Genomic DNA, 57,671 nt, shown 5'->3' with positions numbered 1-57,671 from the left:
GGCGTGGTCAATATCAATCACGGCTATGTTCATCGGCCCGATCAAACGGATTGGGTGGCAGGTGTGTTTGATGCCGCGCGCGCGGCGAAGCGCGCCGGTTACGGACTGGTGATCGTTACGAACCAGGCGGGCATAGCGCGCGGCTATTACAGCGAGGACCAGTTTCTCCAGTTCACTCGCTGGATACACGAGCAGTTTGCAATCCATGGCGCCGACCTTCTTGCGACCTATTACTGCCCACATCATCCGGAAGGGATCGTCCCTGGACTGAATGTGAGTTGCGAATGCCGCAAGCCTGGCCCGGGAATGATTCTCGCGGCAGGAAAGGACCTGGAGATCGACTTGGGTCAGTCGCTTCTCGTGGGCGATCAAACAAGTGACCTGCAGGCTGCGGCATCGGCTGGCATTGAACGTTCCTGGCTTATTGACGACCGGTCGCCAGAGCCATTCCGGGAATTCGTGGAAGGCCTCTGAGGCCCGTCCGCCAGCTGTGAGAAAATCGTGAACTGCGGCGAAGTGGTTCAGTCATGATTATTTGACTATGATCGGCGGGTTGCGAAACCAGCTCGGGTCACTTATGAATTTCATGAGTTCGCTGCTATATCGCGTCAAGCGCGCCATGCGCGTCGACCATGCACTGGCACTGCCAGACGCAGATACCTCCGATGATTATCGTCGCAAGCTTCAGCGCGAGACGGATATCTACAAGGATGTCGTCAACATCAATGTCCTGCCGGACATTTTCCACTATTGGTCGCATCGTTATCTGAAACCCATGCTCGACGAGTATGAGATAACGAGTTTCGAGCAGTTTTTTGCGCGTTCCCTGCTGGAAAGTGCGGAACGCGTCAGTGCCGATAATCCGGTATTCATCAGCGTCGGTGTGGGTAATTGCGAAACGGAAGTCGCCGTCGCCAGACTCATGGTTCAGGCTGGTCTGAAAGACTTCACCATCGAGTGCCTGGACATCAATCCGCATATGTTGGCTCGGGGCAAGGCGCTTGCCGAAAAGGAAGGTGTCGCAGAACACCTGGCATTCGTGGAGGGTGATTTCAATCGGTGGGCTCCCCAAAAGACCTATGCGGGTGCCATGGCCAACCAGTCGCTGCATCATGTCCTCAACCTCGAAGGACTGTTTGACGGACTCCGCAAGGCTTTGCCAGCGGACGGTTACCTGGTGATGCACGACATGATTGGCCGCAACGGTCACATGCGCTGGCCTGAAGCCTATGAGTCCGTGTCAGCATTCTGGAGCGAGTTGCCCCTTGCTTACCGCTATAACCGGCTGCTCAAGCGCCAGGAAAAGGTTTATGTAAATTGGGATTGCTCGAACGAGGGGTTTGAGGGGATTCGCGCGCAGGACATTGTTCCTTTGTTGCTGGAACGATTCCATCCGCGACTGTTCATCGGATTCGCCAATGTCATCGACCCGTTCATCGATCGCGCATTTGGTCATAATTTTGATGCGAACGCCGAATGGGATCGAAGCTTCATCGATCGAATCCATCAATTCGACGAGGAGGCGTTCCAAAGCGGACGTCTTTCTCCCACCCATATGGTTGCCATTATGAGCGGGGCGTCCTGCAGCAACCCCCGTTTTTCGCGAGGCATTGGACCGGCAACCTGCATCAGATCGGCTTGAGTCAGCCTCGGGGCGTGCTGGCTACCTTTGTTCGCGTCGGGATGTCGGCAGGCTGATCTGCCTGCTGCAAGCGAAGCCGCGGGTCATCGGGTCCCATGGCCCGTAACCCTGGAGCAGGGTGATTTGTTATGCTGCTGATACGGCTGCGCGATGTGCGATGTGGACGATAAGACGCACAGAAGCGCAGTTGGAATCGGTGTTCCAGCAGATTCCACACAGGGAGGACGGAGCGCTCGCGTGTGGCGCCTCCTGCTCCGGTTTCAGACAGGGGGCCGGCATGAGGAACGTGCCGGACATAAAATCCGGAAACGTTTGATATGCATATTGACCACCAGGGCATGAAAGTCGCCCTCCGAGACGTCTGCCTGATCGGCCTTGCCGTTCTCGTTGTCTCACTCCTGCCGTATCACCCCTACTTCTTTGGCGACGAACTCCTGCCATTCAATTTCGGAGAGCGCCTGGGGAATGGTGTTCTATCCGTCTATAAGGGATTGAACAGCTATAAGCCCCGTCTGGTAATGAACATCTTCTGGGCGTTCGTTGTTGGCGATAGTTGGCCGCGATGGGTTGCGATGCTGTTCAATGCCGCGTGTATTGCGGCCTCCGCATCACTGGCCTATGCGCTGTGCGTGCGGCGCTTCTCGACAGGTCGATTGACTGCACTGCTGGTCGCGGCACTGGTCATTGGCTCGCGCTACGACGTGATGCTTTACTGGGATTACGTATCAGGCACGGTGGAGACGCTCAGCCTCGCGCTCTTTCTGGCGGGCATCTACTGCGGCTCGGATCTGTTTGAAGCTGGGCGTCAACCGCGTCCACGCATGCTTGCAGCGGCGTTTGCCTTCTTCCTTCTCTGCGTCTTCGTCCATGAGCGCTACGCGGTTGGCGTGCTCGGGTTCGCGGGTGCCGTCGCGGTATTTCAGCTGAAGGCGCTCACGCAGAAGAAGCTGACGCATCCCATGCTGTTCGCGATCCTGATAGCCGTTGTGCCGCTGGGCCTCTTTGCCTGCATGGTAAAGCTGCTTTCGGATAACCCCATCACGATGGGCTCCACGGGTCGCGTCGTGACGCTGAACGTGGAGACATTCAAAGTTGCCCTGACGTATCTGGGTAATCTTTTCGTGGGCACGAATTACGGTCCGCCCTGGTTCGTTGGGGTCGTCAATCAGGAAGTGCTCGTTCATTCGAAGCGTTTCTGGTTGTTGGTGGCTGCCTTCGTCATCTGCTGGATCGCTCCGTGGATTTTTCAGCGCAAGAAGATGCTGGCCAGTCCCCGCGCACCAGTGATTTTCCTGGCGACACTGCTCGGTTTCGTGTGCATTGCCAGCCTGCCTGGCGCCGATCGTCAAGAAGCGCGCTGGATGTATCCCGCTTTCGTGATGATGCTTCTGCTGGTCGTGGCGACCTATCCGGCGCGTGCGCGACTCGTGTTGTTGCTGCTGCTTGCGGTCCAACAGGTCGCTTTCGTGGGCTTTGGCGGGATCGCAACTATCTCCAGCATTTCAGGTTCCCGCACCGCGCGATCGCTTGCAGAGTCGTTCAGTCATGTTCGGCCGGCGCAAGGTGAGGGTGTGCTGATCGGCGTACCCGAGCCAGATACGGGGTGGATATTGGGCGGCGACGGCGCACTTTTCTGTCGTATCAATCTGGGTGGACAGAATTGCCTGCATCGGGCCCGTTCATACAGCGGAGAGCCTTTCGCCGGATACAGTTTTGGCCTCGTAGCCACCACGATCGATCGCACCAATCCCTCCTACCGATTGGTGGGCCGGCCCATGGCCGAATTGCTCCTCAATGAGAAGCCGTTTCCGGCTCAAGGCGATGTCCTTGGCGAAGGTGCTGAGTGGAAAGGCTGGGCGTGGTCCGACCCGACCATGGTTGGCCCGGAAGGCGTGAAGCTAAGCCGCCTCGCGGACAATTTCATGAATGTTGCGGCTGCGCGCGTGGATGGGCGCTTGCTCATCTACCGTGCCCGGGCCACCGAAGGGGATCAGGTCCCCATGCGCCTGCAAATCAACTGGAGTGACGCGTCCGGCAAATTCCTGGGCGCGCAAATTGTCGTCGTTAGCATTACCCCTGAGTTCACCGAACACGCCCTGTTTGCCGCGGCCCCGCCGGGTTCCGCCATTGGCGCTGTCTACGCAACGCTGCACGATGGCGCCAAGGGTTCCGTGTTGCTCGAGTCGGTCAGGGCGGCTGGCGATATTGACCTGCATTCCAGCGAAGCCAGTGATTCAGCTGCGGAGTAGGTCGCTCTTTTGTCACGCATTTGCATCATCCCGCCGCACCTGATGTGTTAGCTTGAGTCCTTAGGAATTTGCCACCCGTTGTTCATAGAGGTGGCAAGTTCCATTGCCCTTGCCTGTCGGTCCATGGACCGACAACTTCTTCGGAGGCGGTGATGGACGAGCTTGTAAATCAGGATCTCATAGCACCTGACAAGGCGCCCCAAGGGGGCTCCGAGAGCGACCCTTTGGCGGTGAAGGCATGGTTAGCGCACTCGGCCACCACCGTTCTGCCAAGGGGTGAGCTGCTCGAAACCTTTCACGGGCAGCACCCTCGAACCCTCTTCGTGAAGTCGCTCAAAGCCCGTTCATCGGTGCTGGACGTTGGAGCGGGTGACGGTGCCCTGAGCATCTTCAGGCGTTGGCCTCGCCCCGCCCGACAGGACTTGAAGATATACGCCTACTCCCTGGAAAAGGGACAGAACTTCGACGACTACGACGGTTACGAACTTAGCGACTGGAATGTCCAGAAGCCCTTTGCCGATCGCACCTTCGATGCGATCTTCTGTTCACATTTCGTCGAACACATCGCCGATCCCGTTGCCTTTATTACCTGGATGGCCTCGAAACTCAGTGAAAACGGCCGGGTCTACATTGAGTGGCCGTCCGCGTACGCACTAACTTCGCCTTCCAATCAATTGCTGGCCGAGTGGGGATTCTCCGGACTCACGGGGAACTACTTCGACGATGACACGCATCGCGATCCCTTGCCTGATCGCGGAGTGCTGGAGGCGACGCTTCGAAAGCTTGGCTTCGATATCAATGCGTCAGGCATTGTCTCCATGCCCTTGTTTGAAGATGAGCTACTCGCGTACTCCAGGCACGCGGGAGACAGGGTGGCGCTGCAGTTTGCCTATTGGCTCAAGACGCGCTGGTGTCAATACCTGGTGGCGACGCTGGGCTGATGGCACGCAGCTCGGCCTAGATTTGGCATCGGACGAGCCCCGCACCGATGCGGTGGCGTCCGTCCAGCGTCGCCGCAAGTGATGCGCCTTTCAGGGGCAGGAGGGTCCGCCCACGGTCGCATCGGCCAGGACCTTCCCGTCGCTCTTGTTCTTCAGGAAAAAGTGCAGGCCTGGATGTGTCCAGGGTCCGGTCCTGGCTTCGCCGATGGCACCGCCAGCTGCAAAGAGCTTGGCACCCTCTAGCGTGGAGCCCACCCAGACCTCCACGGCCTCGGTCGCCACCCCGGCAGCAGAGGCATCCCACGTGATCGACGTTACAGCCCCGGGTTCGCAGGCAGCCAGGTGATCTGGTGACACCGTGAGGCCGGAAGATGATTTGGGGGCGGTGCCGGCTCCCGTCGACGGGGCTGCCGCCTGATCGTTGTCCGGGTGCTGGCATCCCGCCAGGCTGGCGAGGAAGAGTACGGCCAGGTAGCGCTTGTACGTCATCGATGCATCTCCAAGGGTGACATATCGTCGATCAGTGTATCGAAGAGGTTCGCGCCGATGGTGATGACCGCGTGGGCTTCGACCACATCACGTTAAAGCGCGACGACGTCGCTGCTGTCGACGATATCGCTGCCATGGATGGTGAAATTGACCGGGGGCGTGGATTCTTCGTAAGTCATACTGCGAAGTGTCAGTGCCATCGGTCCCGCCATGGCAGTGAGCGCAGGAGGTACCTCGATGGTCACCAGATCACCTCCGGGATGTACGGTCGTGGCGAGCGGAACGTCGTTGAGCGAGGCAACGGTATCGAAAGCCGCATGGCGGGTTCGTATCCAAAGTGCATTAGAGCCATTGGGCTGCGGATTGAACGGGGCGCCTGCCATGACCTCTTGCGGCCCCCATTCCACGATGGACATCGGCGATTCAAGTCGCTTGAGGCGGGCCTGCAACGTTTCATTGTCTTGTCTGAGTGCGAGGTTCTCAGCCGCGAGGCGCTCGTTCGTCTCGGGCCTGAGTCCGCGGACGTACTCATCCATGGACCGCTTCATGTGGCGAAGTGCGGTCGACCTGTCGCCATTGATCACGGGAAGGCCTTGGCTAAGGCGCTTGAAAAGCTCAAATGCTTCGCGAATCCACGGCTTTTCCGATTGCAGATTCGTTTCTATGCTGCAGTCGCCCGGATCGTCATAGCGAGAACTGTTGAGCTTTTCGCGCAGCGGCAGCAGGCAATGTGGATGAAAGCGTTCACCGGCGAATTCGAGGCACTTGCGAAGCGCGTGCTCCGGAGAGGTCACCAGTTCCTCATGGTCGAGCCGCATGACGGTCTTTGGCCCAAGCGCCTGTTCGGCTAGCGCGCTGTTGTGGACGAGCCGATACCACGTGCGGTACGCCTCTTCCTCGGCGTAGTCCGTGGCGCCCATGGTCGAGAAGTTCATCAGCGACGTGGCAACTCGTTTGGGGTTGCGCAGAACATGGATGAATCGCGCATCAGGGAACATGCGCAGAAGAGGCAGGACGTAGTGCGAATTTTCCGGCGTGCCGTCTACCCAGCGCCGCTTGGGCTGAAAGCGACCACGCGTTAGCTTGACGTTGTCAGAGATCAACGAGGCGTTGCGCCTCGCAGCACTCACCGCATTCTTGGCGATGCGTTTTTTTGCGTCGGTGACCAGGTCATGGACGGTCTGGCCAAAGTGCTCACGAAATTCGCGTGGCGTATAGCCCGCCAAACCCAGCAAGGAGTGCTCACCCTGCGCGCTGCCGATCCGGTAGAGATATTCCAGATCCACGGAGAGCTTGTAGAGGAAATGCGTTTCCTCCAATGGAAATACATTGGGGTGCTGTCCCATCGCCCAGGTGAGGGCGCTGGTGGCCGAGCGGTACGATCCGATGATGAAGATCGGGCCCGGCTTACCGAACCGTAGTGAGCGGAACACCATTTTCCCCTGCCTTTCTTGCGGCCGGGGGTCCGCTCGTCTCAGCGCGATGGATTCACCCCGGCAAATTACGCCGGGCTGAATCATGCGTGCCCCACGGATGGTTGCGCAAGTTCGTACGCAACAATCCGCGGGTATTTGTCTTGCGCTTAACCGACAGCCGCCTCGATCTCCGGGATCAGCTTGAACAGATCCCCCACCAAGCCGATGTCCGCGATCTCGAAAATCGGGGCCTCGCCGTCCTTGTTGATGGCGACAATGGTGCCGGCGTCCTTGATGCCGGTCAGGTGCTGGATGGCGCCGGAGATGCCGAAGGCCATGTACAGCTCGGGGGCGATGATCTTGCCGGTCTGGCCCACCTGCAGCTCGTTCGGTACGTAGCCGGCATCCACCGCGGCGCGGGAGGCGCCCACGGCCGCACCGATCTTGTCGGCGAGCTTGTAGATGATCTCGAAGTTCTCCTTCGAGCCGACGCCACGGCCACCGGAGACCACCTTGCTGGCGCTCTGAAGGTCAGGGCGATCGCTCTTGCCCTGCTGCAGCTCGACGAAGCGGGTGTGCGAGGGCAGGGCGGCGTCCACCGACAGGGCCTCGACGGGGGCGCTGTTGGCGCCGTTGGCGGCTGCCGGCCACGAAGCCGTGCGGATGGTGGCGACCACCGCATGGGCCGGGTTGGCCTCGACGGTGATGATCGCGTTGCCGGCGTAGATGGGGCGCTTGAAGCTGTGTGCGCCTTCGACGGTCATGACGTCGCTGACCTGGGACACGCCCAGCAGGGCGGCCACGCGGGGGGCGACGTCCTTGCCGAACGTGGTCGACGGCAGGAAGACGTGGGAGTACCCGGCGGCGGCCTTGGCGATCTGCGGGGCCAGGACGGCGGCCAGCGGATGGGCGTTTTCAGCGCGGGCGATGGTGAGGACGCGGCTGACGCCTTCGATCGTCGCGGCCTCGGCAGCGATGGCGTCGACGCTATCGGCCAGCACCAGCACGTCGACGGTATCGCCCTTGACGGCGTTGGCGGCGCTCACGGCGCGGGCGGTGGAGGGGTTCAGCTTGCCGTTGAGGTGCTCGGCGATGACGAGAATCTTGCTCATGTCTGTCTCCTGGCAACCTGCTTACAGCAGGCCCTTCTGCTTGAGGACGGCGACCAGCTCGGCGGCATCCTTCACCATGACGCCCTTGCTGCGCTTGGCGGGGGCGGCGAAATGGGTGGTCTTGAGGTGGTCGTGGGCTTCCACGCCCAGCGAGCCGAACTCGATGGTGTCGATCGGCTTGGCCTTGGCCTTCATGATGTCCGGCAGCTTGATGAAGCGCGGCTCGTTGAGGCGCAGGTCGGTCGTGAGCACCGCCGGGAGATCGGCCTCGATCACTTCCAGGCCGGCGTCCACCTCGCGGGTGACCGTGGCTTTGCCATCGGCGATCTCGACCTTGCTGGCGAACGTGGCCTGCGGGCGGTCCCACAGCGCGGCCAGCATCTGGCCGGTCTGGTTGGCATCATCGTCGATGGCCTGCTTGCCCAGGATGACCAGCTCCGGCTGCTCCTTCTCAACCAGCTTGAGAAGCGTGCGGGCGGCCGTGAGCGGCTGCACTTCGTCGGCAGTGACCACATGGATGGCGCGGTTGGCGCCCATGGCCAGGCCGTTGCGCAGGTGCGCGGTCAGGTCGGCCGGGCCGATGCCCACCACGACGACCTCGGTGGCAACACCCTTCTCACGCAGGCGCAGGGCCTCTTCGAGGGCGATATCGTCGAACGGGTTGGCCGAAAGCTTGACGCCATCGGTCACCACGCCGGTGCCATCGGGTTTGACCTGGATGCGGACGTTGTAGTCCACCACGCGCTTGTAGCCGACAAGAATCTTCATGTGCGAGTCCTTAGTACGGTGGCTACCGGCCGGTAGCCCAAAAACCGGATTGTACCCGCCGTCAAACGCTCGTTTGAAGTCCTTGGGGGAGGCGGGGAACGGATCAGGATATCAAGCCAGGGCCGCTTCTAGCGTCGCCCGGGCAATGGCCGGTGAGAAATGGTCCTGGATGTTCCTGAGGCTGGCGTCGGAAATGCGCTGCCACAGCACCGGATCGTCGTACAGCCGCAGCACGGCATCGACGTAGGCGTCGGTGTCGTCGGCGATCAGGACATTGCGATCATCCTCCAGGAACATGCCTTCGGCGGCGATGCTCGTGGCTACCACGGGCAGGCCGTGGCTCATGGCGGTGTTCACCTTGCCCTTCACGCCCGCGCCATAGCGCAGCGGGGCGAGGGCAATTCTTGCGCCGTCCATCCAGGGGTCGATGTCCTCGACGCGACCGTGGGCAATGACGCCATGGCCGGTGAGTTCCTCGCGCGTGGCGTCGGGCATCTGGCCGATCAAATGAAGTTCGATCTCAGGGCGCGCCGCATGGATCTTCGGGAAGATCTCGCGGGTGAGCCAGTGCACGGCATCGACGTTGGGCGGGTGGCCGAATCCACCGACGAAAACCAGGTGGCGGCGTTCGTCATAGCCCTTCTTGCGGCCATGCACCTCGTGCATGTTGGGCAGCAACATCACGCTGGCGCCTGGCACCGCTTCGCGCAGCAGGGCCAGTTCAACCGTGCTGACAACGAAGGTGGCATGGCAGTCGCGAATGATGGCCAGCTCGCGTTGCTGCGAGGCGGCTGCGCGGCGCGCGAGGGCAGGGTTGTTGGTGTGCTCGGCCGCGCGCTGTTCGCGCAGGAAGTGCACGTCGACCGTGTCGAACAGGAGGCGGGCCTGCGGCGCCAGTCGCTTCATCAAGGGGAGGTTGGGATCGGCGACGTAGTGCCGGCACAGCAATACCGCGTCGAGATCGGGTCCTTCATCGCGCAGCCAGGTGGCGAGCGAGTTGACGAAAGGCTTGCACAGCACTTCGACGCCGATCTCGCCCAGCGTTCGCAGATCGCTCGCACTGGCCTGGCCGTTGTCGGCCATGAACGTCACACGCCAACCCATGTCGCGGAACAGCTTCATGATGTTGTAGAGCTGCAGCGAGCCGGCATCGCGACGCGGGTCGGGCGTGAGCGCGTCCATGATGAAGACGTGCCGGCGCCCGCCGCGCAATGCCCTGGCCACCGAGGTACTGCGCGGTGGCAGGTGCGTGAGCGCTTCGGCCCACTTTTCCCTGAACTTCACGCGGTTCAGCACCTGGTATTGCTTGACGCCCTGGGTCAGGTCGGTGCCGGAGCTGATGCCTTCGCAATGCACCACCACGCTGGTGGGTTCGTAGATGACGCGGCGACCGGCGTCGCGCACGGCAAAGGCCAGGTCCATGTCTTCGCAATACGCGGGCATGTAGCGCACGTCGAAGCCGCCGACGTGGTCGAACAGCGCCCTGTCGATCAGCAGGGCGGCGCCGGAAACGTAGTCGACATCGCGACGATAGAGGAAACGCGGATCGTCGCGCTTCTCGAAACGCCCGACATTCCAGGCTTCGCCGTCGGAAAACACCAGTGCTCCGGCTTCCTGCAGGCGCCCGTCCGGATAGATCAGCTGGCTGCCGACGATACCCGCGCCCGGTTCATCGCGATGCGTACGCAGGAGGTTATCGAGCCAGCCCGGCGTGACTTGCGTGTCGTTGTTGAGGAACAGCAGGTAAGGCGAGCGCGCCGCGTGGGCGCCCGCGTTGCAGCTGCCGATGAAACCGAGGTTCTGCTCGTTGGCAATGAGTCGGAGCCCATCGACCTGGGCGAGCGTCTGACGGGTGTTGTCCGGCGATGCATCGTCGATGACGAGCACTTCGAAGGGCGCGGCGGCGCCGTAGCGGGCGATTGAACGCAGGCAGGCGACGGTCCACGCCACTTTCCCGTGAACCGGGATGATGACCGAGACGAGCGGTGCCTCGCTGGTGGGCAGGGCGAACGGCTCGAATGCGGCGTCCAGTGGCTCCAGTTCCAGCGCCTGGTCCTCGGCCGGCACGGGGCGGAATTCCTGCATCACGCGGGAAACGGTTCCCTTGAACCCGCGTTGCGCGATGCTGCCAATCACGCGTTGCGAGAGATATCGCAGCCGCTTGATCCGCCATGGCAATGTGCTGAACGACATTCCTACCTCATGTCACTGCTGGCCCGGTCAGGGCTTGTCCAAAACAACGGGCCAGTCAGTCATGACGACGGCGTGGCGCGCCTTACAGATTCTGATAATTCGGGCCTGAACCGCCTTCCGGCGTTACCCAGTTGATGATCTGGTACGGGTCCTTGATGTCGCAGGTCTTGCAGTGCACGCAGTTGGCGGCGTTGATCTGCAAGCGCTTGCCGGCCTCGTCTTCCACGATCTCATAGACGTTCGCGGGGCAGAAGCGCTGGCAGGGGTTGCCGTATTCCACCGTGCACTTGGTCACGCAGATAGACGTGTCGGCGACGTGCAAATGAACCGGCTGGTCTTCGTCGTGTTCGGTGGCGGCGAAATACACGCCAGCCAGTCGATCGCGCGGCGCCAGGTCACGCTGCACGTAATCGCGCCTGGGCTCTTCCTGTTCGCCGAGCTTGTGCAGCGAGGACCAGTCGGCCTTGTTCTTCAGCGTCCACGGCGAGGCGCCGCCGGTCACCGTTTCCCAGGCTGCGTTGGCCATGCCGAACCACAGGCCCTTCTTGAAGCCGGGCTTGATGTTGCGAACCTTCTTCAGCTCGGCCATGACGTCGGAGCCGCGAAGCTTCGCGTTGAAACCGGCCGGCTTGAGGTCATTCGCCGCCAGGTGCTCGGCGGCAAGCATGCCGCTCTTGATCGCCTGGTGGGTGCCCTTGATCTTGGGCACGTTGAGCAGGCCGGCGGTATCGCCGATCAGCAGGGCGCCGGGCATATCCACGTTCGGCAGCGACTGGTAGCCGCCGGTGACGATGGCACGCGCACCGGCCGAAAGAATGGTGCCGCCTTCCAGCAACGCCTTCACCGATGGGTGGTTCTTCCACTGCTGGAAGGCTTCCCAGGGCTGGTAGTTCGGGTCGCTGTAGTCCAGGCCACTGACGTAACCCAGGGCGATGCGGTCCTTGTCCAGGTGATAGAGGAAGCTGCCGCCGTAAGTGTGGTTGTCCGCCGGCCAGCCGAAGCTGTGCACGATCTTGCCCGGCTGCACGCGGCCGGCCGGGACCTGCCAGAGCTCTTTGATTCCGATGGAATAACCCTGCGGGTCGCTGTCCTTGTCCAGCTTGAAGCGCTTGATCAGCTGCTTGGTCAGGCTGCCACGCGCGCCTTCGGCGAGCACGGTGACCTTTGCCTTGATGTCGATGCCCTGGGTGTAACCGGGCTTGTGCGAACCATCCTTGGCCACGCCCATGTCACCGATGCGCACGCCGGCGACCGAACCGTCGTCGTTATAGACGGTGTCGGCGGCAGCAAAGCCAGGGAACACGTCCACGCCCAGCGCTTCGGCCTGGGGCGCGAGCCATGCGCACATGGCGCCCAGCGACACGATGAAGTTGCCCTGGTTGTGCATGCCCGGTGGCACCGGCAGCTTGCGAGCGCCTGTCTTGCTCAGCAGCCAGAACTCGTCCTCCGTGGCGGGGACGCAGATCGGCGGCGGACTGTTGCGCCAACCGGGGAGCAGGGCGTCCAGCGGTTGGGGTTCGATCACCGCGCCGGACAGGATCTGGGCGCCGATGGTCGAGGCCTTTTCGATGACGCACACGCTCACATCCGGCTTGAGCTGCTTGAGGCGAATCGCGAAGGACAGGCCCGCAGGGCCTGCGCCGACGACGATGACGTCGTATTCCATGGTTTCGCGTTCGCTCATGGCGTGCTCCAAACATTCAGGGCTGGCGGTGGCTGGCCGGTTCCGGGGCAACGAGGCTCCGGGAGGTGCTTTAACGCTCCATTGTCCGGTTTCGGGCTCCGTGCGGCAACGCATGGTGCCTCGGCGCGGGATAACGAGAACCGAATCAACGGCGTGGCAGGATCCGTCCAGGGTGCGTCCGAACGGCCAAGCGGCGCCGTTTGCTTGCAAACACTTCACAAGACGCATTGATAATCGGTTCGACGAAAGGGAGCGTTCATGAATCAGTTGCCGCCGATCTCCGATCACGATCTACGCCGCGCTACGGTCTGCCAGTTGCTGCACTGGCTGGCCAGTGGACGGATCCAGCCCCAGACCCTGACGGATGCCTATCAAGACGCCATCGAGCGGTTCAATCCCCAACTCAACGCCTACGTTGGCCTGAGCTCGGCTTTGCTCCAGGAACAGGCCGCCGCCGCCCAGCATCGCCGGCGTGACGGCGTCATCGGTCGCCTCGACGGCATTCCGGTGGCCCTCAAGGACAACTTCGATATTGCCGGCTGGCCGACGCATGCGGGCCTGCCGGGCCGGCGCACGCCGGTGCAAGAGGACGCCCACGCGGTGGCGCGCTTGCGCGCGTCCGGTGCCGTCCTGCTGGGCAAGACCAATATGGATGAAGGCGCGCTGGGCGCCACTACCAACAACCCTCACTACGGCGCGACCCACAATCCCCATCGCCATGGCTACACCGCAGGTGGTTCTTCCGGTGGCGCGGCGGCCGCGGTGGCTGCGGGATTGGCGGCCGTAGCCGTCGGTTCCGACAGCCTGGGTTCGATTCGTATTCCCGCCAGTTACTGCGGCATTTACGCGCTCAAGCCGACGCATGGTGAGATTTCCGCGCGGGGGCTGGTGCCGGCAGCGCGTCGTCTGGACGTGGTGGGTCTGCTGGGGCGCAGTGCAAACGACCTGACCGTATTGCTCCAGGTGCTCGCCGGCTATGACGCTGACGATGCGCGCTCGCGCCGTCGCCGCGTGGCATTTGCGCCGCCGGACTGGGAGCCGGGCAATCTCCGTTGCGGCCTGCTGCCGGACCTTGCCGCCATCGGCGTCGATGCCGATGTCATCGACGTTTTCGAAGAGGCGCTCGCACGCCTGCCGCGCGAACTGGGTGAGCGCCGCCATGTCGATTTCGCGGACTGGGATTTTGCGCGGACCCGTCGCGCCGGTCTGTTCCTGATGGAAGCGGAGATGCTCAGCACCTATGCCGGGGATCTGGCCGACAAGCAGCATCCGGTGTCCGATCGTTTCCGCCAGATGTTGTCATATGCGTCGAAGAAGAGTGCCGCCGACTATGCCGAGGCGGATCGCGTGCTCGATGCCGCCACGCTGAAAATGCGCCGGCTGTTCGCGCAGGTCGACGTGCTGGTGTTGCCGACGACGCCGCAGGGCGCGTTCCCGCTCGATGGCCCGGTGCCCGACTCACAGGCCGACCTGACCAGCTTCGCCAGCCTCGCCGGTTGCCCGGCGGTCTCCATTCCGATGGGCACCCTGCCCAACGGCTTGCCCATCGGCCTGCAATTCGTGGGCGCACGCGGCTCCGATCTTCGACTGCTGGAGTTGGCGGCGGTCTGTTCGGCGACGCTGGATGCCGATCCCACCTATCCGGTGGCGGCGGCGTAGCGATGACCGTCGAAGCGCTCGTGCCGATGCTGCGCTGTGCGGACATCGGCACGATGGTGCGCTTCTATTGCCAGACGCTGGGTTTTCGCATTGACGGCGGTGACGAGGCGCTCGGTTGGGTATCGCTGGCCCGCGACGACGTGAGCATCATGCTGTCGCGCCTGAGCGAACACGAGGGCGACCAGCGCCCCCATTTCACCGGCTCGCTGTACTTCCGGGTCGATGATGTCGATACGCGCTGGCTCCTGCTGTGCGAGCGCGCGACGGTTTGCTACCCGATTGAAGATTTTCCCTACGGCATGCGCGAATTCGGCATCTACGACCCGGAGGGCTACTTGCTTCAGTTTGGTCAGCCGATACGCTCGTAGCCATGGATCTATTCAGTCACATGCAAAGTGGGCCGTGGCAATCGCTCGCCTTACCGGGTGGCGATGTCGCGCTGTTGCCCCAATGGCTGTCGCGCGAAGAGGCGGATGGCCTGCTGCAGCAGTGCATCGACGATATTCCCTGGGAAACCCATCGCATCCGAATCTTCGGGCGCGAGGTGGATTCGCCTCGACTGAGCTGCTGGATGGGCGAACGGGAAGCGACCTATGTCTATTCCGGCACGCGCTTCGATCCCCATCCGTGGTTGCCTGCCCTGGATGCCTTGCGGCCGCGCCTTGCGTCCGCGTGCGGCGCGCGTTTCAACAGTGTGCTTGCCAACTTGTACCGTGACGGCCATGACTCGATGGGCTGGCATAGCGATGACGAGCCGGAGCTGGGGCCTTCGCCGGTCATCGCCTCCCTCAGCCTCGGGGCCGAACGCGTCTTTCGCCTGCGCAAGCGGGCCATCGACGCCGGTCGTCGCGAAAGCCTCGGGCTGCGATTGCCCCATGGAAGCTTGCTGCGCATGGCCGGTCAGACGCAGCGCCTCTATCAGCACGCCTTGCCGAAAACCACGCGCAGTGGTCTGCGCATCAACCTGACGTTTCGGTGGATCGACGCCGGCGCGCGACGCTGAGTCAGCGGGTCGTGGATGCTTGAAGTGACTGCTGCATCGTCCAGTTGACGACCTGGGTGGCCAGCGCGTCACCGGCCAGGCCAAAGGCTGCGACCACCTGCGGAACCGCGGTGCCACTCGCCGGCTGCGTGATTTCAAAACGCTGCGTGGCAACGATGCGCAATCCCGAATTGCGCACCAGGCGGGCGTCGTAGCGGATGACCACGACCGGCTGGCCATTGCGATACTCCGACTGGAAGGCCGTGAGGTCGGCATCGAGGAGGAAATCAGCCTGGAGATTCGAGTCGTCACTGCTCAGGGCACCGACGCGACCGTCATCGCGGAAGGCCTGCATCAGGCGATCCCGCAGTATGGTGGTGCCGCGGTCGCTCCAGCGGGCGCCCTGGTACACGCTGATGACGTCACCTTGCGGCATCACGGCGATGCGCGAGCTGTCGAGCATGCGGCTGGCCTGCGGCGTGTTGATGCGCAACGACCAGGCCACCGGCGCCGTGCCCTGATGCTGCATGGCGGTGGCGGGAAGACGATACACGTCGGGCGACTCCGCCTTGGGAAGGACCGAGCAGGCCGTCAGCGCCAGGAGCGCGAGCGCGGCGGATGCGTGCGCAAGGCGACGATGAAAACTCATGGCGTGAACTCCTTGTTGCGGTCGCGGCCAAGCAGGTAGCCCGCCGGGTTTTCGTCGAGTTTGCGGGTGATCCCGCGCAGCGAACTGGCGGCGTCGCGCAGTTCGCGCACCGCCGGTCCCAGTTCGCCAATGCCCTGCATGCCACCGTCCAGCGACGCGCGGTTTTCGCTCAGCAGGCGATCGATGGCGGCGGTGGAGCGTTCGAGCGAGGCCATCGCATTTTTCGCGCTCTCGAGCGTGTCATGCGCCGGCCCGTTCACCAGCCCATTGGCCTGGCGCGCCAGTTGCTCGGTCTGCGCCAGCGTGGCATTGGCCTGCTTGCTGGCTTCGGCGAGCTGGACAATCAGCTGGCGGATGTCGTCGCGCTGATCGGCAATGGCGCCCGTGGTTTTATCCAGGTGATCGAGCGTACGGCTGATGCGATCCACGTTCTCCGAGGACAGCAGCAGGCTGGCGCGCGAAATCACCTCGTTGATATTGGTGACCACGTCCTCGCCATTGGCGAGCAGTCGGCTCAGCGGCGACGGATCGGCGACGATGACCGGGATCGATCCATCCCTGGACGTCAGCGGCGCGCTCGTCGGGTTGCCGCCACTGAGCTGGATGATCGAAAGCCCCGTGACACCGGTGAGCGCGATGCGCGCGTGCGTGTCTTCCTTCACTGGCGTATCGGCGCCGACGCGAATGCGTGCCAGCACGCGGCGCGGATCCTTGGGGTCCAGCTTGAGCTGGGTGACGTCGCCGACCTTGATGCCGTTGTATTGCACGGCACCGCCCACCGACAGGCCAGTCACGGCTTCGTTGAACACAATGTCGTATTGGTTGAACTGTCGGTCCGCGCTGGACTTGGCCAGCCATAGCGCGAAGAGCAGGGCGGCGGCGACCACGATCACCGTGAACAGGCCGATCAACACATGATGGGCACGGGTTTCCATCTCACTTCACCTCTTGCGAACGTTCGGCCGCCGCTTCGGCAGCCCGGCCGCGTGGGCCATGGAAATAGGCTTGAACCCAGGCATCGGGATTGGCGGCGACTACGTCCAGCGTGTCGCACACCAGCACCTTTTTCTGCGACAGCACGGCGACGCGATCGCACGTGGTGTAAAGCGTGTCCAGGTCATGCGTGACCAGGAAGACCGTCAGTCCCAGCGCATCGCGCAGGGTCAGAATGAGCTGATCGAACGCCGCTGCGCTGATGGGGTCGAGGCCGGCGGTCGGTTCATCGAGGAACAGGATTTCCGGATCGAGCGCCAGCGCGCGAGCCAGTGCGGCGCGTTTGACCATGCCGCCGGAGAGTTCCGAGGGGTACTTCACGTCCGTGCCCTGCGGCAAGCCCGCCAGGGCGAGTTTCACCTCGGCCAGCGATTCGGCGTCCGCGCGCGTCAGGCCGGCGTGTTCGATCAGCGGCGTAGCAATGTTTTCGGCGATGTTCTGCGACGAGAACAGCGCGCCATTCTGGAACAGCACGCCGAAACGCCGCTCGATCAGCGAGCGCCGCTCCGGGGAAAGCGCGAGCAGGTCCTCGCCGAAAACATGCACGTGGCCCGAGGTAGGGCGGCGCAGGCCGACGATGGTGCGCAGGAGCACGGATTTGCCCGTGCCCGAACCGCCGACGACGCCCAGGATCTCACCACGACGCACGTCGAGATTCAGATGTTCGTGCACCGCCTGGCTACCGAAGCGATTGGTCAGGTCGCGAACCTGGATGATGTTGTCCGGTGCGGCGCTGGCGTTCACCAGTTCATCTCCATGAAGAACAGGGCAGCCATGGCATCGAGCAGGATCACCACGAAGATCGACTGCACGACGCTCGAGGTGGTGTGTTCGCCGACGGACTGCGCGCTGCCGCTGACCTTGAAGCCCTCGAGGCAGCCGATGACGGCGATGATGAAGGCGAAGACCGGCGCCTTGACGATGCCGACCACGAAGTGGCGCACGCCGATGTCCGATTTCAGCAGCGAAATGAACATCACCGGCGAGATATCCAGCACCAGGGCGCACACCACGCCGCCGCCGATCAGGCCGGCCATCATGGCCAGGAAGGTGAGCAGAGGCAGCGACACCAGCATGGCCAGTACGCGCGGTACGACCAGCAGTTCCATCGGATCGAGGCCGAGGGCGCGGATCGCGTCGATTTCCTCGTTGGCTTTCATCGATCCGATCTGCGCGGTGAAGGCACTGGCCGTACGACCGGCCATCAGGATGGCGGTGAGCAGTACGCCGAATTCGCGCAGGAAGGAAAACGCCACCAGGTCGACGGTGTAGATGCTGGCACCGAAGTCGGCCAGCACAGTGGAGCCCAGGAACGCCACCACGGCGCCCACCATGAAGGTGAGCAGGGCGACGATCGGCACGGCGTCGAGACCGGTCTGCTCGATGTGCGATACCAGCGACGTGACCCGCCATCGTCGAGGCCGGGGGGCCGTGCGAAAAATGGTTTCGAGCGTGAGGCCAATGAATCCCAGCAGCTGGACCTGCTGGTGCCACAGGCCCTCCATGGTGCGCCCGATGCGCGCCAGGACATCGGACAGCGTCGAAGTTTTTGGACCGCGCGGGGGCTTTTTGTAGGTTGCCATCGCCGCGCCGACGGTTTGCATCAGGGCGCGTTGTGCCTCCGGAAGGTGGGGCGCCTCCTGGGCCAGGTCCTTGATGCGTTCGGGCCCGATCAGACGAACCAGAAGCGACGCCCCGGCAGTATCGAGCTCACCCAGGGGGTCGAGGTTCACCGTCACGGATTCGCCCAGCTTGCCTGACAGGCCGGCGACCACTTGCTCCAGCGCGGCATAGTGGGTGAGTGTCCAATCGCCTGCGATGCACAGGCTAGGCGGCTGCGCATGGGCATCGAACTGTGCGCTTCCTGTCGCCTTCGATGATTTCATGGGCCGCATCTTATATGGAGTATCGAGATTGTGCGTTGCAGCGTGGACGACGGGTGACGGCCATGGTCGTCACTGATGTGTCATCGCAAAGGATGTTCGGGCCGCTTCACGTCATCCCAGTGACATGATATGCGTTAGAGTCGTCAGCCCGCCGCAAGCCAGGAAGGGGAAGGCTCGTGGCATGGCGGGATCGCAACGCCCGTGGGAGGGGCGTTGCCGAACTGATTCACTTCGCACAGGCCGTACCGAACGACATGCAAGATCATTCGTTGCTGGATGCACTCGAGGCCGAGAGCATTCATATTCTTCGTGAGACCGCGGCAGAGTTCCGGCGGCCCGTCCTTCTGTACTCCATCGGCAAGGACTCATCGGTCCTGCTGCACCTGTTGCGGAAGGCCTTTTATCCCGCGCGGCCGCCGATGCCATTGCTGCACGTGGACACGACCTGGAAATTTCGCGAGATGATCGCCTGGCGCGAGCGCGTCGCTGGCGACGGCGATATCGAAATGCTCGTGCATATCAACGAGGAAGGCTTGCGCCAGGGGATTTCGCCGCTGGTGCATGGATCCTCGTACTACACCGACATCATGAAAACCGTCGGACTCAAGCAGGCGCTGGACAAGTACGGCTTCGACGCGGCCATTGGCGGCGCGCGCCGCGACGAGGAAAAGTCGCGCGCCAAAGAGCGCGTGTTCTCGTTCCGCAGCGCCAACCACGCCTGGGACCCGCGTCGCCAGCGGCCGGAACTCTGGCATTGCTTCAATACCCAGATCCGCGCAGGCGAAAGCGTGCGCGTGTTTCCGTTGTCCAACTGGACCGAAATGGATGTATGGCGTTACATCCAGCGCGAGTCGATTCCGGTCGTACCCTTGTATTTCGCCAAACCCCGGCCGGTGATCGAGCGCGACGGTGCACTGATCATGGTCGATGACGAGCGCCTTCACCTGCGCGATGGCGAGGAAGCACAGATGCGCTCGGTGCGTTTCCGCACGCTGGGCTGCTATCCCCTGACCGGCGCGGTGCCGTCAACCGCAGCGACGCTTGAGGCCGTCATCGACGAAATGGCAGTTTCCCGGGTATCCGAGCGCCAGGGTCGCATGATCGACCACGACGGCGCGGCTTCGATGGAACGCAAGAAGCGCGAGGGCTACTTCTGATGAACTTGCTGTCTCATCGCGGCGAAGCCTTCGCCACCACCGCCAGCCTGCTGCGCTTCATCACCTGCGGCAGCGTGGATGACGGCAAGAGCACCTTGCTGGGTCGCCTGCTCTATGACGCGGGCATGGTGCCGGAGGATCAGCTGGCAGCCCTGGAGCGTGACAGCGCGCGCACCTGCCCGGGCGAAGCGCCGAGCCTGGATTTCTCCCTGCTGACGGATGGCCTGGATGCCGAACGGCAACAGGGCATCACCATCGACGTGGCCTACCGCTATTTCCAGACGCCGCGCCGTAGTTTCATCGTGGCCGATTGCCCGGGGCATGAGCAGTACACCCGCAACATGGCCACCGGCGCCTCGACCGCCGACGTGGCGGTAGTGCTGGTGGATGCGCGCAAGGGCCTGCTGACCCAGACGCGGCGGCATTCGTACATTTGCGCGTTGCTGGGCGTGAGGCAAGTCATCCTGGCGGTGAACAAGATGGACCTGGTCGAGTTCCGGCAGGACATCTACGCGTCCATCGAGATGGCCTGTCGCGAGATGATCGCCAGCCTGGGCATCGACGACGTGCAGTGCCTGCCGGTGGTGGCAACCGATGGCGACAACATCGGCAAGCGCTCTGCACGCATGCCCTGGTACGACGGCCCGAGCCTGTTGGAACGGCTGGAGTGCATCGAGGTGCCGGCCGTTCGGGGTGCGGCGTTCCGTATGCCCGTGCAGTGGGTCAACCGACCCGATCCGGAATTTCGCGGCTATGCGGGCACCATCTGCGGCGGCACGGTCGCCGTGGGTATGCCCGTGGTCGTCCAGCCGGGATCGCAGCGGGCGCACATCGAACGCATCGTCACTGCGGATGGCGACCTGCCGCAGGCGCGCGAAGGCCAGGCGGTGACGCTGACGCTGGACCGTGAGATCGACATTGTTCGCGGCGATGTCCTGGCTGACGCCGCGCAGCCGGCGCAGGTCAGCGACCAGTTCGCCGCCCATTTGCTTTGGATGGGTGATGAGGCCTTGCTGCCCAACCGCACCTATATCCTCAAGTGCGGCACGCGATCGGTCAGCGCGCGCATCACGGCCATCAAGCACAAGGTGGACGTGAACACCCAGGCCGAGCTGGCCGCGCGGCGGCTGGAGCTCAATGAGGTCGGCTACTGCAATCTCGATCTCGATCACCCGATCGCCTTCGAGCCTTACGCTCAGAACCGGACGCTGGGCGGCTTCATCCTGATCGACCGCCAGAGCCAGGCCACGGTGGCCTGCGGCATGTTCGACTTCGGCCTGCGTCGCGCGCACAACGTCCACTGGCAGCATCTGGACCTGGACAAGCGCATGCGCGGCGCCCTGAAAGGGCAGGTGCCGCGTTGCCTGTGGTTCACCGGTCTGTCGGGTGCCGGCAAGTCGACGGTCGCCAATCTGGTCGAGCGGCGCCTGCACGCACAGGGCCTGCACACCTATCTGCTCGACGGCGACAACCTTCGCCATGGCCTCAACAAGGATCTTGGCTTCACGGCGGAAGCGCGCGTCGAAAACGTCCGCCGCGTCGCCGAAGTGGCAAAGCTGATGGTTGACGCCGGCCTGATCGTGCTGGTCTGCGTCATTTCGCCCTTCCAGGAGGAGCGTCGCTTTGCCCGCGAGTTGTTCGACGAGGGCGAGTTCGTCGAAGTCTTCGTCGACACGCCGCTTGAAGTCTGCGAGCAACGCGATCCCAAGGGCCTGTATCACAAGGCGCGTGCCGGCCTGATTCAGAATTTCACCGGCATCGATTCGCCGTACGAGGCCCCGCAGTCGCCCGAGTTGCGATTGGCCTCCGGGCGCGATGAAGCCACCGTGCTGGCGGCGCAAGTGGTGACCTACCTGCTGGCGGACGAGTAAGAAAGATCACTGCATACGCTGGCGCACGGCGTCTCGGCTTGGATTGCGCGGGAACGGCGGCGATAATGCCGCCTTTCCCCAAGGCGATCCTGCGATGACCGAGAAGACCGTACTCAACGCTACTCACCGCGCGCTGGGCGCTCGCATGGTCGATTTCGGCGGCTGGGACATGCCGATCAACTACGGTTCGCAGATCGAGGAGCACCACGCCGTGCGCCGCGAAGCCGGCATGTTCGACGTTTCCCACATGACGGTCGTCGACCTCCACGGCGATCAGGCTCGCGCCTTCCTGCGCCACCTGCTGGCCAACAACGTCGACAAGCTCAAGGTGCAGGGCAAGGCGCTGTACTCCTGCATGCTCAACGAGAACGGCGGCGTCATCGACGACCTGATCGTCTATTTCTTCGACGAAGCCCATTTCCGCCTGGTGGTAAACGCCGCCACCCGCGCCAAGGATCTGGCGTGGATCGAGCAGCAGGCCAAGGCCTTCGGCGTGGAAGTGAAGGAGCGCCCCGAGTTCGCGATGATCGCGGTGCAGGGTCCCTCGGCACGCGACAAGGTGGTTGGCCTGCTTCACGACGTGGATCGCGACCGCATCCGCAAGCTGGGCAAGTTCGTCGCCGCTGCCGCGCAGGGTCCCCACGGCATGCCGCTGTTTATCGCACGCACGGGTTACACCGGTGAAGACGGCTTCGAAATCATCGTGCCGCAGGAGCAGGCCGTGGCCCTGTGGGAAGCCCTCGCCGCGGCGGGCGTCGTCCCCGCTGGCCTGGGCGCGCGCGATACCCTGCGCCTGGAAGCCGGCATGAACCTCTACGGCCAGGACATGGATGACGATGTGTCGCCGTGGGAAGCCAACCTGGCCTGGACCATCGCGCTGGACGAAGGCCGTGACTTCATCGGGCGCAAGGCACTCGAAGCACAGAAGGCTGCCGGCGTGAAGCGCCAGATGATCGGCCTCGTCCTGGATGACAAGGGCGTGCTTCGCCATGGCCAGAAGGTGCTGACCGCAGCCGGCGACGGCGAGATCCTGTCCGGCAGCTTCGCCCCGACGCTCAACAAGGCTGTCGCCTTTGCGCGCGTGCCGGTGGGCGACCTGGGTGATGTGCGCGTCGATATCCGCGGCAAGGAAGTGCCCGTGCGCGTGGTGAAGTACCCGTTCGTGCGCGACGGCAAGCCCTGCGAAGGTATCTGATCCAGGCGCCGCGTCTGCGTGCGTGGCGTCTTCACAATTCCATGATTGCGCCGGCTGCACGTTTTGCCGTCGGCGCGAAGCGGCTAGAATGGCGCTTCATTGTTCCCCGCAAACCCAAAGACTGGACCCGATCATGAGCGAGATTCCCGGCGATCTGAAGTTTCTCAAGTCCCACGAATGGGCCCGCGTCGAAGACAACGGTCTGGTGCGCGTTGGCATTTCCGACCATGCGCAGAGCGCACTGGGCGACCTGGTCTACGTTGAGCTGCCGGAGATCGGTGCCAGCGTGACCGCCGGCACGGGTGCTGCCGTGGTCGAGTCGGTCAAGGCCGCCTCGGACATTTACTCGCCGGTGTCGGGCGAAGTAGTCGAGGTCAACGAAATCCTGGCCGACAAGCCGGAGACCATCAACGAAGACGCTTACGGCAACGGCTGGATCTTTGCCGTGCGCATCAGCAACCGCGACGAGCTTAACGATCTGCTCGACGCCGATGCCTACGCCGAGCTGATCGAGAACGAAGACCACTAAGCGGCATCGCCCGCCAGGTACCCCCGACGGCCGCGCAAGCGGCCGTTGGTTTGTAGGGGTGACGGTTGTCGCGCTGACCGGGCCGGTCATGCCGGCATGACCCCCATTCCCGGGCCGTGGGACGTTTGCAGGATCCCGCGCCGCGCACATCGCGATGGCGATTTATCGTGGTCGGGTCATGGCGAGGCCGCGCCGGTGCAAGATCGAAATGTCGAGTTTTCATCGACGAGATCGCTCCCTGTGCGCGCACGATTTCTTCCTGATCCCTGCGCCTGGCACCTGTGCGTACACGCTTTGGCGAGGTCGGAATTTGGATGCTTAGCCATCCATGCGGCCGATCATTGGCGGGTGTCGTTCGCGCGGGATGGCGTTGCCGCCGGGAGGGCGTTGGCCGTCGGTCGGCGATCGATTCGGGTCGTTCGGGCAGGTTCGGCGACCTTCCGGGGCGGGTTTCAGTCGAGCGCCGTTCATCCACGAAAACACCGCCGGATCGACCGCAAACGGCGCCGCTATAAGGTTCGTCGCATATTGAGACAGTCGAGGCGACCGTCAATGCATGCCACTTCAGGGAATGCCTTATTTCAAGGGATTTTCTGTGGATTTTATATTTTATCGGATTAATTCGTTTGGCTGTTTAGACGTCCAATCGAATATGTCCGTGTTACTCCCGGAACCCTTGTGTGGCACCGTTTCCGGGGTGTGCGGACTGGGTCAGGCTGATTGATTTCATTATAGAAATCAATTGACAGCTGAAATAATCGGGAATAGCTTTCGCTCCAGATATCGGGGAACAGGCGTCATGGCATCATCGAAATTCATAAAACCGTATGTCGAGCACGGCGAGAAAGCCGGCGCGGTACGCAAGATTACGGTCTCCATTCCGCTGCACGTCCTGCAGCCCCTATCCGACGAGCGCACCCGCCGTCAGGTGAATAATCTTCGGCACGCCACCAATAGCGATCTGCTTGTTGAGGCGTTCCTGCACGCTTTTACTGGGCAACCACTGCCAACTGATGAGGAGCTGAGACGAACTATGGCCACTGCCAAGAAAGCTGCAAAGAAAGCTGTGAAGAAAGCCGCCGCCAAGAAGGCTGTGAAGAAGGCCGTCAAGAAGACCGCCGTGAAGAAGGCCGCAACCAAGAAGCCGGTTGCCCGTAAGCCTGCTGCCAAGAAGGCTGCCAAGAAGGTCGCTCGCAAGGCTGTTGCCAAGAAGCGTCCGGCGGCTGCCAAGAAGGCGTCCGTCAAGAAGGTTGCCGTGAAGAAGGTGGCCAAGAAGGCCGCTCGCAAGACGGTGAAGAAGGCTGCTGCTGCCAAGGTGGTCAAGGCCACCAAGACCAGCAAGCCGCGCGCTGCCAAGGCCGCCAAGGCCAAGAAGTAAGCATTAGAAGAACAGTCTGTACTGATTTCCCTCCCTGCGATGCCCAGCGCGGGGAGGGGCATTAGAAGATCGATTCGTCCCGGCCTGGCCGGGACGCTTCGTTTGTGGGGTTGGAAAAAGCGGTGAACGGACAACGGTGAACGGTAAACAGTGAAAAGCGGGGTCGCGACTTGCGGGTCGCATCTTCGCGACACTGGAAAAATTCCTATCGGTACGAGAGCCGCCCGTTGCGCACTTGCCCCACGCGTCGATTCGCCGCGCTTCCATGATGGCGAAGCCGCTGTGCTCTTACCTGTTCACCGTTCACCGTTCCCCCTTTACCGCTCTCCCTTTACCTCTCTTCCCCTACACGCCATTTGCCGTGATGCTTCATTGCGGTTACCTTTCGCACATCCGCGCCGCGGCCAGCCTGGGGAGGCTCGCCGCTCCTGGGTACCACAGGGGGAAAAAGCGCGGGTATCGATGCCACTCAGTGAGAGACCATGGATACCCGAACCATACGTCAGGCGCGCTTTGCGCGTGGGGCTGTTCAGCCCGCCGTTTACGCCATTCTGGTCATCATCGCCGTGTTGGCGGGTGCCGCGTGGTTTTTGATCATCAAGCCGCATCAGGATCTGACGCGTGCCGACCTGGGCGACCATCCGTCCACGCCGGTGGCCGCCAGTCGTGAGGCACCGCCGCCGCCAGTGAACGTTGAGGCCATGAGTCTCAACCAGCTGCTGTCCGAAGCGCGTCGCGCGATGAACGAGCAGCGCCTGGCCTCGCCGGCCGGCAACAACGCGTTCGAGTTCTACCTGAAGGTGCTGCAGAAGCAGCCCGGCAACCAGGTGGCGACCGACGCGCTGCGCGAGACGTTCCCGTTTGCCGCCACCAATGCGGAACAGGCGATCAACCAGCGCGACTTCAATGACGCGCAACGCCAGATCGACCTGCTCGCCAAGGCCGACCCGTCCAACTACACCCTGAACATCCTGCGTTCCAAGCTCGATGCCCAGCGCAAGCTGCTCGACCGCGAACAGCAGCTGGCGGCGGACAAGGAAAAGCAGCAGCAACTCGCCGCGCAGAAGGCAGCTGCTGACAAGGCTGAAGCCGAACGCGCTGCGTCCGAGCAGGCCAAGTCGCAGGCTTCTGAGCAGCAACAGCGCACCGCGCAGAGTCGTCTCGCCCAGCAGCAGGCGGCGGCCGAAGCGGCGGCGCGCCAGTTGCAGGCCAATGCCAGCCAGTCCGCCGCGCCCGCCGGCGAGAGTGCAGGTGGTGCAGCCGGTTCGCATGCCGCTGTCCTGGTGAAGAACGCGCCGCCGCGCTATCCGACGGCCGCCATGCGTGCCAACCAGGAAGGCTGGGTGGAGCTTTCGTTCACCATTACGGCGTCCGGCGATGTGTCCGACGTGAAGGTGCTCGACGCACAGCCCCGCCACGTCTTCGACCGAGCCGCCGTCGATGCCGTGAGCCGCTGGAAGTACCAGCCTGCCACCCAGGACGGCAACCCGGTTGTTTCCAACAAGCGTCAGCGCATCGAGTTCAAGCTGTAAAGGTGACTGAGTTTCGATGTAACGCCGCGCCCTGTGCGCGGCGTTGTCGTTTGTGCGGTGGGGGAGCCCGCTATGCGGGCTGGGAGGGCGCGCCCTTGGCGCTGTGAACAGTAAACGGTAAGAGCCAAGAGCCGAGAACCGGATGAGCGTGGCTCTCGCTCTTACCGTTCACCGTTCACAGCTCCGCGCAGCGGGCGCCTTCACAGGGCCGCGCTAGCGGCCCGCCCCCCACCTTACTTCGCGGCTTTCTTCTTCTTGGTGGCCTTGGGCTTTGCCTTGGCGGGTGCCGCCTTCTTTGCGGGCGCGGCTGCGGGATTGCTGTCGAGTCCTGCCCAGTCCACATGCGGCAGGCCCAGCAGGCTGTCCAGCACCATCGGCATCAGGCCCGACGGCACGGGGCCGGCGGAGTTCCACATCGTGACAACGCCGGCGTGGTACTTCGGAAAAAAGCCGATCATGGTGCGATAGCCTTCGACCGCGCCGGCGTGGAACACGAGGGTCTCACCGCCGTAGGTGAAGACGCGCCAGCCCAGCGCGTAGTGCGCGGACGTCAGTCGAGCGCTGCGCCACGGGGTGGAACGCAATTCGACCGGCGTGGTGACTTCGGGCGTGTGCAGCGTTTCGAGCAGAGCAGGCGACAGCACGTCGGGGCGTCCGCCCATCTGCGCGATCAGCCACTGCTCCATGTCGCGCAGGCTGGCATTGACGCCGGCCGCGGGAGCCACGCGGTAATAGGCTTCCTTCGGTTCGAACGGACGCCAGTTGCCGCCGCCGGCGGGACGATGCGGACGCGCCCAGCTCGGGCTGGCCTCCAGCGCTTCGCGCCCGTAGCTGGCGGTCTTCATGCCGAGCGGGAAGAAGATCCGCTTGTCGACCTGGCGGTAAAAGAAATCGCCGGTCATGGCGTAGATCACGTCGCCGATCATGCTGAAGGCAACGTTCTGATAGCCGTAGCACTTGCCGACGCCGCAGGCCATGTCCACTTCATCGAGCTTGCGCACCAGCTCTTCGTAGGACACGTCACCTTCGAGCATGTTGTCGTAGGTGTTGCGCGGCAGGCCCAGGCGCTGGCCAAGAATGTCGCGCACCGTGGCCTGCTCGGCGGCTTGCGCATCCTTGAGCTTGAAGTAGGGCAGGACGTCAGCAAGCTTGGTATCCCAGCTCAGCTTGCCGTCGCCGACCAGCACGCCGGTCACGGCCGTGGCGAAGGCCTTGGAGAGCGAGGCAAGGCGGAATACGGTCTCGGGCGTGATCGGCTCCTGCGTCGTCGCGTTGGCGTAACCGACAGTGCCTTCGAACACGACCTTGTCATCGACGACCACAGCCGTCGCCAGGCCGGCGACGGCATGGCGCTGCTCGAGTTTGTCCAGCCACTGCCGGTAATCGGCCAGCGTCTCCTTCACGCGTTCGGCGGGCAGGTGCTGCTGAGGCGGTGTGGGCGTCGTCTTTGCGGGTGACGGCGCGACCGGCTTGGCTGGCGGCTGAGCGGGAGGCTGCGGCGTGGCCGCGAGAGCGGGGAGCGTGGCGCTGGCGAGTCCGAGGCTGCCAGCGATCGACAGGAATATCTTGCGAAACTGCATGCTACTCTGCGTGGCGATGGGCGCCGGGGGCGCTCAAATGACAGGGGAAGCCCGTGGGCCTGTTGATCTTTCTGATCATAATCGTCCTGATTGTCGTGTACTTCGTGTCGCTCTACAACGGACTCGTGCGAGCACGCAATGGCTACAAGAATGCCTTTGCACAGATCGACGTTCAGCTTACGCGACGTCACGACCTGGTGCCCAACCTCGTCGAGACAGCCAAAGCCTATCTCACCCACGAGCGCACCACGCTTGAAGCCGTGATCCAGGCGCGCAACGCGGCCGTCAGCGGCCTGGCGGGTGCCAAGGCCCAGCCTGGCGATGAAGCGGCCATGCAACAGCTGGCGGGTGCCGAGAACGCGCTGACGCAGAATCTCGGGCGTCTGTTCGCCCTGAGCGAAAGCTATCCCGATCTCAAGGCCAGCCAGACCATGATGCAGCTCTCCGAAGAGCTGTCGTCGACGGAGAACCGCGTGGCATTTGCGCGGCAGGCCTACAACGACGCCGTGATGGGCTACAACAACGCCTGCGAAGTGTTCCCCGGCTCGATCCTGGCCCGCCAGTTCGACTTCGGGCCGGCGACCTCGCTGCAGATCGAGGATCCGGTCAAGCGCGACGTGCCCAGGGTTTCGTTCGCCTGAACGCTGGCGCCGCTGCAAGGCGGCGCATCCCTAGGGGGACGGGGACATGGATTTTTTTGCAGAGCAAGCGCATCAGCGCGCATTGACGCGCAAGCTGATCCTGCTGTTTATCGTGGCGGTAGCGATCATCGTCGTGATGGTCGACATCCCGGCGCTTTGGCTGTGGGCCATCGTTCGGCATGGCTGGATCGGCGCGTTTCGTCATCGCTTCCACTGGGAAACCGGTGTCCTGGTGGTGACGTCACTCACCGTGGTGGGCGGCATCCTGTGGTTCTCGCTCAGTCGTATCCGCAGCCTTGCCGAAGGCGGTCCGGCCGTCGCGCGCTCCGTGGGGGCCGACGAGGTTTCGCCCGAGACGCGCGAGCCGCAGCTTCGCCGGCTGTACAACGTGGTTGAGGAAGTCGCGATTGCCTCCGGCGTCCGGGTGCCGCGCGTGTACGTCCTGGCGACCGAGGATGGCATCAACGCCTTCGCCGCCGGTTACGAAATGAGCGACGCCGCCGTGTGCGTGACCCAGGGTTGCCTGGACCACCTCACCCGCGACGAGCTGCAGGGCGTGATCGCGCACGAGTTCAGCCACATCCTCAATGGCGACATGCGCATCAACATTCGCATGATGGGCCTGTTGTACGGCATCCAGGTGCTGGGACTGCTCGGACGCGAGCTGATGAGCACCGACCTTGATGACAACGGTCGCAACCGCGATCCGCGCGGCGATGCACTGCTCTGGATACTGGGTCTTGCGATGGTGGCGGCCGGTTACGTGGGGTTGGTGCTGGGGCGCCTGATTCAGGCCGCGGTGTCGCGTTCGCGCGAAACACTTGCCGATGCCTCGGCCGTGCAGTTCACGCGTCAGACCAACGGCCTGGTCGGCGCCCTGCGCAAGATCGCGGCGGTGGACGAAGGCTCGAGCCTGTCGCTCGCGACGCGCGACGAAGTGGCTCACATGATGTTCGGCGAGGTGGGGCCGTGGCGTTCGATGTTCGCCACCCATCCGCCCATTCTGGAACGCATTATCGCGCTCGAACCGGGCTACAGCGCGACGGCGCTGAAGCTGTTCACGATGCGCTACGCCAAACAGCTCGACGTCTGGCGGGCCGAGCGCTACACCCAGGGCGATCACTTTGGCCGGGTGGGTGAGGGGGCGCAGGAGCCGTTCAACGAGCGCATGCCCGCGATGACTTTGTTCGCGGCCCTGGTCGGCGCACCGGGCGCTGATGAGGCAGGATCCAGCCGGCCGCCCGAATCCGTCGTCCATGCGACGCAGGACCCTGAGTCGGCGATATGGCTGTTGCTGGCTGCGATGCCCGGTTACCTGGCGGGAGGCGAGCGCGACCGGCTCATGGGCAGCGCCCTCGGCGATGACACGGTGGACCAGATCCGCGCGTGCGCCGGCAGTCTGTCGCGCCTGACGGAGCGTCAGCGTCGCACGGTGCTTCAGTTCGCCGCGCAGTCCGTGCTGAAGCTTCCTGAAGGGCGTCGGCATACGCTGAGCAACGTGCTCGACGATATCGCCCGCATCGACGCGCAGTCGGACCTCGCCACCTACTGCACGCTGCGTATGTTGCGCATGCGCTTGCGCAACCGGGCGACCCTGCGTGGTGCGCGCGAGCGGAAGCTGTCGCAGTGTCGCGAAGCATTTGGTCTGGTGTGTGCCGTCGCCGCCACCATCGGTCGCCCCGAGGAAGCCGATGCGCGGCGCGTCTGGCGCGTGGCCGTGCATGACGCCTTGCCCGAGAGCGATCTCGTCTGGCCCTTGATGCCGGGAGCCTGGCAGCCGATGGTGGACGCGGCCCTGGACGAGCTCTACTGGCTATCCGAGCCTGCGCGCCTGTTGGCGCTGCAGGCCCTGATGAAAACCGTCAACCGCGACGACGAGGGGCGAACGGGCATCGCCTGGATCCGCGTGGCATCCACCAGCATGGACCTGCCGACGCCCGAGCGCGCTGCCTGCGCGTAGGTCGCCTCAGGCGGATTGTCCCAGCATCCAGGCGCTGGCACGCTCGGCCATCATGATCGTCGGCGCATTGGTGTTGCCAGTGATCAGGGTGGGCATCGTGGAGGCGTCGACGATGCGAAGGCCCTCCAGTCCGTAGGCGCGCAACTGGCTGTCCACCACGCCTTCGCCCTGCCGGCCCATGCGGCAGGTGCCGATGGGGTGATAGATGGTTTCGGCGCGCGCGCGGATGAAGCGGGCGTAGTCGTCATCTGTTTGCAGCGCGTGCGGCGGCTGGACCGATGAGGTGCGATAGGGATCGAAGGCATGCTGGGCGAGCACGTCACGGGAGAGCTTCGCCGCTTCGATCATCAGCGTGAGATCGTGGCCCTCCGGGTCACCCAGATAATTGGCCTCGATGCGAGCGTGCTGGCGCGGGTCGGCGGAATGCAGGCCCAGGCGACCGCGACTGCGTGGATGCAGGTAACAGGCATGCAGCGTGTAACCGCGGCCGGGCAGGGAGCGGGCACCGTGATCGTCGAGCTGCGCCGGAATGAAATGGAACTGGATGTCGCAGCGCTCGTCCGGGGCGAACCGACTGCGTACGAACCCTGCGCCTTCGGCGGCATTGGAGGTGCCGATACCATCGCGGTGGCGCAGGTAACGCCAGGCCACGGCGGCGTCATTGAGATGATCGAACGTCGCATTGCTGCGCGTGCCGGTGACGGTGCAGATGTCCAGGTGATCCTGCAGGTGCGCGCCGACGTGGGGCTGGTCGAGGACCGTTGGGATACCGTGCTGGCGCAGTTCGTCGGCGGGGCCGACGCCCGACAGCATCAGCAACTGTGGCGTATTGATCGCGCCTGCCGACAGAACGACTTCGCCTGCCTCAATACGCTCACCATCAGCCAGCTGCACGCCCATGGCGCGGGTGCCGTCGAACAGTACCCGATGGACGAGGACGCCCGTGCGCACCGTCAGGTTCGCGCGCGAGCGTGCGGGTGTGAGATAGGCGACGGCTGCCGAACAACGTGCACCATCGCGTTGCGTGACCTGGTACAGGCCGAAGCCTTCCTGGCTGGGGCCGTTGAAGTCGTCATTGCGAGGGAAGCCGGCCTGCACGCCGGCATCGATGAAGGCATCGGTCAGCTCGCTGTGGAAACGCAGGTCGTCGACCCCCAGCGGCCCGCCTTGCCCGTGCCACGGACCGGCGCCGCGGGTGTTGTCCTCGCTGCGCAGGAACCAGGGTAAAACCCGGTCCCAGCCCCAGGTATCGTCGCCCGTGGCATCCGTCCATTGGGCGTAATCGCGCGGCGCGCCACGCATATAGATCATCGCGTTGATGGCGCTGGAGCCGCCGAGCGTCTTGCCACGCGGCCACCAGAGGCGACGGCCGTCCAGCTGTGCTTCCGGCTCGGTACGGTAGCCCCAGTTGATGCTGTGCGCCCCGAACAGGCGCGACCATCCCCGATGGTCGCCCACCAGCTTGGCGATGCCCGCCGGCATATGGATCAACGGGTTCCAGTCTTTTGGCCCGGCCTCCAGCAGGAGGACCCGCTTGCCCGGCGCGGCGCTCAGGCGATGGGCCAGCACGCAACCCGCCGAGCCGCCCCCCACAATGATGTAGTCGTACACTCAGATGCCCCCATCGACGATCCGTCCATGGTCGCATGCTAGGCTTCGCCGCGACCCATGCAGGATGTCCCCCGGTGAATGCGCCCCGATCTGCCGTGACAGCACAGGCCATGCCCTCTGTCCTGTCCGCGCTGGCCTTTTTCTTCGTGATGACGGCCTATTACATCGTGCGCCCGGTGCGCGACCAGCTGAGCGGCGCCGTGGGATCGCAGTCGCTGCCGCTGTTCTATCTGGTCGTGTTCGTGGTGATGCTCCTGCTGACGCCCGTATTCGGCATGCTGGTGACACGCTTTCGACGCAAGCAACTGCTGGGTTGGAGCTACACATTTTTCGTGCTGTGCCTGCTGGCTTTCGTGCCGGCTTTCGTGGCGCAGGACCAGATCGGAGCGCGGAACCTGGGCGTGGTGTTCTACGTCTGGGTGAGCGTGTTCAATCTCTTCGTCGTGTCGCTCTTCTGGAGCTTCATGGCGGACATTTTCAGCAGCCTGGAAGCGCGCAGAGTATTCCCACTGATCGCCCTGGGCGGCATGGCCGGCGCGATCTTCGGGCCGGGCATCACCAAGCTGCTGGTGGGCGTCATTGGCGTGGCGCCCCTGCTGGTGGTTTCGGCCATCGCGCTGGCCATCGCCGAAATCATGCTGCTGACGCTGTCATCCAATCATGAGCGCAGTGGCGTGGCGCAGGAGCCGATCGGTGGCTCGTTGTGGGCAGGCGCGAAGGAACTGTGGTCGCGCCCGTTCCTGCGCTACATGGCGATCCTCATGGTGCTGGGCGATGGCATCGGTACGCTGGCCTACGCCCTGATGGCGGACTACGCCAAGGTACATCTCACCGACAAGGTGTTGCGCACGTCGTTCTACAACGACATGGACCTGGTCACTAACCTGATCGGCGCCGTGCTTCAGCTTACGGCGACGCGCTGGATCATGGTGCGCTTCGGTGCCGGCCGGGCGCTGGTGGTGCCGGCGCTCGCGAATCTGGTTTTGTTGGTTGCGGTTTGGGTCTACGGCATAGGTGACATCACCGTACTCGGCCTGACGACGCCGATGCTCGCCATCATGATGGTTGGCTCGCGCGCCTTCGCCTATGGCATGACCAAGCCAGCGGTCGATGCGCTGTATACCCGCGTGCCGCGAGAGACGCGTTACAAGGGCAAGAACTTCGTGGAAACCGCCGTGTGGCGCTTCGGCGACTTCGCCGTCACCAGCGGCGTGCAGGTGCTTGCCGCCATCGGCATCACGGCTGCGGGCATGGCGGGCATGGGAGCGGGCATTTCGGTGGTCGCCGCGTGGGTGGCGCAACGCGCGGGCCAGTCCCCCGATCTGGCGCCGGACACGCCGCACGACGCGAGCGAAGAAAAAGCATCAGGCGCAACGGCCTGACGTCGCCGGTTCAGCTGGTGATGTAGCGCTGCAGCTGTTCGATCTGTTCGGCCTGGGCATCGATCACGGCCTTCACCAGGTCGCCGATGGAAATCACGCCGACGACGCGGTCGCCCGAGACCACTGGCAGGTGACGGATGCGGCTGTCGGTACACAGGCGCATGCAGTCGAAGACATCGGTATCGGGGCTGACGGTCAGGGCGGGGCTGGACATGATTTCGGCGACCAGGGTCTGGGCCGACGAACGCCCTTGCAGGATGACCTTGCGCGCATAGTCGCGCTCGGAAACGATGCCGACAAGAAGTTCGCCGCGCATGACGATCAGGGCGCCGACGCGTTTCTCGGCCATGTGCTTGATGGCCTCGAGCACTTGCGCGTCCGGCGCGACGCTGAAGATCTGGTGGCCCTTGCCTTCGAGCAGATGCTTGACCTGACGCATGCCTCATGCCTCCGGGTTTGCCGTGGACGAAACGCTTGCGACGAGTCTAGCGCTGGTCGATGGAACAGATGTAGCGCCGATGTGAAGCTGACTGTTCAGCCGCGACTGCGGCGGTGTTCATCGATGAAGTAGAGCGGGCGCTGCTTGCTTTCAGCGTAGTTGCGGCCGAGGTATTCGCCGATGACGCCCAGGGCCAGCAATTGCACGCCACCCAAAAACAGGATGACGGTCATCAGGGTCGGGTAGCCGCGTACCGGGTCGCCGTAGATCATGGCCTTGACCAGCACCCAGATGCCGTACAGAAAGGCCAGTACCGAGGCGCCCACGCCAGTCCAGGTAGCCAGGCGAAGCGGCGCGGTGGAGAACGACGTGATGCCCTCGATGGCCAACTGGGTCAGGCGCCAGTAGTTCCATTTCGTGGTGCCGGCAGCGCGCGGTTCCCGCAGGTAATAGACGGCCGTCTGGCGATAGCCGATCCAGGCGAACAGGCCCTTCATGAAGCGCTGGCGCTCGCGCAGCTGGCGCAGCGCGTCGACCGCGCGTCGCGACAAGAGCCGGAAGTCGCCGGTATCGCGCGGTACCGGGGTCTGGGAAATCTTTTCCATGCTGCGGTAGAAGGCCGCGGAAGTGAACTTCTTGAGGCCGGTCTCACCTTCGCGGGCGCTGCGCGTGGCGTAAACGACGTCGAACCCGGCGTGCCACTGTTCGACGAGCGAGGGAATCAGTTCCGGCGGATCCTGCAGGTCGGCATCGATGACGACTACCGCATCCGCGTCGACAGCATCGAGTCCGGCTGTCATGGCCGCCTCCTTGCCGAAATTGCGCGACAGCTTGATGGCTTCGGCGCGCGGATCGCGCGTCGTCAGCGAGGCCATGATGTCCCAGGTGCGGTCGCTGCTGCCGTCATCCACATAGAGCACGCGGCAATCCAGCGGCATGTCATCGAATACGCGGGCCAGGCGCTCGTGGAAGGCTTCGAGCACGGCCGCCTCGTTGAAGGCGGGGACAACGACGGTGAGCTTGGACATGAAGGTGCCATCCATGAAGACGGCGGCATGCTAACGAATCGGGCGGGCCCCGGCGAGGTTCAGCGTCGGCGGCGGGTGTTTGCCGGTGCCTGTTCGGCGCGCAGGTAGCCGGGGCCGCCGAGCTGCGCCATCTGTCCCTGGATCCAGTTGGCGCGTCCCATCACGTAAGCGCTGGGCTGGTCGACGCGGAAGCGGCGCGGATTGGGCAGCACGGCTGCCAGTCGCGCTGCCTGGGCCGGGCCCAGGCGTGCCGGCGGGGTATGGAAGTACACGTCGCTGGCGGCGCCGACGCCGTAAACGCCGTTGCCCAGCTCAGCGATGTTCATATAGACCTCGAGAATGCGCTGCTTGGGCCAGGTCAGCTCGATCAGCACCGTGAAATACGCCTCCAGCCCTTTGCGGACGAAGCTGCGGCCGTTCCAAAGGAACAGGTTTTTTGCGGTCTGCTGGCTGATGGTGCTGGCGCCGCGCAGGCGCCGGCCTTCGTCCGCGGCATCCATGGCGTTCTGGATCGAATCGAAGTCGAAGCCGTGATGAAAGGGGAATTTCTGGTCCTCTCCGGCCACCATGGCGAGCGGCACGTAAGGCGACACCTGGCTCCACGGCACCCAGCGGTGGCGCAGCTGGAAATCCTGTTCGCTGCGCACCCAGGCGCCCACCTGGCGCTCCATCATCACGGCCGAGGTCCAGGGCGGGACGAAGCGCAGCACCAGCACCACCAGCCAGCTCAGGAGCAACCAGCCCGCGGCCAGGATCACGATCGAGCGCAACAGGGTGGCGAACAGCGGGCGTCGTGTGGTCATGGCGGCGCGGTGGTCAGATTGGGCGGCAGTATAGGGGCTCGGCCCCGGGTCGCCGGCCCGTCGGCGACGATCAGGCCTTACACTGGTCGGGTCACCATTCAGCCCGGACCCGGCGCATGGGCGCGCCTGAAGGGCCGCCGCTTGCGTCGGCCGCTTGGCGTCCCCATCTTTCGCGCCTTGCCGACAGAGGTTCTATTCCGTGGAAACTGTGCTTGTTGAAGACGTGCTGCATCGCTTCCTGCTCGAGCGCGCTGGCGTTCGCGGGGTGTTGGTGCGCCTGGGCGCCGCCTGGCGCGAAGTCGCCGGTCGCGCCGATTACCCGCCGGCATTGCGCAACCTGCTGGGCGAAGCACTGACGGCCAGCGCCATGCTCACGGGCAATATCAAGCTCGACGGTTCGCTTTCGATCGAGCTCAAGAGCAGCGGTGCCATGCGCCTGCTGTTCACCGAATGCACCGACCAGGGTCACCTGCGTGGCCTGGCCCGCTGGAGCGATCCGCTGCCGGAGACGCTCGAACTGGCCAGTCTGCCCGACGCCATCATGGCGATCACCATTGGCTCGGCCGAGCGTGGTCAGCGCTACCAGGGCCTGGTTGACCTGCAGCATCCGGATCTGATCGGTGCGCTGGAGAACTACTTCAGCCAGTCCGAACAGCTGCCCGCGCGCATCATGCTGGCGGCCGACGGCGAACACGCCGTGGGGCTCATGTTGCAGAAGATGCCGGGCGAAGGTGGCTACGACGCCGTCGAGGACGAGGACGCCTGGAACCGCATCATGCACCTGGCCGCCACGCTCGGTCGCGAGGAAATGCTCACCACCGCGCCGGAACAGTTGCTGTATCGCCTGTTCCACGAGGAGTCCGTGCGCCTGTTCGAGCCGCGCCCGCTCGCATTCGGTTGCAGTTGCACGCGTGAGCGCGTGGAAGCCGTGCTGCGCATGCTCGGTCGCGAAGAGGCCGAGGCGGCCCTCGAAGCGCACAACGACGAGATCGAGGTAACCTGCGAGTTCTGCGCGCAGCGCTACACCTTCGACCGCATCGACGTGGAGCATCTGCTGAGCGATTCGGCCGCGGCTGCCACGCCTCCCACCGCGCAGTAGCGCGGTGAGGGTTCGCTCGCTTGCGCTCGCTGTAAACGGGGAACAATAAACGGTAAAAGCAAAGAGCGGGCTTGGCCCGCTCTTTTTTTATTGTCCAGGCACATCAAGGTCGCCGCAGCCCGCTCTTACCTGTTTACCGTTAACCGCGAGCGAAGCGAGCGAACTCACGGCAGCGCAAAATGGTACTCGCGCTGCAACCACACATCCGCAGCCTTCGGAATCGCAAACAGGAAGCCCTGTCCGTAACGGCAGCCGACCTTCATCAGTGCCTCGCGCTGTGCCTCTTCCTCGATGCCTTCGGCAATCACCTGCATCTGCAGGGAGTCGGCGAGCACCTGGATGGCACGGACCACGGCGAAGCTGTGGCTGCCCTCGCGCGCCAGTTCGGTGATGAAGGAGCGGTCGATCTTGAGCGTGCCGATCGGGTACTGGTGCAGGTAACTCAGTGACGAATAACCGGTGCCGAAATCGTCCAGCGCGATGCTGACGCCGTGCGCGCGCAAGGTATCGAGGATCCGCTTCACCTGCGAGGCGTTCTCCAGCAGCGCGCGTTCCGTCACTTCGATGCGCAGGCAACGCGGCGGCAGGCGATGGGTTTCCACCAGGTCAAGCAGGCGGCGATCCAGGTCCGGTGAGCGGAAATGGCGGCCGGAGACGTTGATGCTGACGAAACCGTCGGCGCCGGCCAACGCTTCGGCCTGTGCGCAAACCTGGTCGAAGATCTGCCAGTCGATGCTCTCCGACACGCCGCTTTCTTCCGCGACAGCGAGGAAGTCGCTTGGCGTGAGCAGGCCACGATCGGGGTGGCGCCAGCGAAGCAGCGCTTCGTAACCGACGGTACGACCGTCTTCCAGCGACACGATCGGCTGGTAGAACGGCACGAACTCATTGCGACCCAGCGCGCGGCGCAGGTCGCCTTCCATCTCGAGCAGCGACAGCGCTTCGCGGCGCAGGCGATCATCGAAGACCGCGGCGCGATGGCGACCTTCATCCTTGGCGCGATACATCGCGGCGTCGGCGTCGCGCAGCAGTTCTTCCGGCCGCTGGTAATGCGGGCCGGGCAGGGCGATGCCGATGGACGCGGAGGTGAAGATTTCCTTCGCGCCGAGGCGGAACGGTGTCTGCAATTCGTCGATGATGCGCTCGGCGATCAGCAGCGCCATGCGCGCGTCGGTGATGCCTTCGGCGAGCACGGCGAACTCGTCGCCGCCCAGGCGTGCCACCACGTCGCGTGTTTTGAGGCAGGCGCGAATGCGTCCGCCGACCTGGAACAACAGGTCGTCGCCCACCAGGTGCCCGACCGAATCGTTGATGACCTTGAAGCGATCAAGGTCAATGAACAGCACGGCGAACAGATCCTGTGCATTGCCGTGATAGCGCTGCAGGGCCTGCTCCAGGCGCTGCAGCAGCAAGGTGCGGTTGGGCAGGCCGGTCAGCGAGTCGTGCAGGGTTTCGTATTTGAGTCGCCGCTCGACGCGTTCGCGTTCGGCAATCTGTTCGCGCAGGTCGCGGTTGGCCAGTGCCAGGGCGCGCGTGCGTTCGGTGACGCGGCGTTCCAGGCCGGCATACGCCTGCTTCAGCGATTCCGTCGTGTGCTTGCGCTGCAGGGCGTTGGCGACGTGGTAGCTCACGAAAGTGAGCAGCTCCTGGTCGCGCACGTCGTAGGTGTGTTCGGGCGAGTAGCTCTGCACCGCCAGCACACCCATGGCGCGCTCGCCCCAGATCAGCGGCACGCCAAGCCAGCACACTGAGCGGGAACCGTGCTGGCCGACTTCGCCCTGGCGCATCAGGCGCTCGATGTCGTCGGGCGATGCGAGCAGCGGCTTGCCATGGCGGAGCACGAATTCGGTCAGGCCGCGGCCGTGCGAGCGGGGCAGGCGGACCGTGTCGAACTCGTCGACCGAATACGGGAAGGTGAGCTGGTTGGGTTCCTCGTCCAGCAGCGCGATGTAGAAGTTGCGCGCATACAGCAGGCCGCCGATGACGCGATGCACGGCAGCGTAGAAGTTGTCCAGGCTTTCGGATGCATTGGCCAGCTCAGCAATGCGGAACAGCGCTGCCTGCAGGCGCTCGCCACGCTGGCGCTGCAGTACCTGCTGGCGCAGCACGCGGTTGGCTTCGCGCAAGGCGGCAGTGCGGCTGGTGACGCGACGTTCGAGTTCGGCATGGGCTTCGCGCCGCTCCAGCGCCGTCTGCACGTGTTTGGCGACGTAGCTGAGCAGTTCGCGATCGTGCTCGGTGTAATGCGTGTCTTCGCGATAGCTCTGCATGACGATGCCGCCGACGACGCGGCCGTCGCGAAGCAGGGGCACGCCAAGCCAGTGCTCGCAGGCCGGGCCCAGCAGGATGAACTGGCCCTTGAACTGCCGCGCCAGCTCTTCCATCGAACCCATGATGGCCTGGCCGCTCTGCAGCAGGTTCCAGGTCAGGCTGTGGCGCATTTCCTGGAGCGGGGCGCTCTGGTCGGGCGAGGGCGGATCCTTGTCCATCGTGTCGACGTAGTACGGAAAGCGCACGCTGTCCGTCGCCGCGTCATAGAGCGCGATGTAGAAATTCTCCGCATACATGAGACTGCCGAGAATGGAATGCAGGGAATGCATCATCTCGCCCATGTTGTGGTCGGTGCCGGCCTGGTCGGCGATGGCGTACAGCGCGCGCTGCAGGCGCTCGGCGAGGGCGAGACGCGAAATGGCCTCGTAGAGGCGCGATGTCTCCGCCAACTGGCGCAGTCGAGCCGCCGCGAGCCTGCCCAGCCAGGCGAGGTGTCCCCGGGTGATGTCTGAGATTGAGCTTTGTGGCACCTGCAGGACCAGCATGCGCAGGCCCTGCGGATCCTCGGCCAGGGGCAGCGGGTCGTGCGGACCCGGCTGGTCCGGTTGGTTATCCAGCAGTTGCCAGCCCAGGGCGGCGCGCACGCCCAGGGCGCCAATCATGGCTTCGCAGACCTCGAAAACGCTCGCGGCGTCGCTGGCCCGGAACAGGCCCTCGACGGCCGAATGCCACGCCGCGGGGTTCAATCCCGCCGGTATGGGTTCGGAGGCGCTGCTGGTAGGTGCTGAACTCATCCGGCGTCGACCGGTCCATGGGTATCGGGATGCGCCTTTATATCGCCTCTATTCAGCTTTGTCGCCGGGGAGTGACCATAAATCGCATCGGCCAGAGGTTGGGGTAAGGGACGGATATGGCTCGAATTCTGTGGCCTGGTTCGCTTTAGGAATGTGCTCAGAATGGGTGTTAGTAAAAAGTAAAACGTGGTAATGTTTGTACACCCACACCCCTGGGAGGGCGGTGTGTCTGGCTCTCATACGGATTAACCCGGTTCTCGCTCATGCGTCGCTTTCTTCTGCCCCTGTCAGCGTTATTGCTGATGCCGCTCGCCGCGGCAGGGCAGTCGCTGTCCGGCGATCGCCTGGGACAGAAGCAGGACCTTTCGGCCTATTCGCAGGCCGTCAATCCGTCGCCGCTGGCCATCGAGACCGATTCAAGCACCTTCACCGCACGTGGCGACCTGCCGCTGCAGTTTGGCGTAACGGATTCGTCCCGGGCTAATTCCACGGATCTCACCTACGGTCTGGGCTCCAATGTGCAGGCTCACGTTGCCGTGAGCGAGCACATCTGGATGAACAATCGTGCGCCGCGTGTCATCGGCAGCGAGGTGGGTGCCACCTATAACGCCGGCCGTTACAGCCTGGGCCTGAGCGTGGGGGCCAACAGCGCACCGACCGCTGCCGTGCTGCCTCGCGTGCTGCCGGGTGCGACGCCGGGCGTGAACGGCTTGTCCGGTTTCGACAGCAGCGCGCAGCTCAATGCGCACGGCCGCGTCGCGCTGGACAGCAAAAGCGGCATCGACCTGGGTGCCAGCGTCGGTCGCATTCGCCTGCTTCCGGGCAATGCCCTGGGCGTGAATTCCCTGGACCAGAAGGCGCTGAGCTTCGGCGTTGATCGCGGTCCGTTGAGTGGCAGCGTGGTGGGTCGCACGATGCAGCCGACCGCCGGCATCCCGGGCGCGGGTCTCAACCCGGAACGCCGCTGGAGCAGCATCGACCTGGGTGTGACCTGGCGCCTGCCATGGCAGGGTGAGCTGAGCATCGGTGCTCAGAACGTCTGGTCGTCGGGCAATGCGGTGAATACGCCGGTCGGTCCGGAGCCGGATCAGTCGCGCACACCTTACGTGCAGTACCACCAGGATCTGTAATCCTCAACGGTGCTCCCCAACATTGAAACGCCGTCGCATGCGACGGCGTTTTTGTTTGTGTCCCGGCGACCTCATGATTCGCAGTGGTCGTCACCTCACCTGATAGCGAAGCCTTCGGTCCAGTGACCACTTGTCCAGTGGGTATTCCCCGACATGGAAGCGACTGTCGGGCGTGCTGCTGTCCACGTCGCACATGCCCGGAAAGACGCGAAAGCCAGGCCGCGATTTCAGTCGCTCGACGGCGGCCAGCGCCATGTCTTTCGTGCGGTGGCTGCCAATGATCTTGATGCACTCGCGGTCTTCGTCGATCACGTGAGCATGTTGGACGATAAAAAAACGAACATCATCAGGATATCGCCGATCACGAGGGGGGCCTGAACTTCGCAGGGGCCCGGCACGGGTCGCAGGCTTACCCAAGAAAAACGCCGTCGCAAGCGACGGCGTTCTGGAAGCAAGCGCGAAGGGCATCAATCTCCCGACTTGATCCTCACATCACCACTGAAGCTCTCGATGTTCATGGTGGCATTGCCCTTGCCGGCCGTGGCATGGAGCTCCGAGCCGGGGCCGTGCTCAACCTTTTTCACGGTGCCGAAATCGGAGCGCAGGTCGCCGCTGAACGAGTTGGCCTTGATCAGGGCGGAGAGGTTGGTCGGGACCTGGATCTGTACATCGCCGCTCATGCTGTCGACGTCAAAGGTGCCGTTTGGTGCCATGCCGCCGGTAAGCTGCACGTCGCCCGACACCGTGCTCAGGTTGAGGCGACTCCATGGGCCGCCCGCCACGCGAATGCGGCCGGAAACCGTCTGAAGCTCGGCTTCGTTGCCGACGGCGGGGGCCAGGATGTCGCCACTCACCGTCTGTAGCGTCACTTTCTGCGCAAAGCCCGCCAGCTCGATGCTGCCACTCACGCTTTCGGCGTCGATCACCGGGGACTTCGCGTTGACGCGGATCTTGCCGCTGACTGTGTGGACATCGATCTTGCCGCCCTCGATGCCATCGATGCTCAGCGGTGCGCTGACCAGGTCGATATCAAGCGAGGCACCCTTGGGCACGCGGACATCCAGGGTGGTCGAACCCATGTTGGCGTCGCTGTTCCAGTTGAACCAGTTGCCGTTCTTGCCCATGGGCTGGATGCGCAGGTCGAGCGATTTGTCGTCACCCTCGAACTCCAGCGGCTTGGCGCCTTCACCGAGGCGGCCGGTCACCTGGACCTGGTTGCGATCCCAGGCACTGACCGTCACTGAACCCTTGACGTTGGAGATGCTGAGGCGGACGTTAGGCTTCGCGTCGTGAGTGAGGTTAATGGGTGTATCGGCCATTGCCTGGCCAACGCACAAGGCAAGCAGAACGGGAACGTAGCGTGCGGTTTTCATGGTTTTGCTCCGGTGACTCAGCTTGCCTGGTGTTCCAACTGACGCAGCTGCGATTGTCGTTTCTCGGTGCGATCCAGCAGCCGTTGTAGTGAAGGTGAATGGGGTGCCTGTTGCATGGCCTGGCGCAGCTCCATCTGTGCGGCGTCCAGTTCCACGGCCGCGCCGGCCAGGCGCGGGTCGTTCGGCTTCCATGCCTCGACCGTCTGTTGGACGGCCACGGGCGTCATGTCCTGTTCCTCATGCCTGACCCGCAGGTTGAGGCTGACCGCGAGGAGCGAAATCCCCGCGAAGCTGGCAGCCAGCAACCAGCCCTGCCGGCGCGACGCGCGGGCGGCGACAGGGGGTGCCTGTTCGGCAACCGGTTGATCCATTGCCACTTCGATGCGCGCCCAGAGGTCGCGCTGCGGCGTTACCGGCTCGCGCAATGCGCGCATCTGGCGGTGCCATTCGAATTCGTTCATGACGCTTCTCCTAATGCCTTGCGCAGCAGCCCGCGGGCACGGTGCAGTTGCGCTTTGGACGAACCGACGGCCATGCCGAGTTCGCCACTGATTTCTTCATGTCGCCAGCCTTCGATGTCGTGCAGCACCAGGACGGCACGCGCACGCGGGGGCAGTTTGCCGATCGCTCGTTCCAGTTCTTCGCGTTCCGCGGCGCAGAACGGCGTTTCACCGCGATCAGGCAGGTCTTCATCGTCCATGGTGCTCACCGGGTCCGAGCCCCGCGAGCGGATATCCATCAGCGCCACGTTCACCGCCAGCCGGTACAGCCAGGTGCCGAACGAGCTCTCCTGGCGAAAGCTGCCGAGCTTCTGCCAGGCCCGGACGAAAGCGTCCTGGGTCAGGTCTTCGGCGCGAGCGTGGTCGTAGCCGGCGAGGCGAAACACCGCGCCGTAGACGCGATCCAGGTGCTTGCGATAAAGCCGCTGGAAGGCGTGCCGATCGCCATCCGCGGCAGCGCGGACGTCGTCAACATCGTCTTGTCCTGCAACGTACGCAGGCGGCATCGCGGTTCCGGTGGTGGCAGGGCAGGCGCTGATCATCTTGCCAGCTTGGATGCCTGCAAGGGGGAGATGGTTTAAGGGCTTGGCCGGGAAGCGTGAGGCCGGCCCGCTTGCGCGGACCTGTAAAGCCGGCCGCTGGCGCGGCTTGAAAACGGTAAACGGTAAACGGAGAAGAGCAGGGGGGCCTCACCCTTCCGCTCTTCCCCGTTTACCGTTTACAGGCGCGCAGCGCCGAATTCACAGCGAGCGCTAGCGAGCGGCCCCACTCGTCACGAAGTGATGGCTTCCCGGGCGAGCGCCTGGGCCACCCGCTGCTGTTCCTGCTGCAGGCGGGCCGGAATGCGGCCGCCGAAGCTGTCCAGGTATTCGCCGATGGCACCGAGTTCAGCCTGCCAGCCGGCCTGGTCGACGGCGAGCAGTTCGTCCATCGTCGCCGGGGCAATGTCCAGATCGTGCAGGCGCAGCTCACCGTCGGCGGGCACGGTGCCGATGGGGGTGGCTTCGCCTTCGGCACGGCCTTCCACGCGATCGATCATCCATTCCAGCACGCGCAGGTTGTCACCGAAGCCCGGCCACAGGAACGCACCGTCCTTGCCCTTGCGGAACCAATTGACGTGGAAGATCTTCGGCAGCTTGTCGGCCTGTTCCTCGAACGACAACCAATGGGCGAAGTAGTCGCCGTAGTGGTAGCCGCAGAACGGCTTCATCGCCATCGAGTCGCGGCGCAGCACGCCGACGGCGCCCGTTGCCGCGGCCGTCGTCTCCGAGCCCATGGCTGCGCCGACCAAGACGCCGTGGGCCCAGTCGCGCGCTTCGAATACCAACGGCACCAGCGAGGGGCGGCGACCGCCGAACACGATGGCACTGATCGGCACGCCCTGGGCGTCTTCGGCCTTGGGCGACCAGGTCGGGCACTGCTTCGCGCTCACGGTGAAGCGTGAATTGGGGTGCGCGGCCGGGCCGTTGGCCGGATCGTAGGGACGACCCTGCCAGTCGGTGACAGGCTTGCCCGGCAGGCCTTCCCACCACGGCTGGTTGTCGGCGGTGACGGCGACATTGGTGAAGATCGTATCGCGCGCGATCGTCTCCAGCGCGTTGGGGTTGCTGCTGGTGCTGGTACCCGGCGCCACGCCGAAGAAGCCCGCTTCCGGATTGATGGCGTACAGGCGGCCATCGGCGCCCGGGCGCATCCAGCAGATGTCGTCGCCCACCGTCCACACCTTCCAGCCTTCCTGGCGATAGCCTTCCGGAGGAATCAGCATGGCAAGATTGGTCTTGCCGCAGGCAGACGGGAAGGCCGCCGCGATGTAATGCGTTTCGCCCTTCGGGTTTTCGATGCCGACGATGAGCATGTGCTCGGCCAGCCAGCCCTCGTTGCGCGCCTGCGAACTGGCGATGCGCAGCGCGTGGCACTTCTTGCCCAGCAGGGCGTTGCCGCCGTAGCCCGAACCGTAGGACTTGATCGTCAGCTCATGCGGGAAATGCATGATGAAGCGGCGCTCCGGATCCAGTTCACCGGTGGAGTGCAGGCCCTTCACGAAGGAACCCTCGCGCTCGATGCGCGCCTGTGCCGCGGCGCCCATGCGCGTCATGGTGCGCATGTTGGCGACAACGTACGGGCTGTCGGTGATTTCCACGCCGCAACGCGACAGCGGCGAATCGATCGGGCCCATGCAGTACGGGATGACGTACATGGTGCGGCCTTCCATGCAGCCTTCGAACAGGGCGTCCATGCGCGCGTGCGCATCGGCCGGCGACAGCCAGTGGTTGTTCGGGCCGGCGTCTTCTTCTTCGGGCGTGCACACGAACGTGAGGTGCTCGACGCGCGCCACGTCGGACGGATTGGAGCGGTGCAGGTAGCAACCGGGGTGGGTCTGCTGATTGAGCTCAATCAGGTCGCCGGTCTGCAGCATTTGCTGCACCAGTGACTGGTATTCGGCGTCCGAGCCGTCGCACCAATGGATCTGCGCGGGACGGGTCAGCGCCGCCACCTCGTTTACCCATCGCTGCAGCGATTCCAGCTTGCTCGCCATGCGTTCCTCACTTCTGGTCTTAGGGAAAAAAAGCGTGAAAACGGTAGTTTACGAATAGTGGCATTGCAAGGACGGATGCAGCAAAAAGCCAGCAACGGACTGATGTGTCAGAGATTTTTAGGGTGCGGCATGCGAAATCGGCGTGCAGCCGGGGTGCTGCTGAGACGCCTGAGCGCTTTAAAAGCGAAGGGCGCCGCCGGGGCGCCCTTCGCTCATGCATAAGCCTGTTTAGCTGGCGATCAGGCCGGCGTGAGCGTCCGGATCATGTGCTCGACGTAGGCGTCGAATTCTTCGTGGCTGATGCGCGGCAGGCCCAGCGTGAAGTTCAGCTGCAGGAAACCGACATAGGCGGCGTACGTGAGACGCGCGCGATTCAGCGCCTCATGCGTATCGAGGCCGGCTTCACGATAGATGTTGGTCAGGAATTCCATGCGGCGCTGCGAGACGCGGGCCATCACCGGCACGACCTGCGGGTGATCCAGCGCCTTCAGCAAGGCGGCATAGACGCGGTGCGGCGCGAGCTCGTGCGCCACGCGGCGGAACAGCTCCGGCAGGCGTGCGCGCGGATCCGGCATGGCTTCGATCTGCGCGATCACTTCGCGCTCGCCGTACTGCTCCCAGCGCTCCAGGGCGGCCTGGAGCAGGGCTTCGCGGGTGCGGAAGTGCCAGTAGAAGCTCCCCTTGGTCACGCCCAGTTGCCGTGCCAGGGCCTCGACGGCCAACGCGCCGACGCCTTGCTCGGCGATCAGCTTGAGGGCGGCATCTTCCCAGTCCTCGGCGGACAGGCGGGTGCGTTCGGGACGATCGGGTTTGGCGCTTGCATTCATCCGAGTATGGTAATCCCTGTCAGGGGCTTTGCAATCGGCGACGCTGCAACTTGTTGAATGTTCGCCGCATCTGGACGCTTTTTTTCATCTTTGCTGCACCTGTTGACGGCATCCGGTGACACCATCCATACTCAGGCGTATGGTTGCCACGACGACGCCCACGCTCCAATCGACCCGCTTCGCCACCGGCGACGGCCTGACCCTTGCCGTCGACATCTATGGAGACGACCAGCGACCGACCCTCCTTTTCGCGCATGGCTTTGGCCAGACGCGCGGTGCATGGAGGGCCACGGCGCGTTCGCTGGCGGGCGAGGGCTATCGCTGCGTCACGTTCGACAGCCGCGGCCATGGCGAAAGCGATCGTGTCCCCGCCGGTGAATACCACATGGAGCAGTTCGTTTCCGATGTGGTGCAGCTGGCGCACGCCCAGCCGGACAAGCCCGTCCTGGTGGGCGCATCGATGGGCGGGCTGCTGGCGCTGGTGGTCGCAGGTGAAATCGATCCGTCGGCATTTCGTGCGCTGGTGCTGGTGGACATCACCCCGCGCTGGGAGTCGGCGGGGGTGGAGCGCATCCTCGCCTTCATGCAGGCGCACCCGGATGGTTTCCTCAACTATGAGGATGCCGCGGAACAGATTTCGAAATACCTGCCGCATCGCGCCGGACGCAAGAGCGAAGAGCAGCTGCGCCCGCTGTTGCGCGAAGGCGCTGATGGCCGTCTGCGCTGGCACTGGGATCCGGCTCTGCTCGGTGGGCTGGTCAGCGAGAGCGAACGCTATCAGCCGCGCCTGATGTCGGCCGCAGCCAAGGTGCAGGTGCCCGTACTGTTGCTTTCTGGCGGTCGCAGCGATGTCGTGTCGAGCGATACGGTGCAGGAATTCCTCCAGTTGGTGCCGCATGCCGAACACGTGGAGCTTTCGCGCGCCACGCATATGGTGGCTGGCGATGCCAACGATGCTTTCACCCAGGAGATCGCACGATTCGTGCGACAGCTTGCGTAAGTACAAACAACACAAGCCGCGTCCACGCGGCGATCGACCCGGAAATGGTCATGTCTGCAAACCGCAACAACGATTCACGTAACGAGGTGCTGTGATGTCCGTGATCCTCACTCTGCTGGCCGCACTCATCGCCACCGGCGCCTGTGCTTACCATCGCACCAGCCTGCGCACCTGGGCCGTTGTCACGGTCGTGGCGACGCTTGTGGTCGGCCTGGTGGCGCAAGCGCCCTGGACGATGGTGATCCTGCTCATCATCGAGCTGGCCATCGCCGTGCCGCTGCTGATGATTGGCTTCCGCCGCAAGCAGATCAGCGCCCCTCTGCTGAAGCTGTTCGCCAAGGTCACGCCGAAACTGTCGGAAACCGAACAGACCGCGCTGGAAGCCGGCACTGTCGGTTTCGAAGGCGAGCTGTTCTCCGGCAAGCCCGACTGGCACGAGCTGCTCAAGCAGCCCAAGCCCGTGCTCAGCACCGAAGAACAGGCCTTCATGGATGGCCCGGTCGAACAACTCTGCGCCATGCTCGACGACTGGCAGATCACGCACGAGCTGGCCGATCTTCCGCCGGACGTCTGGGCTTTCATCAAGAAGCACAAGTTCTTCGGCATGATCATCCCGAAGCAGTACGGCGGCCTGGGCTTCTCGGCGCTGGCGCACTCGGCGGTGCTGCAAAAGCTGGCCACCATGTCGGCCACCGTCGCCTCGACCGTCGCCGTGCCCAACTCGCTGGGCCCGGCCGAACTGCTGCTGCACTACGGCAGCGACGAGCAGAAGAACCACTACCTGCCGCGCCTCGCCGTCGGTGAGGAAATCCCGTGCTTCGCGCTGACGGGTCCGTATGCCGGTTCCGACGCCACGTCGATCACCGACTTCGGCATCGTCTGCAAGCAGATGGTCGATGGCGTGGAAACGCTTGGCCTGCGCCTGACCTTCGACAAGCGCTACATCACGCTGGCGCCGATCGCGACCGTGGTCGGTCTGGCTTTCCGCATGTACGACCCGGACAAGCTGCTGGGCGACAAGGCAGACCTCGGCATCACGCTTGCCCTGATTCCGCGCTCGACCGCGGGCCTGGAAATCGGCCGTCGTCACTTCCCGCTGAACATCCCCTTCCAGAACGGCCCCGTGCACGGCAAGGACATTTTCGTGCCGATGTCGGTGCTGATCGGTGGTCCGGAAATGGCCGGCCATGGCTGGCGCATGCTGGTGGAATGCCTCTCGGTGGGTCGCGCGATTTCGCTGCCCTCCAATGCCACGGGCGGCGTACGCGCTGCGGTTGCCGCGACAGGTGCCTATGCGCGCATGCGCAAGCAGTTCGGCCTTTCGATCGCGCGTTTCGAAGGCGTCGAAGAAGCCCTGGCTCGCATCGGTGGCCTGACCTACGCGACCGCCGCGTTGTCGCGTGCTACGGCCGCAGCCGTCGATCGTGGCGAGAAGCCGGCCGTCCCGTCGGCCATCGCGAAGTATCACGCCACCGAGTTCGGTCGCACCATCGCCGGTGACGCCATGGACGTGCATGGCGGCAAGGCCGTGCAGCTGGGTCCGAAGAACTACGCTGGCCGTGCCTGGCAGGGCGTGCCCATCGCTATCACGGTGGAAGGTGCCAACATCATGACGCGCAGCCTGATGATCTTCGGTCAGGGTGCCATTCGCTGCCATCCGTATGTGCTGAAGGAAATGCAGGCACTGTCGATTGCCGACTACAGCGAGCGCCTGAAGACCTTTGATCGCGCCCTGTTCGGTCATCTCGGCTTTGGCGTGTCCAATGCGGTTCGCGCCTTCACGCTGGGCATCACCGGTTCGCGCATCGGTGATACCGCCGGCGACGCCTACACTCGCCGCTACTACCGCAAGCTCAACCGCTATTCGGCGGCGCTGGCTTTGTGCGCCGATACCTTCATGGGCGTTCTGGGTGGCAAGCTGAAGTTCAAGGAAAAGCTGTCCGCCCGCCTCGGTGACGTACTGAGCTACCTGTATATCGCCAGCGCGATGCTCAAGCGCTACGAGGACACCGGTCGTCCGGAAGCGGATCGCCCGCTGCTGGCCTGGGCCTTCCACGAGTGCATGTGGCGCATCCAGACGGCCCTTGATGGCGCCATCCGCAACTTCCCGGTGCGTCCCATTGCCTGGCTGCTGCGTGCCCTGGTGTTCCCGTTTGGCCGTCGCGAAGTACCGCCGTCCGATCGTCTGGGCCGTCGCGTTGCCGCCATCATCACGGCGCCGGGCGAGGCGCGCGATCGCCTGATGGAATGGGTCTACCTCACGCCGTCAGCCAACAACACGATCGGTCGCATGAACGAGTTGCTGCCGGACGTGATCGCGGCTGAACCGGTGGAACGCAAGTTCGCCAAGGCGCAGAAGGCCGGTCAGTTCAAGTCGCATGACTACAACGGCCAGCTGGCCGAAGCCGAGAAGGCCGGCATCCTGGATGCTGCCGAGGCGGCCTTGCTCAAGCGCGTGCGTGACGGCGTGTTCGAGTTCATTTCGGTGGACGATTTCGATCCGTCCGAGTTGCGCGCCGCGCACACCCGCGCCGACAAGAAGTCGCTGGCGGACGCTGCTTGACCCGCGGCAACCAGCGATGTGAAGGAGCGGCGCCATGAGCGCCGCTCTTTCCATGTGGAAGCGCTTCGGTGGCTCTGCGGCGGGGCGCTGGGTGTACTCGAAGCTGATCTGCTTGAAGGCACCGTACTTCGCCACCATTGCACCTCGATTTGAAGTGCTGGAGCTGGGCCGGTGCGAGATCCGCATCCCCGATCGTCGCCGGGTGCATAACCACATCGGCACCGTGCACGCGATTGCGCTGTGCAATATGGCGGAGCTCAGCGCCGGCATGATGACGGACGTGAGCATTCCCGCCAGCATGCGCTGGATTCCCAAGGGCATGACGGTGGAATACCTCGCCAAGGCCGTGGGCACGCTACGCGCCGTGGCCACGCCGGTATCGGCCGCGATCGAGTCGGACAGCGGTTACGAGTGGCCGGCCCTGGTGAGCGTGCGCGACGCGGCGGGCCAGGAAGTGTTTCGTGCGCGCATCGCCATGTGGGTGTCGCCGCGCCCGAAGCGCTGAGCGAGCGGATGATTCAGTCGGCCAGTACGCACTGGTTCTTGCCACCGTCCTTGGCCGCATAGAGCGCCCGGTCCGCGGCCTGGATCAGTTCCTCATCGATACCTGCGCCGCCGCAAACGGCAATGCCGATGCTGGCGCTGACCCTGGCATCAAAGGCACCCTGGCGGCCATGGAGGGGGTAAGGTTCGGCGAGTCGGGCGCCCAGTGCACGGCAACGCTCCATCAGCAGATCGACGTCGCTGACGTTTTCCAGGATCAGCGCGAACTCATCGCCACCGAGTCGCGCCACCGTGTCGTCGGCACGCAGCTCGTCGCGCAAGCGCGTCGCAATGGCGCAGAGCAGCGCGTCGCCCGCCGGATGGCCGTGCGTATCGTTCACACCCTTGAAGCCGTCGATGTCCAGCAGCGCCAACGCGAAACCCGTGCTCTGGCGCGGCGCGCGCTGCATGGCGGTGTGCAGGCGATCGTGGAACAGCGCCCGGTTGGGCAGCCCGGTGAGCATGTCATGCGTCGCCTGGTGCAGGATCTGCGCTTCGATGCGCTTGCGCTCGGCGATTTCCTCGTTCAGTTCGCGATTGCGCTCCGACAGCGCGTCAAGCGCATAGCGCAACTGGGCGCGCGCGTCGTACAGATCCAGGAAGATGCGCACCTTCGACTGCAGCACCACGTCGTTGATCGGCTTGGCGATGTAATCGACGGCCCCGAAGCGGTACCCCTTCAACCGGTTGATGTCATCGGCATAGGCCGCCGTGACGAAGATGATCGGCGTCTCGCGCAAGCGTTCGGCCTCGCCGAGCAAGGCGGCTACTTCGAACCCATCCATCTCCGGCATGTTGACGTCGAGCAGGATCAGCGCGAAATCGTGATCCAGGCACATGGTCAGAGCTTCGTTGCCACTGCTGGCCTCGAACAACTGCGCGCCGCTGTCGGCCAGCAGGCGACGCATGGCGACCAGGTTGGCGGGCGTGTCGTCGACAACGAGGATTTTTGGCGCGGTAGGTGTCATGAAAGGCACAGGCGATTGAGCAAAAGGGGAATCTCGGGCAAAGGCAGGCAGAAATCGGTGCCGGCCTGATCGAGGGCGGCCTGCGGCATGGCAGGGGACTCCGCATCCCTGGGGTCCTGCACGATGGCCAGTCCACCGTGACGGCGAACGGCGGCCAGACCCACGGCGCCGTCGCTGTTCGCGCCGGTGAGCATCACGCCGACCAGTCCCTCACGGTAGGTATCGGCCGCGGACTCGAAAAGTACATCGATGGAAGGGCGCGCAAAGCTCACTCGAGGATCCACCGAAAGTGCGAAGCGACGCTGGGATTCCACCAGAAGGTGATAGCCAGTGGGTGCGACGTAGATCGCGCCGCCGATGACCGGGCCACGTTCACGCGCCTCGATCACCGGCAATGTGGCGTGCTTCGCCAGCAGTTCGCACATCATGTCGACCGTGGATGAGCCCGTATGGCAGCACACGACAAACGGTTGCGGCACCGTGGAGTCGATGGCGGCGAACATCCGTTCCAGGGCGGAAAGGCCACCGGCAGAACAGCCCACGACAACCGCTTGCGGTCGAATCATCCTAAACGTCCTCCATGACGCGATGTCCCAGCCGGTAGATCCGCAGGCCGGCATTTACGGGTGCAAAATCCACGGCTGACGACGCGAAGTCCAGGCTTTCGCGCGTGCCGAGGCAAAGGAAACCGCCACGCACCAGACTGTCCCGGAACAAGCCGAGCACGCGGTCCTGCAGTGGGTCGGAAAAATAGATGAGTACGTTGCGACACAGCACCAGGTGCGCCTCGCAAAACACTTCGTCGGTCACGAGATTGTGGTTGGCGAAGATGACGTTGCGGCGCAGGCGCTGGTCGAGCTTCAGCAGCTCATAACGAGCGCTGTAGTAGTCGGCCAGCGTGTGGGTGCCGCCGGCCGCAAGGTAATTGCGCGACCACAGTTGCGCTTCCTTCGCCGGATAGATGCCTTCCTGCGCCTGTTTCAGCGCGCTCTCGTTGAAGTCGGTTGCGTAGATCTGCGTGCGATCATAGAGCCCGGCCTCTTCGAGCATGATCGCCAGCGAATAAACCTCCTGCCCGTGCGCGCAGCCGGCTTGCCAGATGTTGATCTGCGGATACGAGGCCAGCACCGGAAACACTTGTTCACGCAAGGCGCGGAACACATCCGGGTCGCGGAACATTTCCGATACGGGCACCGACAAGCCCTCAAGCACCGGTGCGAGGAATCCCTCTTCGTGCAACAGGCGTGTCGTCAGGTGGCTTACGGTGCCGGTATCCAGCGAGCTGGTCAGTTGCAGTACGCGTCGCTTGAGGGAGGCGGGTGCGTACTGGCTGAAGTCGTATCCATGGCGCAGTTTCAATGCACGCACGAACAGTTCGATCTCGATGTCCTCGAGCTCGGGATCGTTCGGCAGCAGACCGCGATCGTTCATTGATGCAGCCACACCCGCATCATCGAGGACAGCTTGTCGATGTCGATGGGCTTGGACAGGTAGTCATTGGCACCGGCCTCCAGGCATTTCTCGCGATCGCCGCGCATGGCCTTCGCGGTCAGCGCGATGATCGGAAGTCGCGCGTAACGCGCCTGTGCACGGATTTCGCGGATGGTGTCGTAGCCATCCATGACCGGCATCATCACGTCCATCAGCACCAGCTCGATGTCGCTCTGATCGCCGAGGGCCTTGAGGGCCTTCTGCCCGTCCTGGGCCATGGCCACATGCATGCCCCAGCCGCGCAACACCTTCGACAGGGCGAACAGATTGCGCATGTCGTCATCGACCAGCAGTACCTTGCGATCACGCAGCTCGTGCCCGGAGGGCGCTGCAGGCGTGGCGGCGGGTGAGGTGGCGCGGCCATCGCGGAAGCTGTGCAGGAACAGGCTTACTTCGTCGAGCAGGCGCTCCGGCGAGCGGGCGCCCTTGATCACGATGCTGTCGGTGTACTGGCGTAGTTTCAGGCTTTCTTCGCGGCTGAGCTCGCGTCCGGAATAGACCACGACGGGTGGCACGCTGCCCGTGGCCGCCACCTTTTCCAGGAACTCGATGCCCGACATGCCAGGCAGCCCCAGATCCAGCACGATGCAGTCGTAATGGGCACTCGCGGTGCGCTCAAGCGCTTCTTCCGCGGTACCCACTTCGTCAATGGCGATGTCCTTGTTCTTCAGCAGGGTGCGCATGGCGGCGCGCGAATCGGCGTCGTCATCGACGATCAGCAGCTGACGCTCCTGGCCTTCCGCAAAGTGCATCAGGCGATCGAATGCTTCGCCGATGGCTTCTCGGCTGACCGGCTTGGTGAGGAAACCCACTGCGCCCAGGTCGCGACCACGGCCCGCTTCGTCGACGGCGGAAATGAAGTGCACGGGAATGTGGCGGGTCTTCGAGTTGTCCTTGAGCTGGGCGATGACCGTCCAGCCGTCCATCCCGGGCAGCATGACGTCGAGCAGGATGCCGGTGGGGCGGAAGGTCGCCGCCAGCTGGATGCCCGATTCGCCGTCGCCCGCCGCCAAGACGCGATAGCCCTTGCGATGGACCATGTCGGCGAGGATGCGCGCAAACACGGGGTCATCCTCGATGATCAGGATGACCGTGTCATGGGAGGTGATCGTGTCGCGGTCGTCGTCGATGGTGTCGGGCAGCAGGGCCGTCGTGTGAGGGCGCGCCATCGGTGCAGGCGCCGGGGCGGCCGGCGGCAGGGTATCGACCTGGCCCTCGATGCGCTCCGGCAGCAGGATGGTGAAGGTGCTGCCCTGGCCTTCGGTGCTGTGCACGACGATATCGCCACCCAGCAGCTCGGCTATGCGTCGCGAAATGGTCAGTCCCAGTCCCGTGCCGCCGTACTGGCGACTGGTGCTGGCATCGACCTGCTCGAATGCCTGGAAAATCCGCTGCAGCTTGTGCGCGGGAATGCCGATGCCTGAATCCGTGACGCCGATGGCCACGGCCGGCTTGCCCTGAAGGGCCGGCGGCAGGGCGATGGTGGCTTCCGGGCGCCCGATGCGCACTTCCACGCGACCTTCGTGGGTGAACTTGAAGGCATTGCCGATGAGGTTGTTGGCGATCTGTTCGAGCTTGCTGGCGTCGGTGAACAGGCTCGCGGGCAGGCCGGGCTCCACGATGATGCGGAAATCGAGCTGCTTTTCCTGCGCGACGTGATTGAAGGTGCGGCCAAGCGTGCGCTCGAGGTCGGCCAGCGGGAAGTCGCTGGGCGACAGCTCCATCTTGCCGGCTTCGACCTTGGACAGGTCGAGGATGTCGTTGATCAGGCGCAGCAGATTGCTGCCCGAGTCATGGATGATGCGGGCCGACTCAATCTGTTCGTCATCCAGATTGCCTTCGCGGTTTTCCGACAGGCTGCGCGACAGGATCAGCAGGCTGTTGAGCGGCGTGCGCAGCTCGTGCGACATGTTGGCCAGGAACTCGGATTTGTACTGGCTGGCGCGCGCAAGTTCTTCGGCCTTTTCCTGCGTCTCTTTCTGCAGACTCTCCAGGACACCTTTCTGCTGGTTGAGCGTGTCGGTTTTCTGGCGAAGTTCTTCGTTCGACGCCTGCAGTTCTTCGGTCTGCACGCGGAGCTCTTCTTCCGATGCAAGCAGGCGCTGCGATTGCTCCTGCAATTCCTGTGTGCGCGCGTTGAGTTCTTCGTTGGTGGCTTGCAGATCCTGTTGCTGGCGACGAAGGGCTTCTTCGGACGTACGCAGTTCGTCAGCCTGTTCGCTGGTGCGATGGAGGAGGTCCTGCGTGCGAATGGCGCGGCCGATGTTCTCCAGCGAGAGCGCGGCAATCGGCAGCAATTCGTTGAGCAGACCTTGCTCGCTTTCGGTCAGGTGATGGAAGCAGGCCAGTTCGAGCACGCCAAGCAACCGGTCACGCAGCATGAGCGGCAGCACGACGATCGAACGCGGCGATGCTTCACCCGTACCGGAATGAATGCGGATGTAGTCGTCGGGCACTTCCTGGAGCGTGATCGGCTTGTGCTCGACGGCGCACTGCCCAACGAGACCTTCGCCCAGGGCGTACCGCGTGCTCAGGTGCTTGCGTTCCTGAAAACCGTAGCTGCCTTCGAGGCGAAGGGCGTTGTCTGCATCGTCCCAGCCATAGAACACAGCCACACCGGCTTCGACGAGCGGAGCCAGGGTGCCGGTCAGGCGTTCGGCGAACTCGCGCGTGGTGCTGACGGTCTGCAGTTCGCCGGCAATCTTCGAGACGTTGGACTTGACCCACGTTTGCGCACTGGTCTCCATTTCCATCTGCTTGAAGACGTGCAGGGCGCGCGCGATCTCGCCGATTTCATCGCGCCGCTCCAGACGGCGGATTTCCACGGTGTGATCGTGGCTGGCGAGTCGCGTCATCAGATCCGTCATGCGCCGGAGCGGGCGCGTGACCAGCCGATAGGTCATGACCACGACTGATGCGCCCAGGATCAGGCTGAGGAGCATGGTGAACCAGATGGCGGCTTCCACCTTGAAGACATAGCTGCGCTGCGCCTTTTCGCGCGCGTCCAGCAAGTCCTGCTCGGTGGCGTCGACCTGGTCGGCCAGGGTCAGGATGTCCTTCATGCGCACCGTGCGCGCCGCCATGTAGGTCGACTGGATGTTCTGGCGGGCCAGGGCCGCCGCTGCCGGATCGGTTTCCGTCAGTTGTTCCATCGGCACGACGCCGTTGCGGTTGAGCTCCAGGCGCCACTGCGTGGCCATGGACTGCAGGCGATCAATACGCGTCTGCTGCAACGGATTGTCGCTCGTGAGCTTGCGCAGTTCGGCCAGATGGTTGTCGAACTCGTTGCCGGCCCGGGTGAAGTCGTCCAGCTCGACCGGGTTGCGCGTCAGCAAATAGCCGCGCGCACCGGCCTGGCTTTCCTGGATGGACTGGACGACGTCATCGAGCTTCAGCTGCACCGCGAAGGTATGACGCGTCCAGTCCCAGCTTTCCTTCTGCTTGGTGATCGACACCAGCGACACGATGCTGCAGGCGGTAAAGATCGCGATGAGGCCACCAATGGCCACCATGATCTTGCGCTGTATCGGCTGGTGCGCGAGCCACGAGTACTTGTTCGTCGGGGAGGCCATGGCTGTCGGGTCTTCTTTTGGCGCCGGCTTGGCCGGCGCGGGGCGGAATTTCCCGGCAGATTAGCCTCAACGGGCTAGGATGCGGAAGCGGTGGCCGTCAGTCGACGGCGCGTCCACGAAGGCTTCACGATGGTGTGCCGGCGCAGGGCGATGAACAGCAGCACGATGGTCAGCGTCGTGCAGGTCGCCAGGGCCACCACCGAAGCCTCGGCGCCAAAGGCACCGCCGCTCAGCCATTCGGGGCCGGTCATGTGCGATACGAGGAAGCCGTTGCTCTCGAAGCCCGACACGGCGACGCCGTAGAAACTGCCCTGTAGCACGTTCCAGGCAGCGTGCATGCCCATGCAGACCCAGAGCGAGCGGGTGACGTGATACAGCATGGCCAGCAACAGGCCTGCTTCGATCGCGATGGCCGCCGAACTCCACAGCGTGGCGCCGGGGTTGTTGATGTGCGCGGCACCGAAGAAAAGCGCGGAAATGATCAGCGCACCCCAGGTGCCCAGTCCTTCCTCGACGATGCGGAACAGCACGCCGCGGGTGACGATTTCCTCGCCAATGCCGGCACCGAAGCCCACCACCAGCAGTGCGGGAATCCAGCTGACCGCAGGGTTGATGCCGGTGACGTGGTAGCTACCCACCAGCCACAGCACGCCGACGACGACGCTGATCAGCACGGTGCCGATCAGCAGGCCATGCGCACCCAACGGAAGCAGCTCACGCGGCTCCAGTTCGCTCATGCGCCGGCGCTCGATCAGTTTGACAAGGAAAAAATAGGCGACGATGGCCGGAATCAGCTGCACGGCCAGCGTACCCAGCGGGTGCGCCATCGGCGAACTGCCACCGCCCGCCACTCCCATGCCCTTGAGGGCCATGACGACGAGTCGGCCGGTGGCGAAGGCCACGATGGCGAAAATGACGATGCGTGCGAATGCGGAATAGATCAGCCAGCGCTTCCATGCGGGTGCGCTTGCGGGCGTAGTGAAGGCGATCTGCGGTGCTGGCATGTTGGACGTTCCCCCTGTGGTAAAGCCCGGAGGCTAGCAGAGGTCACGCCAGGTTCCTTCCCCCTCCGGGAGAAGTGCCGGGGGCGGATGAGGGACGGGTGCTTGCGGGGAGGGTGATTCAAAGCACCGCATGGAACCGGCGTCGAGGGCGCCTGTGGTCGCTCCCACCAGCCCGCCCCCTCCGGGAGAGGGGGCTTGGGATTACACCGCGACGGAGGCGGCGTGCTCGCGC

48 protein-coding genes and 1 pseudogene (2 of these 49 cut by a window edge) are annotated in these 57,671 nt (G+C 63.9%); 21 read left to right on the top strand and 28 right to left on the bottom strand.

Annotation, left to right across the window (positions count from 1 at the left end):
• The 4 genes from gmhB to EYV96_RS09400 all read left to right on the top strand — a co-directional run.
• Window positions 1-474, top strand: partial view of a D-glycero-beta-D-manno-heptose 1,7-bisphosphate 7-phosphatase gene (gmhB, locus tag EYV96_RS09415; protein WP_131151162.1) — the 3' portion only. 87 nt of this gene lie to the left of the window's left edge; 474 of the gene's 561 nt are visible here — the last part of the coding sequence; its start codon lies beyond the left edge, outside the window; the stop codon is at window positions 472-474.
• Window positions 475-586: 112 nt separating this feature from the next.
• Window positions 587-1,642 carry a class I SAM-dependent methyltransferase gene (locus tag EYV96_RS09410; RefSeq protein ID WP_165488638.1) on the top strand — a complete coding sequence of 352 codons (1,056 nt, stop codon included), beginning with the start codon at window positions 587-589 and terminating at the stop codon, window positions 1,640-1,642.
• 317 nt (window positions 1,643-1,959) lie between these two features.
• A complete protein-coding gene (locus EYV96_RS09405; protein ID WP_131151160.1) occupies window positions 1,960-3,891 on the top strand; it encodes a hypothetical protein in 1,932 nt (643 codons plus the stop codon).
• Window positions 3,892-4,043: 152 nt separating this feature from the next.
• Entirely contained in the window at window positions 4,044-4,832 is a 789-nt protein-coding gene (locus tag EYV96_RS09400) for a class I SAM-dependent methyltransferase (protein WP_131151159.1), read from the top strand.
• 90 nt (window positions 4,833-4,922) lie between these two features.
• On the opposite strand, the gene EYV96_RS09395 is transcribed toward EYV96_RS09400, so the two are convergent.
• The 6 genes from EYV96_RS09395 to EYV96_RS09370 form a co-directional block, all read right to left on the bottom strand.
• Window positions 4,923-5,321 carry a hypothetical protein gene (locus EYV96_RS09395; RefSeq protein ID WP_131151158.1) on the bottom strand — a complete coding sequence of 133 codons (399 nt, stop codon included), beginning with the start codon at window positions 5,319-5,321 and terminating at the stop codon, window positions 4,923-4,925.
• Between the two features lie 92 nt (window positions 5,322-5,413).
• Entirely contained in the window at window positions 5,414-6,841 is a 1,428-nt protein-coding gene (locus tag EYV96_RS09390; protein WP_131151157.1) for a sulfotransferase family protein, read from the bottom strand.
• Window positions 6,842-6,903: 62 nt separating this feature from the next.
• Window positions 6,904-7,848, bottom strand: coding sequence for an electron transfer flavoprotein subunit alpha/FixB family protein (locus EYV96_RS09385; protein WP_131151156.1), 945 nt, complete (start codon window positions 7,846-7,848; stop codon window positions 6,904-6,906).
• Window positions 7,849-7,869: 21 nt separating this feature from the next.
• Window positions 7,870-8,616 carry an electron transfer flavoprotein subunit beta/FixA family protein gene (locus EYV96_RS09380; protein ID WP_131151155.1) on the bottom strand — a complete coding sequence of 249 codons (747 nt, stop codon included), beginning with the start codon at window positions 8,614-8,616 and terminating at the stop codon, window positions 7,870-7,872.
• Window positions 8,617-8,727: 111 nt separating this feature from the next.
• A complete protein-coding gene (locus tag EYV96_RS09375) occupies window positions 8,728-10,809 on the bottom strand; it encodes a glycosyltransferase (RefSeq protein WP_131151154.1) in 2,082 nt (693 codons plus the stop codon).
• Window positions 10,810-10,891: 82 nt separating this feature from the next.
• The gene (locus EYV96_RS09370) at window positions 10,892-12,493 is read right to left on the bottom strand and encodes an electron transfer flavoprotein-ubiquinone oxidoreductase (RefSeq protein WP_131151153.1); all 1,602 of its coding nucleotides are present in this window, start codon (window positions 12,491-12,493) and stop codon (window positions 10,892-10,894) included.
• 258 nt (window positions 12,494-12,751) lie between these two features.
• On the opposite strand from EYV96_RS09370, the gene EYV96_RS09365 reads away from it, so the two are divergent.
• From EYV96_RS09365 to EYV96_RS09355, 3 genes are read left to right on the top strand one after another with little or no spacing between them, the layout of a single operon-like run.
• Window positions 12,752-14,152, top strand: coding sequence for an amidase (locus EYV96_RS09365; RefSeq protein WP_131151152.1), 1,401 nt, complete (start codon window positions 12,752-12,754; stop codon window positions 14,150-14,152).
• Between the two features lie 2 nt (window positions 14,153-14,154).
• Window positions 14,155-14,520: a VOC family protein gene (locus EYV96_RS09360; protein ID WP_131151151.1), complete on the top strand. Its 366-nt coding sequence runs from the start codon at window positions 14,155-14,157 to the stop codon at window positions 14,518-14,520.
• 2 nt (window positions 14,521-14,522) lie between these two features.
• Window positions 14,523-15,155: an alpha-ketoglutarate-dependent dioxygenase AlkB family protein gene (locus EYV96_RS09355; protein WP_131151150.1), complete on the top strand. Its 633-nt coding sequence runs from the start codon at window positions 14,523-14,525 to the stop codon at window positions 15,153-15,155.
• Window position 15,156: 1 nt separating this feature from the next.
• Here the strand turns inward: EYV96_RS09355 and EYV96_RS09350 are convergent, their stop codons facing one another.
• From EYV96_RS09350 to EYV96_RS09335, 4 genes are read right to left on the bottom strand one after another with little or no spacing between them, the layout of a single operon-like run.
• Entirely contained in the window at window positions 15,157-15,783 is a 627-nt protein-coding gene (locus EYV96_RS09350; RefSeq protein ID WP_131151149.1) for an ABC-type transport auxiliary lipoprotein family protein, read from the bottom strand.
• Complete coding sequence (locus tag EYV96_RS09345) at window positions 15,780-16,718, bottom strand: MlaD family protein (RefSeq protein ID WP_131151148.1); 939 nt, start codon at window positions 16,716-16,718, stop codon at window positions 15,780-15,782. Before EYV96_RS09345 ends, EYV96_RS09350 begins: the two co-directional genes overlap by 4 nt.
• A gap of 1 nt (window position 16,719) precedes the next feature.
• The gene (locus EYV96_RS09340) at window positions 16,720-17,520 is read right to left on the bottom strand and encodes an ABC transporter ATP-binding protein (RefSeq protein ID WP_131151147.1); all 801 of its coding nucleotides are present in this window, start codon (window positions 17,518-17,520) and stop codon (window positions 16,720-16,722) included.
• Window positions 17,517-18,662 carry an MlaE family ABC transporter permease gene (locus tag EYV96_RS09335; RefSeq protein WP_131151146.1) on the bottom strand — a complete coding sequence of 382 codons (1,146 nt, stop codon included), beginning with the start codon at window positions 18,660-18,662 and terminating at the stop codon, window positions 17,517-17,519. The genes EYV96_RS09340 and EYV96_RS09335 overlap by 4 nt, the downstream gene beginning before the upstream one ends.
• A 254-nt stretch (window positions 18,663-18,916) precedes the next feature.
• Here EYV96_RS09335 and cysD point away from each other — a divergent pair, with 254 nt between their 5' ends.
• From cysD to EYV96_RS09305, 6 genes are all read left to right on the top strand, one after another.
• Entirely contained in the window at window positions 18,917-19,819 is a 903-nt protein-coding gene (gene cysD / locus EYV96_RS09330) for a sulfate adenylyltransferase subunit CysD (RefSeq protein ID WP_131151145.1), read from the top strand.
• Window positions 19,819-21,690 (top strand): adenylyl-sulfate kinase, encoded by a 1,872-nt coding sequence (gene cysC / locus EYV96_RS09325; RefSeq protein ID WP_131151144.1) that lies wholly within the window; start codon window positions 19,819-19,821, stop codon window positions 21,688-21,690. Before cysD ends, cysC begins: the two co-directional genes overlap by 1 nt.
• 94 nt (window positions 21,691-21,784) lie before the next feature.
• Complete coding sequence (gcvT, locus tag EYV96_RS09320) at window positions 21,785-22,885, top strand: glycine cleavage system aminomethyltransferase GcvT (RefSeq protein WP_131151143.1); 1,101 nt, start codon at window positions 21,785-21,787, stop codon at window positions 22,883-22,885.
• Between the two features lie 133 nt (window positions 22,886-23,018).
• Window positions 23,019-23,414, top strand: a complete 396-nt coding sequence (gene gcvH / locus EYV96_RS09315; RefSeq protein WP_131151142.1) for a glycine cleavage system protein GcvH — start codon at window positions 23,019-23,021, stop codon at window positions 23,412-23,414.
• A gap of 799 nt (window positions 23,415-24,213) precedes the next feature.
• The gene (gene metJ, locus EYV96_RS19055) at window positions 24,214-24,792 is read left to right on the top strand and encodes a met regulon transcriptional regulator MetJ (RefSeq protein WP_131151141.1); all 579 of its coding nucleotides are present in this window, start codon (window positions 24,214-24,216) and stop codon (window positions 24,790-24,792) included.
• A 482-nt stretch (window positions 24,793-25,274) separates the two neighbouring features.
• On the top strand, window positions 25,275-26,324 hold the full coding sequence (locus tag EYV96_RS09305) for an energy transducer TonB (protein ID WP_131151140.1): 1,050 nt from the start codon (window positions 25,275-25,277) through the stop codon (window positions 26,322-26,324).
• Between the two features lie 233 nt (window positions 26,325-26,557).
• On the opposite strand, the gene EYV96_RS09300 is transcribed toward EYV96_RS09305, so the two are convergent.
• Window positions 26,558-27,904: a serine hydrolase domain-containing protein gene (locus EYV96_RS09300; protein ID WP_131151139.1), complete on the bottom strand. Its 1,347-nt coding sequence runs from the start codon at window positions 27,902-27,904 to the stop codon at window positions 26,558-26,560.
• A 53-nt stretch (window positions 27,905-27,957) separates the two neighbouring features.
• Between EYV96_RS09300 and EYV96_RS09295 the strand changes: the two genes are divergently transcribed.
• Window positions 27,958-28,545, top strand: a complete 588-nt coding sequence (locus tag EYV96_RS09295) for a LemA family protein (protein WP_131151138.1) — start codon at window positions 27,958-27,960, stop codon at window positions 28,543-28,545.
• A gap of 46 nt (window positions 28,546-28,591) precedes the next feature.
• The gene (locus tag EYV96_RS09290; protein WP_131151137.1) at window positions 28,592-30,505 is read left to right on the top strand and encodes a M48 family metallopeptidase; all 1,914 of its coding nucleotides are present in this window, start codon (window positions 28,592-28,594) and stop codon (window positions 30,503-30,505) included.
• 6 nt (window positions 30,506-30,511) lie between these two features.
• Here EYV96_RS09290 and EYV96_RS09285 read toward each other — a convergent pair whose 3' ends face one another.
• Window positions 30,512-32,116 (bottom strand): GMC family oxidoreductase, encoded by a 1,605-nt coding sequence (locus EYV96_RS09285; protein ID WP_131151136.1) that lies wholly within the window; start codon window positions 32,114-32,116, stop codon window positions 30,512-30,514.
• Between the two features lie 110 nt (window positions 32,117-32,226).
• Here EYV96_RS09285 and EYV96_RS09280 point away from each other — a divergent pair, with 110 nt between their 5' ends.
• On the top strand, window positions 32,227-33,498 hold the full coding sequence (locus EYV96_RS09280) for an NTP/NDP exchange transporter (protein WP_131151135.1): 1,272 nt from the start codon (window positions 32,227-32,229) through the stop codon (window positions 33,496-33,498).
• A gap of 10 nt (window positions 33,499-33,508) precedes the next feature.
• Here EYV96_RS09280 and EYV96_RS09275 read toward each other — a convergent pair whose 3' ends face one another.
• The 3 genes from EYV96_RS09275 to mtgA form a co-directional block, all read right to left on the bottom strand.
• Entirely contained in the window at window positions 33,509-33,937 is a 429-nt protein-coding gene (locus tag EYV96_RS09275; protein ID WP_131151134.1) for a CBS domain-containing protein, read from the bottom strand.
• 95 nt (window positions 33,938-34,032) lie between these two features.
• On the bottom strand, window positions 34,033-34,965 hold the full coding sequence (locus tag EYV96_RS09270; protein WP_131151133.1) for a glycosyltransferase family 2 protein: 933 nt from the start codon (window positions 34,963-34,965) through the stop codon (window positions 34,033-34,035).
• 59 nt (window positions 34,966-35,024) lie between these two features.
• Window positions 35,025-35,768, bottom strand: a complete 744-nt coding sequence (gene mtgA, locus EYV96_RS09265; protein ID WP_131151132.1) for a monofunctional biosynthetic peptidoglycan transglycosylase — start codon at window positions 35,766-35,768, stop codon at window positions 35,025-35,027.
• Between the two features lie 199 nt (window positions 35,769-35,967).
• Here mtgA and hslO point away from each other — a divergent pair, with 199 nt between their 5' ends.
• Complete coding sequence (gene hslO / locus EYV96_RS09260) at window positions 35,968-36,867, top strand: Hsp33 family molecular chaperone HslO (RefSeq protein WP_131151131.1); 900 nt, start codon at window positions 35,968-35,970, stop codon at window positions 36,865-36,867.
• 164 nt (window positions 36,868-37,031) lie between these two features.
• Here the strand turns inward: hslO and EYV96_RS09255 are convergent, their stop codons facing one another.
• The gene (locus tag EYV96_RS09255; protein ID WP_131151130.1) at window positions 37,032-39,932 is read right to left on the bottom strand and encodes a bifunctional diguanylate cyclase/phosphodiesterase; all 2,901 of its coding nucleotides are present in this window, start codon (window positions 39,930-39,932) and stop codon (window positions 37,032-37,034) included.
• Window positions 39,933-40,195: 263 nt separating this feature from the next.
• On the opposite strand from EYV96_RS09255, the gene EYV96_RS09250 reads away from it, so the two are divergent.
• Complete coding sequence (locus EYV96_RS09250) at window positions 40,196-41,062, top strand: hypothetical protein (protein WP_131151129.1); 867 nt, start codon at window positions 40,196-40,198, stop codon at window positions 41,060-41,062.
• 90 nt (window positions 41,063-41,152) lie between these two features.
• Here the strand turns inward: EYV96_RS09250 and EYV96_RS09245 are convergent, their stop codons facing one another.
• From EYV96_RS09245 to EYV96_RS09220, 6 genes and pseudogenes are all read right to left on the bottom strand, one after another.
• The gene (locus EYV96_RS09245; protein ID WP_205746120.1) at window positions 41,153-41,374 is read right to left on the bottom strand and encodes a hypothetical protein; all 222 of its coding nucleotides are present in this window, start codon (window positions 41,372-41,374) and stop codon (window positions 41,153-41,155) included.
• 155 nt (window positions 41,375-41,529) lie between these two features.
• Window positions 41,530-42,435, bottom strand: coding sequence for a DUF4097 family beta strand repeat-containing protein (locus EYV96_RS09240; RefSeq protein WP_131151128.1), 906 nt, complete (start codon window positions 42,433-42,435; stop codon window positions 41,530-41,532).
• Between the two features lie 17 nt (window positions 42,436-42,452).
• Window positions 42,453-42,896 (bottom strand): hypothetical protein, encoded by a 444-nt coding sequence (locus EYV96_RS09235; protein WP_131151127.1) that lies wholly within the window; start codon window positions 42,894-42,896, stop codon window positions 42,453-42,455.
• Window positions 42,893-43,441, bottom strand: a complete 549-nt coding sequence (locus tag EYV96_RS09230) for an RNA polymerase sigma factor (RefSeq protein ID WP_131151126.1) — start codon at window positions 43,439-43,441, stop codon at window positions 42,893-42,895. Before EYV96_RS09230 ends, EYV96_RS09235 begins: the two co-directional genes overlap by 4 nt.
• A gap of 266 nt (window positions 43,442-43,707) precedes the next feature.
• Window positions 43,708-45,474, bottom strand: a pseudogene (locus EYV96_RS09225) (phosphoenolpyruvate carboxykinase (GTP)); the annotation flags it as partial.
• A 236-nt stretch (window positions 45,475-45,710) separates the two neighbouring features.
• Window positions 45,711-46,298, bottom strand: coding sequence for a TetR/AcrR family transcriptional regulator (locus EYV96_RS09220; protein ID WP_131151124.1), 588 nt, complete (start codon window positions 46,296-46,298; stop codon window positions 45,711-45,713).
• Between the two features lie 139 nt (window positions 46,299-46,437).
• On the opposite strand from EYV96_RS09220, the gene EYV96_RS09215 reads away from it, so the two are divergent.
• The 3 genes from EYV96_RS09215 (at window position 46,438) to EYV96_RS09205 (ending at window position 50,366) form a co-directional block, all read left to right on the top strand.
• A complete protein-coding gene (locus EYV96_RS09215; RefSeq protein ID WP_131151123.1) occupies window positions 46,438-47,298 on the top strand; it encodes an alpha/beta fold hydrolase in 861 nt (286 codons plus the stop codon).
• 94 nt (window positions 47,299-47,392) lie between these two features.
• Window positions 47,393-49,861: an acyl-CoA dehydrogenase gene (locus tag EYV96_RS09210; RefSeq protein ID WP_131151122.1), complete on the top strand. Its 2,469-nt coding sequence runs from the start codon at window positions 47,393-47,395 to the stop codon at window positions 49,859-49,861.
• A gap of 34 nt (window positions 49,862-49,895) precedes the next feature.
• Entirely contained in the window at window positions 49,896-50,366 is a 471-nt protein-coding gene (locus EYV96_RS09205) for a hotdog fold domain-containing protein (protein ID WP_131151121.1), read from the top strand.
• A gap of 13 nt (window positions 50,367-50,379) precedes the next feature.
• On the opposite strand, the gene EYV96_RS09200 is transcribed toward EYV96_RS09205, so the two are convergent.
• The 6 genes from EYV96_RS09200 to EYV96_RS09175 form a co-directional block, all read right to left on the bottom strand.
• Window positions 50,380-51,372, bottom strand: coding sequence for a diguanylate cyclase domain-containing protein (locus EYV96_RS09200; RefSeq protein WP_131151120.1), 993 nt, complete (start codon window positions 51,370-51,372; stop codon window positions 50,380-50,382).
• Window positions 51,369-51,938 (bottom strand): chemotaxis protein CheB, encoded by a 570-nt coding sequence (locus EYV96_RS09195; RefSeq protein WP_131151119.1) that lies wholly within the window; start codon window positions 51,936-51,938, stop codon window positions 51,369-51,371. Before EYV96_RS09195 ends, EYV96_RS09200 begins: the two co-directional genes overlap by 4 nt.
• 1 nt (window position 51,939) lies before the next feature.
• Window positions 51,940-52,803, bottom strand: a complete 864-nt coding sequence (locus EYV96_RS09190; protein WP_131151118.1) for a CheR family methyltransferase — start codon at window positions 52,801-52,803, stop codon at window positions 51,940-51,942.
• Entirely contained in the window at window positions 52,800-56,435 is a 3,636-nt protein-coding gene (locus EYV96_RS09185) for a response regulator (protein WP_131151117.1), read from the bottom strand. The genes EYV96_RS09190 and EYV96_RS09185 overlap by 4 nt, the downstream gene beginning before the upstream one ends.
• A 74-nt stretch (window positions 56,436-56,509) precedes the next feature.
• Window positions 56,510-57,439, bottom strand: a complete 930-nt coding sequence (locus EYV96_RS09180) for a CPBP family intramembrane glutamic endopeptidase (RefSeq protein WP_131151116.1) — start codon at window positions 57,437-57,439, stop codon at window positions 56,510-56,512.
• A gap of 201 nt (window positions 57,440-57,640) precedes the next feature.
• Window positions 57,641-57,671 carry the 3' portion of a peptide chain release factor 3 gene (locus tag EYV96_RS09175; protein WP_131151115.1) on the bottom strand. Its footprint extends 1,571 nt past the window's final position, so 31 of the gene's 1,602 nt are visible here — the last part of the coding sequence; its start codon lies off the right edge, out of view; its stop codon occupies window positions 57,641-57,643.

It is taken from the genome of Dyella terrae (assembly GCF_004322705.1).
GTDB lineage: Bacteria > Pseudomonadota > Gammaproteobacteria > Xanthomonadales > Rhodanobacteraceae > Dyella_D > Dyella_D terrae.
This window is presented reverse-complemented; position numbering and strand designations above follow the sequence as displayed.

Excerpts from the sequence above, each read along its gene's own strand:
- EYV96_RS09410 (WP_165488638.1), top strand. The coding sequence starts at position 587 with ATGAGTTCGCTGCTATATCGCGTCAAGCGCGCCATGCGCGTCGACCAT.
- EYV96_RS09405 (WP_131151160.1), top strand. The coding sequence starts at position 1,960 with ATGCATATTGACCACCAGGGCATGAAAGTCGCCCTCCGAGACGTCTGC.
- EYV96_RS09400 (WP_131151159.1), top strand. The coding sequence starts at position 4,044 with ATGGACGAGCTTGTAAATCAGGATCTCATAGCACCTGACAAGGCGCCC.
- EYV96_RS09395 (WP_131151158.1), bottom strand. The coding sequence starts at position 5,321 with ATGACGTACAAGCGCTACCTGGCCGTACTCTTCCTCGCCAGCCTGGCG.
- EYV96_RS09390 (WP_131151157.1), bottom strand. The coding sequence starts at position 6,841 with ATGATTCAGCCCGGCGTAATTTGCCGGGGTGAATCCATCGCGCTGAGA.
- EYV96_RS09385 (WP_131151156.1), bottom strand. The coding sequence starts at position 7,848 with ATGAGCAAGATTCTCGTCATCGCCGAGCACCTCAACGGCAAGCTGAAC.
- EYV96_RS09380 (WP_131151155.1), bottom strand. The coding sequence starts at position 8,616 with ATGAAGATTCTTGTCGGCTACAAGCGCGTGGTGGACTACAACGTCCGC.
- EYV96_RS09375 (WP_131151154.1), bottom strand. The coding sequence starts at position 10,809 with ATGTCGTTCAGCACATTGCCATGGCGGATCAAGCGGCTGCGATATCTC.
- EYV96_RS09370 (WP_131151153.1), bottom strand. The coding sequence starts at position 12,493 with ATGAGCGAACGCGAAACCATGGAATACGACGTCATCGTCGTCGGCGCA.
- EYV96_RS09365 (WP_131151152.1), top strand. The coding sequence starts at position 12,752 with ATGAATCAGTTGCCGCCGATCTCCGATCACGATCTACGCCGCGCTACG.
- EYV96_RS09360 (WP_131151151.1), top strand. The coding sequence starts at position 14,155 with ATGACCGTCGAAGCGCTCGTGCCGATGCTGCGCTGTGCGGACATCGGC.
- EYV96_RS09355 (WP_131151150.1), top strand. The coding sequence starts at position 14,523 with ATGGATCTATTCAGTCACATGCAAAGTGGGCCGTGGCAATCGCTCGCC.
- EYV96_RS09350 (WP_131151149.1), bottom strand. The coding sequence starts at position 15,783 with ATGAGTTTTCATCGTCGCCTTGCGCACGCATCCGCCGCGCTCGCGCTC.
- EYV96_RS09345 (WP_131151148.1), bottom strand. The coding sequence starts at position 16,718 with ATGGAAACCCGTGCCCATCATGTGTTGATCGGCCTGTTCACGGTGATC.
- EYV96_RS09335 (WP_131151146.1), bottom strand. The coding sequence starts at position 18,662 with ATGAAATCATCGAAGGCGACAGGAAGCGCACAGTTCGATGCCCATGCG.
- cysD (WP_131151145.1), top strand. The coding sequence starts at position 18,917 with ATGCAAGATCATTCGTTGCTGGATGCACTCGAGGCCGAGAGCATTCAT.
- cysC (WP_131151144.1), top strand. The coding sequence starts at position 19,819 with ATGAACTTGCTGTCTCATCGCGGCGAAGCCTTCGCCACCACCGCCAGC.
- gcvT (WP_131151143.1), top strand. The coding sequence starts at position 21,785 with ATGACCGAGAAGACCGTACTCAACGCTACTCACCGCGCGCTGGGCGCT.
- gcvH (WP_131151142.1), top strand. The coding sequence starts at position 23,019 with ATGAGCGAGATTCCCGGCGATCTGAAGTTTCTCAAGTCCCACGAATGG.
- metJ (WP_131151141.1), top strand. The coding sequence starts at position 24,214 with ATGGCATCATCGAAATTCATAAAACCGTATGTCGAGCACGGCGAGAAA.
- EYV96_RS09305 (WP_131151140.1), top strand. The coding sequence starts at position 25,275 with ATGGATACCCGAACCATACGTCAGGCGCGCTTTGCGCGTGGGGCTGTT.
- EYV96_RS09300 (WP_131151139.1), bottom strand. The coding sequence starts at position 27,904 with ATGCAGTTTCGCAAGATATTCCTGTCGATCGCTGGCAGCCTCGGACTC.
- EYV96_RS09290 (WP_131151137.1), top strand. The coding sequence starts at position 28,592 with ATGGATTTTTTTGCAGAGCAAGCGCATCAGCGCGCATTGACGCGCAAG.
- EYV96_RS09280 (WP_131151135.1), top strand. The coding sequence starts at position 32,227 with ATGCCCTCTGTCCTGTCCGCGCTGGCCTTTTTCTTCGTGATGACGGCC.
- EYV96_RS09275 (WP_131151134.1), bottom strand. The coding sequence starts at position 33,937 with ATGCGTCAGGTCAAGCATCTGCTCGAAGGCAAGGGCCACCAGATCTTC.
- EYV96_RS09270 (WP_131151133.1), bottom strand. The coding sequence starts at position 34,965 with ATGTCCAAGCTCACCGTCGTTGTCCCCGCCTTCAACGAGGCGGCCGTG.
- mtgA (WP_131151132.1), bottom strand. The coding sequence starts at position 35,768 with ATGACCACACGACGCCCGCTGTTCGCCACCCTGTTGCGCTCGATCGTG.
- EYV96_RS09255 (WP_131151130.1), bottom strand. The coding sequence starts at position 39,932 with ATGAGTTCAGCACCTACCAGCAGCGCCTCCGAACCCATACCGGCGGGA.
- EYV96_RS09250 (WP_131151129.1), top strand. The coding sequence starts at position 40,196 with ATGCGTCGCTTTCTTCTGCCCCTGTCAGCGTTATTGCTGATGCCGCTC.
- EYV96_RS09240 (WP_131151128.1), bottom strand. The coding sequence starts at position 42,435 with ATGAAAACCGCACGCTACGTTCCCGTTCTGCTTGCCTTGTGCGTTGGC.
- EYV96_RS09235 (WP_131151127.1), bottom strand. The coding sequence starts at position 42,896 with ATGAACGAATTCGAATGGCACCGCCAGATGCGCGCATTGCGCGAGCCG.
- EYV96_RS09230 (WP_131151126.1), bottom strand. The coding sequence starts at position 43,441 with ATGCCGCCTGCGTACGTTGCAGGACAAGACGATGTTGACGACGTCCGC.
- EYV96_RS09220 (WP_131151124.1), bottom strand. The coding sequence starts at position 46,298 with ATGAATGCAAGCGCCAAACCCGATCGTCCCGAACGCACCCGCCTGTCC.
- EYV96_RS09215 (WP_131151123.1), top strand. The coding sequence starts at position 46,438 with ATGGTTGCCACGACGACGCCCACGCTCCAATCGACCCGCTTCGCCACC.
- EYV96_RS09210 (WP_131151122.1), top strand. The coding sequence starts at position 47,393 with ATGTCCGTGATCCTCACTCTGCTGGCCGCACTCATCGCCACCGGCGCC.
- EYV96_RS09205 (WP_131151121.1), top strand. The coding sequence starts at position 49,896 with ATGAGCGCCGCTCTTTCCATGTGGAAGCGCTTCGGTGGCTCTGCGGCG.
- EYV96_RS09200 (WP_131151120.1), bottom strand. The coding sequence starts at position 51,372 with ATGACACCTACCGCGCCAAAAATCCTCGTTGTCGACGACACGCCCGCC.
- EYV96_RS09195 (WP_131151119.1), bottom strand. The coding sequence starts at position 51,938 with ATGATTCGACCGCAAGCGGTTGTCGTGGGCTGTTCTGCCGGTGGCCTT.
- EYV96_RS09190 (WP_131151118.1), bottom strand. The coding sequence starts at position 52,803 with ATGAACGATCGCGGTCTGCTGCCGAACGATCCCGAGCTCGAGGACATC.
- EYV96_RS09185 (WP_131151117.1), bottom strand. The coding sequence starts at position 56,435 with ATGGCCTCCCCGACGAACAAGTACTCGTGGCTCGCGCACCAGCCGATA.
- EYV96_RS09180 (WP_131151116.1), bottom strand. The coding sequence starts at position 57,439 with ATGCCAGCACCGCAGATCGCCTTCACTACGCCCGCAAGCGCACCCGCA.